The 57,671-nt window shown below is 55.8% G+C and carries 42 protein-coding genes (1 of these 42 cut by a window edge); 16 read left to right on the forward strand and 26 right to left on the reverse strand.

Annotation, left to right across the window (positions count from 1 at the left end; all coding sequences use genetic code 11):
- Positions 1 to 986, reverse strand: the 5' portion of a protein-coding gene (locus Mal52_RS15890; protein WP_145377171.1) for a transporter. It extends 247 nt beyond the left edge of the window; 986 of the gene's 1,233 nt are visible here — the first part of the coding sequence; the start codon lies at positions 984 to 986; the stop codon falls past the left edge of the window.
- Positions 987 to 1,327: 341 nt separating this feature from the next.
- On the opposite strand from Mal52_RS15890, the gene Mal52_RS15895 reads away from it, so the two are divergent.
- The 4 genes from Mal52_RS15895 to lpdA all read left to right on the forward strand — a co-directional run bounded on the left by Mal52_RS15895 (position 1,328) and on the right by lpdA (position 8,196).
- A complete protein-coding gene (locus Mal52_RS15895; protein WP_145377172.1) occupies positions 1,328 to 1,807 on the forward strand; it encodes a DUF1801 domain-containing protein in 480 nt (159 codons plus the stop codon).
- A 757-nt stretch (positions 1,808 to 2,564) separates the two neighbouring features.
- Positions 2,565 to 5,231: a pyruvate dehydrogenase (acetyl-transferring), homodimeric type gene (gene aceE, locus Mal52_RS15900; RefSeq protein WP_145380673.1), complete on the forward strand. Its 2,667-nt coding sequence runs from the start codon at positions 2,565 to 2,567 to the stop codon at positions 5,229 to 5,231.
- A 107-nt stretch (positions 5,232 to 5,338) separates the two neighbouring features.
- On the forward strand, positions 5,339 to 6,673 hold the full coding sequence (locus Mal52_RS15905) for a 2-oxo acid dehydrogenase subunit E2 (protein WP_145377173.1): 1,335 nt from the start codon (positions 5,339 to 5,341) through the stop codon (positions 6,671 to 6,673).
- Positions 6,674 to 6,786: 113 nt separating this feature from the next.
- A complete protein-coding gene (gene lpdA, locus Mal52_RS15910; RefSeq protein WP_145377174.1) occupies positions 6,787 to 8,196 on the forward strand; it encodes a dihydrolipoyl dehydrogenase in 1,410 nt (469 codons plus the stop codon).
- 20 nt (positions 8,197 to 8,216) lie between these two features.
- On the opposite strand, the gene Mal52_RS15915 is transcribed toward lpdA, so the two are convergent.
- From Mal52_RS15915 to Mal52_RS15925, 3 genes are read right to left on the reverse strand one after another with little or no spacing between them, the layout of a single operon-like run.
- Positions 8,217 to 9,404 (reverse strand): ROK family transcriptional regulator, encoded by a 1,188-nt coding sequence (locus Mal52_RS15915; protein WP_145377175.1) that lies wholly within the window; start codon positions 9,402 to 9,404, stop codon positions 8,217 to 8,219.
- A 44-nt stretch (positions 9,405 to 9,448) separates the two neighbouring features.
- Complete coding sequence (locus Mal52_RS15920; RefSeq protein WP_145377176.1) at positions 9,449 to 10,906, reverse strand: DUF1501 domain-containing protein; 1,458 nt, start codon at positions 10,904 to 10,906, stop codon at positions 9,449 to 9,451.
- Between the two features lie 8 nt (positions 10,907 to 10,914).
- On the reverse strand, positions 10,915 to 13,896 hold the full coding sequence (locus Mal52_RS15925; protein WP_145377177.1) for a DUF1553 domain-containing protein: 2,982 nt from the start codon (positions 13,894 to 13,896) through the stop codon (positions 10,915 to 10,917).
- Between the two features lie 375 nt (positions 13,897 to 14,271).
- Between Mal52_RS15925 and Mal52_RS15930 the strand changes: the two genes are divergently transcribed.
- Together Mal52_RS15930 and Mal52_RS15935 are read left to right on the forward strand one after the other, a co-directional pair.
- Positions 14,272 to 17,181, forward strand: coding sequence for a DUF1553 domain-containing protein (locus Mal52_RS15930; RefSeq protein ID WP_145377178.1), 2,910 nt, complete (start codon positions 14,272 to 14,274; stop codon positions 17,179 to 17,181).
- Positions 17,182 to 17,190: 9 nt separating this feature from the next.
- Positions 17,191 to 18,624: a DUF1501 domain-containing protein gene (locus Mal52_RS15935; RefSeq protein ID WP_145377179.1), complete on the forward strand. Its 1,434-nt coding sequence runs from the start codon at positions 17,191 to 17,193 to the stop codon at positions 18,622 to 18,624.
- A 68-nt stretch (positions 18,625 to 18,692) separates the two neighbouring features.
- Here Mal52_RS15935 and Mal52_RS15940 read toward each other — a convergent pair whose 3' ends face one another.
- Together Mal52_RS15940 and Mal52_RS15945 are read right to left on the reverse strand one after the other, a co-directional pair.
- Complete coding sequence (locus Mal52_RS15940; RefSeq protein ID WP_231962370.1) at positions 18,693 to 20,159, reverse strand: DEAD/DEAH box helicase; 1,467 nt, start codon at positions 20,157 to 20,159, stop codon at positions 18,693 to 18,695.
- 734 nt (positions 20,160 to 20,893) lie between these two features.
- The gene (locus tag Mal52_RS15945) at positions 20,894 to 22,336 is read right to left on the reverse strand and encodes a sulfatase family protein (RefSeq protein ID WP_145377180.1); all 1,443 of its coding nucleotides are present in this window, start codon (positions 22,334 to 22,336) and stop codon (positions 20,894 to 20,896) included.
- Positions 22,337 to 22,636: 300 nt separating this feature from the next.
- Between Mal52_RS15945 and Mal52_RS15950 the strand changes: the two genes are divergently transcribed.
- On the forward strand, positions 22,637 to 23,719 hold the full coding sequence (locus tag Mal52_RS15950) for a calcium-binding protein (protein WP_197534237.1): 1,083 nt from the start codon (positions 22,637 to 22,639) through the stop codon (positions 23,717 to 23,719).
- 61 nt (positions 23,720 to 23,780) lie between these two features.
- Here the strand turns inward: Mal52_RS15950 and Mal52_RS15955 are convergent, their stop codons facing one another.
- The 4 genes from Mal52_RS15955 to Mal52_RS15970 form a co-directional block, all read right to left on the reverse strand.
- Positions 23,781 to 24,689, reverse strand: coding sequence for an alpha/beta hydrolase (locus tag Mal52_RS15955; protein WP_145377182.1), 909 nt, complete (start codon positions 24,687 to 24,689; stop codon positions 23,781 to 23,783).
- 121 nt (positions 24,690 to 24,810) lie between these two features.
- Positions 24,811 to 26,148 carry an amidohydrolase gene (locus Mal52_RS15960; RefSeq protein ID WP_145377183.1) on the reverse strand — a complete coding sequence of 446 codons (1,338 nt, stop codon included), beginning with the start codon at positions 26,146 to 26,148 and terminating at the stop codon, positions 24,811 to 24,813.
- Between the two features lie 29 nt (positions 26,149 to 26,177).
- Positions 26,178 to 27,557 (reverse strand): DUF3748 domain-containing protein, encoded by a 1,380-nt coding sequence (locus tag Mal52_RS15965; RefSeq protein WP_145377184.1) that lies wholly within the window; start codon positions 27,555 to 27,557, stop codon positions 26,178 to 26,180.
- 105 nt (positions 27,558 to 27,662) lie between these two features.
- A complete protein-coding gene (locus tag Mal52_RS15970) occupies positions 27,663 to 28,298 on the reverse strand; it encodes a hypothetical protein (RefSeq protein WP_145377185.1) in 636 nt (211 codons plus the stop codon).
- Between the two features lie 575 nt (positions 28,299 to 28,873).
- Here Mal52_RS15970 and Mal52_RS15975 point away from each other — a divergent pair.
- From Mal52_RS15975 to Mal52_RS16005, 7 genes are all read left to right on the forward strand, one after another.
- A complete protein-coding gene (locus Mal52_RS15975; protein ID WP_145377186.1) occupies positions 28,874 to 29,611 on the forward strand; it encodes a Crp/Fnr family transcriptional regulator in 738 nt (245 codons plus the stop codon).
- A gap of 234 nt (positions 29,612 to 29,845) precedes the next feature.
- Positions 29,846 to 30,919, forward strand: coding sequence for a peptidylprolyl isomerase (locus tag Mal52_RS15980; RefSeq protein ID WP_197533219.1), 1,074 nt, complete (start codon positions 29,846 to 29,848; stop codon positions 30,917 to 30,919).
- Positions 30,920 to 31,152: 233 nt separating this feature from the next.
- Positions 31,153 to 32,385 carry an aminotransferase class I/II-fold pyridoxal phosphate-dependent enzyme gene (locus Mal52_RS15985; RefSeq protein ID WP_145377188.1) on the forward strand — a complete coding sequence of 411 codons (1,233 nt, stop codon included), beginning with the start codon at positions 31,153 to 31,155 and terminating at the stop codon, positions 32,383 to 32,385.
- 52 nt (positions 32,386 to 32,437) lie between these two features.
- Positions 32,438 to 33,937: a type II CAAX endopeptidase family protein gene (locus Mal52_RS15990; protein WP_145377189.1), complete on the forward strand. Its 1,500-nt coding sequence runs from the start codon at positions 32,438 to 32,440 to the stop codon at positions 33,935 to 33,937.
- 34 nt (positions 33,938 to 33,971) lie between these two features.
- Positions 33,972 to 35,183: a metallophosphoesterase gene (locus Mal52_RS15995; RefSeq protein WP_145377190.1), complete on the forward strand. Its 1,212-nt coding sequence runs from the start codon at positions 33,972 to 33,974 to the stop codon at positions 35,181 to 35,183.
- A 29-nt stretch (positions 35,184 to 35,212) separates the two neighbouring features.
- Positions 35,213 to 35,605 (forward strand): hypothetical protein, encoded by a 393-nt coding sequence (locus tag Mal52_RS16000; protein WP_145377191.1) that lies wholly within the window; start codon positions 35,213 to 35,215, stop codon positions 35,603 to 35,605.
- A gap of 165 nt (positions 35,606 to 35,770) precedes the next feature.
- Positions 35,771 to 38,734: an FAD-binding and (Fe-S)-binding domain-containing protein gene (locus tag Mal52_RS16005; RefSeq protein WP_145377192.1), complete on the forward strand. Its 2,964-nt coding sequence runs from the start codon at positions 35,771 to 35,773 to the stop codon at positions 38,732 to 38,734.
- A 3-nt stretch (positions 38,735 to 38,737) separates the two neighbouring features.
- Here the strand turns inward: Mal52_RS16005 and scpB are convergent, their stop codons facing one another.
- The 10 genes from scpB to Mal52_RS16055 form a co-directional block, all read right to left on the reverse strand.
- Positions 38,738 to 39,526 (reverse strand): SMC-Scp complex subunit ScpB, encoded by a 789-nt coding sequence (gene scpB, locus Mal52_RS16010; RefSeq protein ID WP_231962711.1) that lies wholly within the window; start codon positions 39,524 to 39,526, stop codon positions 38,738 to 38,740.
- Between the two features lie 161 nt (positions 39,527 to 39,687).
- Entirely contained in the window at positions 39,688 to 40,101 is a 414-nt protein-coding gene (locus Mal52_RS16015; protein WP_197534239.1) for an anti-sigma factor family protein, read from the reverse strand.
- A 258-nt stretch (positions 40,102 to 40,359) separates the two neighbouring features.
- The gene (gene dnaA / locus Mal52_RS16020) at positions 40,360 to 41,790 is read right to left on the reverse strand and encodes a chromosomal replication initiator protein DnaA (protein WP_145377195.1); all 1,431 of its coding nucleotides are present in this window, start codon (positions 41,788 to 41,790) and stop codon (positions 40,360 to 40,362) included.
- A gap of 367 nt (positions 41,791 to 42,157) precedes the next feature.
- Positions 42,158 to 43,057: a GNAT family N-acetyltransferase gene (locus Mal52_RS16025; RefSeq protein ID WP_145377196.1), complete on the reverse strand. Its 900-nt coding sequence runs from the start codon at positions 43,055 to 43,057 to the stop codon at positions 42,158 to 42,160.
- 285 nt (positions 43,058 to 43,342) lie between these two features.
- Complete coding sequence (locus Mal52_RS30555; protein WP_145377197.1) at positions 43,343 to 43,567, reverse strand: FmdB family zinc ribbon protein; 225 nt, start codon at positions 43,565 to 43,567, stop codon at positions 43,343 to 43,345.
- Positions 43,568 to 43,587: 20 nt separating this feature from the next.
- Positions 43,588 to 44,142 carry an anti-sigma factor family protein gene (locus Mal52_RS16035; protein ID WP_145377198.1) on the reverse strand — a complete coding sequence of 185 codons (555 nt, stop codon included), beginning with the start codon at positions 44,140 to 44,142 and terminating at the stop codon, positions 43,588 to 43,590.
- Positions 44,129 to 44,788 (reverse strand): RNA polymerase sigma factor, encoded by a 660-nt coding sequence (locus Mal52_RS16040; RefSeq protein WP_145377199.1) that lies wholly within the window; start codon positions 44,786 to 44,788, stop codon positions 44,129 to 44,131. The genes Mal52_RS16035 and Mal52_RS16040 overlap by 14 nt, the downstream gene beginning before the upstream one ends.
- Before the next feature lie 198 nt (positions 44,789 to 44,986).
- Positions 44,987 to 45,616, reverse strand: a complete 630-nt coding sequence (trmB, locus tag Mal52_RS16045; RefSeq protein ID WP_145377200.1) for a tRNA (guanosine(46)-N7)-methyltransferase TrmB — start codon at positions 45,614 to 45,616, stop codon at positions 44,987 to 44,989.
- 266 nt (positions 45,617 to 45,882) lie between these two features.
- The gene (locus Mal52_RS16050) at positions 45,883 to 46,383 is read right to left on the reverse strand and encodes a 3-hydroxyacyl-ACP dehydratase FabZ family protein (RefSeq protein WP_145377201.1); all 501 of its coding nucleotides are present in this window, start codon (positions 46,381 to 46,383) and stop codon (positions 45,883 to 45,885) included.
- Positions 46,384 to 46,531: 148 nt separating this feature from the next.
- Positions 46,532 to 47,491, reverse strand: coding sequence for an HAD family hydrolase (locus tag Mal52_RS16055; protein WP_145377202.1), 960 nt, complete (start codon positions 47,489 to 47,491; stop codon positions 46,532 to 46,534).
- Between the two features lie 217 nt (positions 47,492 to 47,708).
- Between Mal52_RS16055 and Mal52_RS16060 the strand changes: the two genes are divergently transcribed.
- Together Mal52_RS16060 and Mal52_RS16065 are read left to right on the forward strand one after the other, a co-directional pair.
- Positions 47,709 to 48,107 (forward strand): BlaI/MecI/CopY family transcriptional regulator, encoded by a 399-nt coding sequence (locus Mal52_RS16060; RefSeq protein ID WP_145377203.1) that lies wholly within the window; start codon positions 47,709 to 47,711, stop codon positions 48,105 to 48,107.
- A 412-nt stretch (positions 48,108 to 48,519) separates the two neighbouring features.
- Positions 48,520 to 48,765 (forward strand): hypothetical protein, encoded by a 246-nt coding sequence (locus tag Mal52_RS16065; protein ID WP_145377204.1) that lies wholly within the window; start codon positions 48,520 to 48,522, stop codon positions 48,763 to 48,765.
- 28 nt (positions 48,766 to 48,793) lie between these two features.
- Here the strand turns inward: Mal52_RS16065 and Mal52_RS16070 are convergent, their stop codons facing one another.
- The 6 genes from Mal52_RS16070 to Mal52_RS16095 form a co-directional block, all read right to left on the reverse strand.
- A complete protein-coding gene (locus Mal52_RS16070) occupies positions 48,794 to 50,779 on the reverse strand; it encodes a hypothetical protein (RefSeq protein ID WP_145377205.1) in 1,986 nt (661 codons plus the stop codon).
- Between the two features lie 148 nt (positions 50,780 to 50,927).
- Positions 50,928 to 52,142 (reverse strand): glycosyltransferase, encoded by a 1,215-nt coding sequence (locus Mal52_RS16075; protein ID WP_145377206.1) that lies wholly within the window; start codon positions 52,140 to 52,142, stop codon positions 50,928 to 50,930.
- A gap of 225 nt (positions 52,143 to 52,367) precedes the next feature.
- Entirely contained in the window at positions 52,368 to 53,810 is a 1,443-nt protein-coding gene (locus Mal52_RS16080) for a DUF1501 domain-containing protein (protein WP_145377207.1), read from the reverse strand.
- Positions 53,811 to 53,839: 29 nt separating this feature from the next.
- Positions 53,840 to 54,391 (reverse strand): Uma2 family endonuclease, encoded by a 552-nt coding sequence (locus tag Mal52_RS16085; RefSeq protein ID WP_145377208.1) that lies wholly within the window; start codon positions 54,389 to 54,391, stop codon positions 53,840 to 53,842.
- A 47-nt stretch (positions 54,392 to 54,438) separates the two neighbouring features.
- The gene (locus tag Mal52_RS16090) at positions 54,439 to 54,987 is read right to left on the reverse strand and encodes a Uma2 family endonuclease (protein WP_197534240.1); all 549 of its coding nucleotides are present in this window, start codon (positions 54,985 to 54,987) and stop codon (positions 54,439 to 54,441) included.
- A gap of 44 nt (positions 54,988 to 55,031) precedes the next feature.
- Complete coding sequence (locus tag Mal52_RS16095) at positions 55,032 to 57,638, reverse strand: PSD1 and planctomycete cytochrome C domain-containing protein (RefSeq protein ID WP_197534241.1); 2,607 nt, start codon at positions 57,636 to 57,638, stop codon at positions 55,032 to 55,034.
- Positions 57,639 to 57,671: the final 33 nt, after the last annotated feature.

The raw sequence follows: 57,671 nt of genomic DNA on the forward strand, positions 1-57,671 counted from the left end.
AACTCGGCCACCGGGGCGACGCTCAAACTGGAGTTGTCCACGACCGCGTATGCAGCACCAATGCCGTAGCTGAGCACGTTGCCGGCAAAGTCGCGGCCGTTTCGCGGATTGACTCCGCCTTGAATCGGAATCCAATCTTTGAGTTCCGCTTCAATCGTCCAACGATCGGCCGGTTGTGTCAAAAACAACAAGCCTGGTTCAATGCTGGCGTGGCCGGCGGTGAGCCATTTGTCGGGGTCGCCGACGGCGATGTAGTTTTTCAATTGGAACGTCAAAATCGTCGTGTCGGTTTCATACAACGCCCATTTGAAACCGGCGTTGAGGTCGCCGAAGCCGCTGGTGTTGGGGCCGGGACCGGGCACGCCTGAGGGGTTGTTCAAAATGATCGGCGCTTCGATGAACAACGACAGATCATCCATGACAAGTTGTTCGTAATACAGTTTGAAAAACTGAGCATCGATATTGTCGTTGGGTCCCATGTCGCGGGGAGGCGTTTTGCCGCCGAAGACGGTCCAGGTGCTATAAAAATATTCGGCGCGGTCGGCGCGGTTGAAGCCGTAAGCCGAGTCGTAACGGAAGCGAAGTTGCGTCTCCACGATCGCCGGATCGATGTATCCGCCGTTGGCAGCCACGGTCCGCGCGCTGGGAACCAATCCGCTCGGCGCGTTGCTGAAGTTGTATTGCGGCGCTGCCGGCGGAGCGGTGTTGCTCAGCGGTTGCGGCGGCGTTTCGGGAGCGGTGTAAGGAGCGCTCGGCGCACACGAAGCTTGAGGCGCACAGGGATAACCGCCGGCTTGATAGTTGGCCTGCACAGCAGCAAACGGGCTGTCGGGCCGCGTCTGAAAATGCGCCGCCAAGGTCCCCGGTCGCTGCCCGCGCGCCTGAGGATACCCCGCGGCCAACAACGCATCGCCGGTCGTCGCACAGACGCAAACCGCAACGGTCAATTGCCAAATTCGCAACGAAGTCAAACAGCGCGAACTCATTTCTGCACCCCCCATTTCAGCCGGCCGAGAAGACATGCCCTCGTCGCCACCCGCTGCAAAAACGGATCAGGGGCGAAACATAATGACGAGGCATCATTGATAAAGCTTCGGCAAGAACCCCCGCCCAGCGCAGCAGAAAACCCCGAGCCGCTATCTCATTAGAGGACTCACAACGGTCGCCAGGATCACATCGATCAACGAAACTGAGGCGAGTAGCGAAGCGGCGCAAGTTTTACGGGGGGGGGGAGGCGACGGAGCGCGCTCTGGACTAGCGAACAGAGGAAGATCACGAGAGAATCATCTCAGGCGGAATTCGCAAACGACTACCGGGAGAGCGAGCCATCAAAAGCACAGCCACAACTGTTGAACAATACCTGGCCGAATTGCCGGACGACCGTCGCAAAGCGATTGAGGCTGTCCGCGCGGTCATTCTCAAAAACTTGCCCAGCGGTTACGAGGAAGGTATGCAATACGGCATGATTGGTTACTTCGTGCCGCACAGCCTTTATCCCGCAGGCTATCATTGCAATCCTCAAGAACCATTGCCCTTCGCATCCCTAGCTTCGCAAAAGAACTACATGTCGCTCTACCTGATGTGTACATATAGCGATCCGGGACAAGAAACTTGGTTCCGCGAAGCGTGGGCCAAAACCGGGAAGAAACTGAACATGGGCAAATCGTGCGTGCGGTTCAAAAAACTGGAGGACCTGCCACTCAAGGTGATCGGCCAAGCGATCAAACGGGTCTCGGTGAAGAAATTCATCTCTTACTACGAGTCGGCAACCCAAGGCACCAACACTTCTCGACGTCGCAAGTGTTAGTCCGTGGCTGACAGCATGGCACGACCAACTGTGCTGTTCTTGCAACCAACTGGGTTCTTTTCACGTCGTCGGGTGCGGTGGCAGCGAACGCGCTAGCAGGATTGCCCGGCGGAACTGAATTTGTCTTCACAGCACCATTTTGACAAGACAATCCGCTGCAATTCGGCCGATTTGAGAATTTCACCCTTAATAAAATGCGGTATCGCAGGTCGTTGTTGGCGAGAGTAAGCCGTGATGTCCGCCGAAAGGCCGTTCGGACGTCTCAATCGCTGAACAGTCCATGCACTGTGGATTTTGCCGATCGGCTGATACGCAACAAGTCGAAATCAGGCTGGGGCACCTCCTCCGCTTCAAAAAACTGAATAACCGCATGAAAAAAACGGAGGCGCCACATTCCCAAAAACGATAATCTGCGATCTGATCTCCTGATTTTTCGCAAATTTTCGTTTAAAAAAGCGCTCGATTCTCGCAAATAATGCGGATTCAGCCCCATAAACCGTACAGTTGCGGCCTGTTCCCCTGCCAAATCGGCCAGAGAAGGCAATTCCGTTCGCGGATTCTCGAAATTTACCGTGTTTGGGAAAATATCGTTGCGGGCGAAATCGCCGTTATGGCCATAAAAATACGCGGAAATCCTTCGTTGAGACTACGAACATTAATTTCATCCCCTAAAATGGCGAAGAGATGATTGGACGAAGCGATGGATTTCCAAGTCGCGAAGCAAACCTACCCTACTTCCTACGAGACTCAACCAGTGATGGACGAAACACCTCAGGCGATCGATGCGGGCGAATTAGACGAGTGGTTTGAATCGCTCGACGATCTGTTACACCGCCACGGACCCGACGGCGTACGTCAGATGATGTCGGTTTTGCAAGAGCGAGCCTACCAAAACGGTGTGGCCATGCCCTTTACGGCCAACACCCCATATATCAATACAATTCGCCACGATCAGCAGCCTCGTTTCCCCGGCAACCGGGCCATCGAACGCCGGATTAAGAGTCTGATTCGCTGGAATGCGATGGCCATGGTCGTTCGCGCCAACGCTGCCAGTTCGGGCATCGGCGGGCATATTTCCACCTACGCCTCCGCTGCGACGCTGCTGGAAATCGGTTTCAATCACTTTTTCCAGGCCCGCAACGAAGATCAATTCGGCGATTTCGTCTACTTCCAAGGTCATGCCGCGCCCGGAATCTACGCCCGCGCATTTCTGGAAGGCCGGTTGACCGAAGAACAGTTGATCCAATTCCGGCAAGAAATCCCCCGTGGCTCGGGACTTTCCTCCTATCCGCATCCCTGGCTGATGCCTGATTTTTGGCAATTCCCCACGGTTTCGATGGGCCTGGGACCGATTTCCGCGATTTATCACGCGCGGTTTTTGCGGTATTTGGAACATCGTGGACTGGCCGACACGTCAAAATCACATGTGTGGTGTTACGTCGGTGACGGTGAAGTCGACGAGCCAGAAACGCTGGGAGCCATTACTTTGGCCTCCCGCGAGCATCTCGACAATCTGATCTTTGTGATCAACTGCAACTTGCAACGTCTGGATGGACCGGTCCGTGGGAATGGAAAAATCATCCAAGAACTAGAAGCCGCCTTTCGTGGTGCTGGCTGGAATTGCCTCAAAGTCATCTGGGGCAGCGACTGGGATCCGCTGTTGGAAGACGACGAAGACGGCTTGTTAGTCAAACGCATGGGTGAAGTCGTTGACGGCCAATACCAGAAATATGTGGTCGAAGGGGGCGCCTATATCCGCGATCACTTCTTTGGCGAAAACAAAGAGTTGCACGATCTGGTCGACCACCTGTCGGACGAACAGTTGCAAAAACTCAATCGCGGCGGACACGACCCCGAAAAGGTCTTTGCTGCCTACCACGCAGCGGTCAACCACGTCGGCGCACCGACGGTTATCCTGGCCAAAACCATCAAAGGTTATGGACTGGGCGAAGCGGGTGAAGGCCGCAACATTACACACCAACAGAAAAAATTGAACGAAGAGGAACTGCGCGAATTCCGCTCACGATTCGCCATTCCGATCGGCGACGAAGAGGTCGCCAAAGCTCCGTTGCATCGGCCCGCCGATGACAGTCCGGAGATGGAGTATCTCTTGAAACGACGGGAAGCGCTGGGTGGATTTCTCCCCGCCCGGACGCCCACCACCGACCGTTTGGAGATTCCGCCGCTCGATAAATTCGACAAGAAGGTGTTGCACGGTGGCGTCGAAATGGCGACCACCATGGCCTTCGGTCGGATCATCAGCGACTTACTCAAGGATAAGAACATCGGCAAACGGATCGTCCCGATCATTCCCGATGAAGCCCGCACCTTTGGTATGGAAGCGCTCTTCCGCCAATGCGGAATTTATTCTAGCAAGGGACAGCTGTACGAACCGGTCGATGCCGATCAGGTGCTCTACTACAAGGAAGCCAAAGACGGCCAAATTCTCGAAGAGGGAATTAACGAAGCGGGAGCAATCTCGTCCTTCATCGCTGCCGGGACCGCCTACAGCAACCTCGGCGTGAACATGGTTCCGTTTTACATCTACTACTCGATGTTCGGCTTCCAACGCGTTGGCGATTTGATCTGGGCCGCGGCGGATTCCCGCACCAAAGGTTTCCTCGTGGGGGGAACCTCCGGTCGGACGACGCTCAATGGTGAAGGGTTACAACACCAGGATGGCCAAAGCCAACTGTATGCCACGACCGTCCCCAATTTGCGAGCATATGATCCCGCCTACTCTTATGAAGTCGCCGTGATCGTTCAAGACGGGCTACGGAGAATGTACGGCGAAGGAGAGGAAATCTTCTACTACATGTCGGTCTACAACGAAGTGTACGACATGCCGGCGATGCCCGAAGGGGCGGAAGAGGGGATTCTGAAAGGACTGCATCCCCTTTCCCCAAAACCGGCCGACAAGTCGTCCTCGCAACGACCGCAACTCTTTGGCAGCGGGCCGATTCTACGCGAATCGCACCGCGCACAAGCCATTCTCAGCGAGAAGTACGACATTGAATGCGACGTCTGGAGTGTGACCAGTTACAGCGAACTCTCCCGCGATGCACAAGCGGTCGAACGTTGGAATCATCTGCATCCTGACGAAAAACCGCAACACAGTTTTCTGGAGACGTCACTCAGCAATCACTCCGGGCCATTTATCGCCGCCAGCGACAATGTCCGTTTGGTACCCGAACAAATCCGGCAATGGATTCCGGGTCGCTACGTGACCTTGGGCACCGACGGTTTCGGCCGCAGCGCCTCGCGGGAAGCATTGAGAAGGCATTTTGAAATGAATGCTGAAAATATCGCGTTCGCAACGCTTTCGGCATTGGCGGCCGACGGCCACTTTGACAAGTCCCGACTGTCCGAAGCGATCAAAGCGCTGGGAATTGATCCGGAACAGGTTAACCCGGCTTGCGCGTGAGAATTGTCCGCACGTCGCCGATGACTTATGGTGGAACCAGCGGACCAGCGGACATCTGCCTGTACACGTAGATTCAACATACGACTAAATTTTAACGAAATAACACTATGTCGATTGAATTTCGTCTCCCCGAATTGGGAGAAAATATTGCCGAAGCTGAGGTTGCCGAATTGCTGGTCAAGGAAGGGGACCGAATCGAAGCCGAACAGTCGGTCATGGAATTGGAAACCGAAAAAGCGGTCCTTGAGTTACCTTGTCCACACGCTGGCGTAGTGAAAAAAATTCACTTTAGCGAAGGGGACAGCGTCTCCGTGGGCTCGGTGATTCTAACGATCGACGAAGAGGCCGCAGCGCCCTCCGGTGATGAATCCGAGACGAAACAGGACGAAACTGCCGCCGCCGAGAAAGAACAAGCTGAGCCTGAACCGGCTGCCGCCAAAACCGAATCGGCACCGGCCCCAAAAGAAGCAGCCCCCGTCGCGGCCGCCTCTCACACACCAACGGTTCAGCCGGCGATGGAGGCAACCGCGCCCGATCACCGTCCACCGCCTCCAGCAGGCCCCGCCACCCGCCGTTTTGCTCGAAAACTGGGCGTCGATCTGCACGAAATCAACGGTACCGGACCGGGCGGACGTATCGTCCAGGAGGATGTTGAAGGCTACGTGAAATCGCGTCTGCAAAACTCCGCTGCGACCGGTGGTTTGCGAACCGCCCCTCCCCTGCCCGACTTTTCACAATTTGGTCCGATCGAACGCAAACGGTTGAGCAAACTCAATCGTACCGCAGCCGACCAACTCAGCACGTCGTGGCAGGTGATTCCGCATGTGACGCAACATGATTTGGCCAACATCACGGAATTGGAGAAAGTCCGCAAACAGTTTATGTCGACCAGCGGCAAGAATGGCCCGAAAATCACGATGACGGCCATCGCTCTCAAAGCTTGCGTGCAAATCCTCACCGAAATGCCGCACGTCAATAGCAGCCTGGATATGGAATCGGGGGAATTGATCCTCAAGCAGTACTATCACATCGGCGTTGCGGTCGACACCGATCACGGCTTGGTCGTCCCTGTGATTCAAAATGCGGACCGCAAGTCGATCATGGAAATTGCGGACGAACTCGCCCAACTCGCTGAAAAAGCGCGGGAGCGCAAGTTGGTCTTGGCCGAAATGCAAGGGGCCACCTTTACCATCACCAACTTGGGAAGCATCGGGGGCACGGCGTTTACTCCGATCGTGAATTACCCGGAGGTGGCGATTTTGGGATTATCGCGCGCTCAACCCCAACCGGCGCTCGTCGATGGCAAATTAGAAGAACGGATGATGATGCCAATGTCGTTGTCCTACGACCACCGCGTGATTAACGGAGCCGACGCGGCAAAGTTTGTCGTGCGTCTCTCGGCCTTACTCGCGCAGCCCTTCGGCCTGTTGGCAAACGTCTAAACGCCAATCGCTTGGAGCGGACTGTTATCAGCACCTTCCTTTGAACGAGCGCACCGGGCGGGTTTTGAGACTTTTCTTGAGCACAACTGTAACGACCACAAGAGAAATACGATATGTCTGATACGGAACTCGTCGTTTTGGGCGGCGGCCCCGGCGGTTACCCCGCTGCATTTGCGGCGGCCGATGCCGGAATGAAAGTCACCTTGGTTGACGAAGGCGTCAAACCGGGCGGAGTCTGCCTCAATCGTGGCTGCATCCCCTCCAAAGCCCTGTTGCACGTGGCACGGCTAATCAACGAATCAAAGGAGTCGGCCGACTGGGGTGTGACGTTTCAACCTCCGGAGATCGATATCGACAAAATCCGCGATTGGAAAAATCGCGTCGTTGGCCAACTCACCGGCGGCATCGAAGGACTTTGCAAAGCGCGGGGCGTCGAACTCGTTCGCGCGCGGGGAACGTTCCTCGACTCCAATACGTTGGAACTCAAAACCGAAGAAGGCGAGACGAGCAAGCTCACCTTCGACAAGGCGATTATCTCCACCGGGTCTTCCCCGGTCATTCCCGGTCCCTTGCGGATTGATGACCCCCGCATCATGGATTCCACCGGCGCCTTGGCGCTGGAAGACATTCCCCAGCGACTGTTGGTCGTCGGCGGAGGATACATCGGCCTGGAAATGGGCACGGTTTACGCCGCCCTCGGTTCCAAAGTCACCGTTGTAGAAATGACCGACGGACTGTTGCCGGGTGCCGACCGCGATCTCGTGCGGCCATTGGCCAAGCGAATCGATTCTCAATTCCATTCCGTACTGCTCAACACCAAGGTCGAAAAGCTGGTCCCCGGCAAAGATGGCATTACCGTCGAACTATCGGGCGAAGTCGAAGAGAAATCGCAGCTTTTCGATCGCGTCTTAATCTCCGTCGGCCGTTCGCCCAATAGCCGCAATTTGGGCTTGGAAAACACCAAAGTCGAAATCACTGAGCGGGGCTTTCTTAAAGTCGACGACAAACGTCGCACGACCGACCCCAGCCTCATGGCCATCGGTGACGTCGCCGGCGACCCGATGTTGGCCCACAAGGCGACCTATGAGGCCAAAGTCGTCGTGGAGGCATTGGCCGGTGAACCAGCCGCTTACCATCCCTATGCGATTCCCGCGGTGGTCTTCACAGATCCCGAATTGGCCTGGTGCGGACTCACCGAAGCTGAAGCCAAAGCCGAGGGCCGCGAGGTGAACACCTTCCGCTTCCCCTGGGCCGCCTCCGGCCGTGCGCAAACCTTAGCCCGCACTGAAGGGATCACCAAGTTGATCTCCGACCCGGAAACCGATCGCATACTGGGCGTCGGAATTGTCGGCGTCGGTGCCGGCGAAATGATTGCCGAAGGTGTACTGGCCATCGAAATGGCCGCCAAGGTCCGGGATGTCGCTGAAACGATCCACGCCCATCCCACCATGTCCGAAACCATCATGGAAGCCGCCGAAGGCCTGATGGGAAATGCAACGCACGTGTTCCGCAAGAAAAAATAGCGGCGACACGACAACGTTTCTTAAAGCACATTGACCGAATGTGCGTGCGATTCCGAAACGCGCGCGTCGGTCAGGTGCTCAATGATTCCGGCGACCGCCCCTTCGCGCTTGCTACCGCGCGCCCGTTCAATCCGGCAATCCGCAAACGACGGCGCCAGCGCCATCGACGCCGTCCGCTGAATCAACCGTTCAAAAAACGCGTCGTCGATATCCAGCATGCGACTGTGCACAAACAGCGTTTGCGGGTTGAACAAATTGATCGTCGTGACCAGCGCGAAGGCCAGCGACCGCTCAACAGCCTCCCATTCGGCCGTGACATCCAGACCTCCGGTGCGGACTTGTTCGACGATTTGCTCGATACTCATTTCCCGGCCGACCCGTTGCGAAACCAGCCGCGCTAATGCTCGGTCACTTGCAATGGTCTCCAAACAGCCCCGCCGCCCGCAACCGCATTCCAGACCATCCTCCACCATTGGCAAATGACCAATCTCACCCGCCAGACCGCTTTTGCCCTTCAGCAAACGTCCGCCAATTAACACACCCAAACCGATCCCCGTACTGGCATCGAGCATCGCAAAGTCGTCTACCCCGCGGGCAAGACCGTAATGCCGTTCCGCCAGACAGAGCGCATCGGACTCCTGCAGCACGACGCATTCCAAGCCTAGACGTTCGGTCAAATCCTGCCCCAGACAACTGTCGTTGGTGATCGGCACATTGGGCGAAAGAATCGAACGCCCCTCGCGCGAATCAAACAGCCCCGGCATACTAATCCCGATGCCTAGCGTCTTCACTCCGCCAAATAATTGCATCGCCGATATTTTTTCGACAATATCCTCGACCAACTGCCCGTAGGTTCGCGGCGTCTTAAACTCCGCGTGCGTTCCCGAACCAACGCGGCCATCCAGACCGGTCGTCACAATACGGCAGGTGGGAGAATCAATCACCACACCCACGACCTGTGCCGTATCTTCGGCCAACCGCAGTCGTTTGGCGGGCCGGCCACGCATCGTTTCGCTGCTGTCAAACTCCTCCAACATCCCCGAGCGCAACAACGACGAAACCGCTTTTGACACCGTCGGCGCCGTCACACCCGCCAACCGCGCCACCTCCGCCCGCGAGCGCGGCCCATTGGCCTGCAAGACCCGTAACACCATCCGCTCATTCATCTGGCTGAGCAATTGCGGTTGGGATGACACAAAGCTTTTCATACGGTTCCTTCGGTCCCGGCTACCTCAAAACGGTTGTTACGATTTCAGGCAAAAACGTCGTGGATCACTTGGCCGCCCACATCGGTCAAAGTCTCGTCACGCCCCTGATGGAAGTAGGACAACATTTCATGGTCCAGCCCCATCGCATGCAAAATTGTCGCGTGCAAATCGTGCAAATGCACTTTGTTTTTCACCGCTTCAAAACCAAACTCATCGGTCTCGCCATAGGTCGTGCCCCCTTTGACACCCCCACCGGCCAGCCACATGCTGAATCCATAAGGATTGTGATTGCGGCCCGGAGCATCTTTGCCTTCGCTAAACGGCATGCGCCCAAATTCACCGCCCCAGACGACCAACGTCTCATCCAACAACCCTCGTTGTTTTAGATCGGTCAATAATGCCGCAATCGGTTGGTCAACCTCCGCACCGTGTCTGCCGTGATTCTTTTCAATGCTTTCGTGCGCATCCCACGTCTCTTCAAGATGGCCGCCCCCCGAATAAAGCTGAATAAACCGCACGCCCCGTTCGACCAGACGCCGGGCAATCAAACAGTTGCGGCCATATTCGTCGGTCGGTTTTTTGCCCACGCCATACATCTCAAGCGTCTGTTCGTTTTCCTGTGACAAATCAACCGCTTCGGGAGTCGCCGACTGCATGCGATAGGCGAGTTCGTAACTGCTGATGCGGGCCGATAACTCGCGCCCACCGGGCCGCGCATCAAGATGACGTTGATTGATCTTGGCCAACAAATCAAGCTGTTCTCGCTGCACGGCCGACGTAATGTGCCCGGGACCTTTCAGATCCAAGATCGGATCGCCTACCGGTCGAAACAGCGTCCCCGCATAAGTCGCTGGCATGAATCCGCTCGACCAATTCGGCTGCCCACCAATCGGCCCGCCCCGTTTGTCGAGAATCACCACATACCCCGGCAAGCTTTCGTTCTCCGAGCCGAGACCATACACGCTCCAACTCCCCAGCGACGGCCGACCGATCAATGTCTTGCCGGTGTTCATCGCCACCAGCGCGGAGCCGTGCGCGTGGCTGTCGGTATGGCAGGAATTGATCACGCACAGTTTATCGGCGTGTTCGCGGACCTTGGGGAAATAGTCCGAGACCAACAACCCGCTTTCCCCACCGGGGCGAAATTTTCTCCACGCGGGTGTCAAATATCCCATGCGCCGCCCGCCGGAGTTGATGAACTTTTTGTCAGCGGGCAATTGCTTGCCGGCGAACTTCTCCAATTCCGGCTTGTAGTCAAACGTGTCGACCTGCGATGGCGCCCCATTCATCATCAAAAAAATGCACGCCTTTGCCCGCGCCGGAAACTGCGGCTCCTTAACGGCTGTCGGATTGGCAGTCGCTTCGGCAGCACGCGCGCGGTTTGGGGAGAATCCATCACTGGACAACAAATTCGCCAGCGCCAAACCGGCGAACCCGCCCCCCATCTCCCACACGAATTCGCGACGGCTCTTGCCGCAAGGGAACATTTTTTGATTCGACATTTACAGCCTCAATCGACATAGAGGAATTCGTTGGAGTTCAACAGCACATGTGCCAGCGATGCGAGCGCCAGCGTTTCCGGGGGGAGCAACTTTTTCGCAGCCGGTATGGCCGAGGGAATTTTATACTCCGCCAGCATCGCACGTTCGACAGACAACCGTTCCGCGTCGGACAACGCCCGCGCATAAACACGGATTTCCGCAATCCCGCCGTTCCAGTATTCACCGTTAATGTTCCCCTGCTGGCCAATCACCCACGCGGTCGAGAGATTTCGCGGCGGTAAAGCACTATCGTGCGAGACGATTTCGCCGCCATTAAAAAAGACCGCCGACCGGTCCTCTCCATTGAGCGCGGTGAGCACGAACGGATTACGCTGATCGCCGATTTTCCCAGCAATGGAATACACATCACAAAAGCGTACGGTGTCCTGCCCCGTCAGTCCCAAAAACACCGACGTCCCCGCGTTGCCTGCGGCGCCGTTCCAATTGGAGATAATTTCCCGATGCCCGGTTTCCCCCTGATCATTGACCACCGCAAGGATTGTGAATTCTTGCCAGTCTAAGATCGCTCCGCTGAGCTTGAAAAATCTCCCCTGACCGTCAAACGCCACGACGGGGCGACCGACAAACCCTTCACTCTCCAAGCGGGGTTGTTGGTCCTTCTCAGTCGCCACCGCATGATGTTCGTGTCCCGACTGGTCCTTCCATTGCGAAACGCGTCCCTCCGCGTCGATGGTCATGCCGCTGTCGGCCTTTAAGTGCAACACCAATGATTCTCGTAAATCACCGGCCTGTGTCAGCTTCTTCTGCTTGGCCTGTTCTACCTCTTCACGTCGCAACTCTGCGAAACGTCGCGACTGATCTGCGAGATGCTGTACTGCCATTTTCATTTCTGCTTTCGACGGATCGCGTTCTAAAACGCGCGACCACAGCTGCTGCGCCTGTTCGCTGGGATCATTCGTCTCGGTTGCAATCGACCGCGCTAACGTTTCACTGCGATCATGAACAAACCGATTATTCATCAGCGCCAACGCCTGCGTCGGCACGGTCGTGACGTCGCGTTGTCCGCAGGATTGGGTCACATCACAAAAATCAAACGTCGTCATCATCGGCGGCAGCAGGCCACGTTTCGAGAACATGTACAAGCTGCGCCGCAGTTGTTCCTGTTGCGACGAGGCTTGCCAGGCGCTCGATTTCATCGATAAGCCTTCCAAGGCCTCACTGCTGACCGATGGCCGAAAACCAGGGCCGCCCAAACGCAGGTCCAACTCCCCAGTCGTCGCCAACATCGAATCCCGTAGCGCCTCCGCATCCAACCGCTGCCGCTCCGCGCGCCACCACAGGCGATTGCCGCTATCTCGAACTTCGTAGTCGGCATACTCGGGATGCAGCGACGATTGCTGCCAAGTTTGGGACGTGAGGATCAAGCGGTGCATGCGTTTGATCGTCCAACCGCCGCTTTGAAACTCCGCCGCCAACCAATCCAACAGTTGCGGATGCGTCGGCGGATCAGCCAAAAAGCCAAAGTTGTTGGGCGAACGGACAATTCCTTCTCCGAAGTGATGCAACCACAACCGATTGACCAGCACCCGAGCCGTCAACGGATGGTCGGGGTGCGTGATCCAACGCGCCAATTGCAATCGGCGACCGGTTGTTTTGGCATCAGCTGCGGGCGGATCAAAATCATATTCCAGCTCTTCAACCATCGACAACGATGCCGGCGTCACTTCCTCCAGCGGCTGCTCCCGTTCCCCTTTCAGCAGACGATGCAGCGGACGCGGCTTCGTTCCCAAATCGGTCCACCCCAGTACGTCGTTCACTTCCAATTCCTCGGGACTCGGCCCCCCCACCAACTTACGATCCCGTGCGGCAATCGGCCCGGCCCAGAACGCTGCGCCCATGCGGTAGTAGTCTAGCTGCGTGATCGGATCGAACTTGTGGGAATGGCAACGAGCACATTTCACCGTCATCCCCAGAAATGCCGAGGAGGTCGTATGGACCATGTCCTCCAACCGGTCATACTGATAATCGAGCGGCTCGTTCGGTTCATCGTTCCAAGTCCCCAAGCGAAGAAACCCCGTCGCAATCACCGACTGTTCGTTGCGATCAGGCAGTTCGTCCCCCGCCAATTGTTCGACGACAAACTGGTGATACGGCATATCGTGATTGAGCGCATCGACAACCCAGTCGCGATACTTCCACGCAAACGGCTTTTCCTGATCGCGCTCATAGCCACTCGTGTCGGCATAGCGAGCCAAATCCAACCAATACCGTGCCCAGCGTTCCCCGTAATGCGGCGAAGCCAGAAGTTCATCGACGGCCGCTTCCCATGCTGTCGATGAATCATCCGCTTCAAATTTTTCAATCTGCGCTTGCGTGGGCGGCAGACCGATCAGGTCGTAGTACAGTCGCCGCAATAGCGTTCGTTTGTCCGCTGGGGGAGCGGGCACCATATCCGCCTGTTCCAGTCGTGCCCGAACAAACGCATCGATGGGATTTGCCGGTTGCGGTTCTGTTTTTAACTGTGGCACATCCGGACGGCGGATCGGCTGTAGCGACCACCAGTCACGCCCCGCACGGACCTCGTTGGTCCGTTCAAACCAATCCAACGTCCGTCCTTTCGGCCAAGGCGCCTTAGCGGCAACCCAACGCTCAAGCAGTTGCACTTCCTCGGCCGGGAGTTTCTGTGGGATTCCCTTGATGGCCGGCGGCATTTCTCCTTCATGAACGCGCAGAAGCAGAAAGCTCTCCTCAGGCGATTCCCCATCGATCACCGCACCGTTGTCTCCCCCTTTGCGCAAGCCCGCTTCGCCCGTCAAAACCAAATTCCCGGAGGGATTGCTGCCTTGGTGGCATTCCACGCAGCGTTTGATCAACAGCGGAGCGATTTCAGCTTCAAAATCGGGAGCCTGATCCGCTGCATGCGTTGCGTTCGCCAACAGGACCAATAACAACCACGCCCAGGACGAGCAGCGAGAGAAGGAGGAAGCCATTTTTGATTAGCACCTTCGCGTTTGGAGATCGCCGGAATTTGATCGACTTACCAATCTACAACCCGCCGCCTATTATTTCAACGGTATTTACAAAATGGCGTTATCTATTCTGGTTCCTCACCTGAAATCTGTGAGTGATGCGCAAATCCATTCCACCGAAACAGTACGATCTCTTGTCGCAAGATGATGGATCGGGGTATCCTAAGTAATCGCTGCTCAACACCTTCAGGCAGTAATTGCCGATGTGTCGCCCTTGAGTTTTTGCCTTATTCCTCTGTCTGGTTCTCCCAACAGAGCAGTACGCACAGGATCAGCTGGTCGACGCATTTAGATGCCCAACAAGAACGACTCGCCCATTGGGCTGGAGACGATTGCATGACTCGATTGTCATTTTGGATACATGCTGTATTGGCTGCACCACTTGTGTTGGTGGGCTTTTCGCCGTTATTGCTCGCGGCGGATGATCCCGGCGACGCCAACGCCCAGAAGGTATTTTTCCAGCAGAAGGTTGCACCGATTCTCGTCGGTCGCTGCCTGGAATGTCACGGTTCGGAACACAAGGGCGAACTGGACCTTCGCAGCAAAGCGACCGCGCTGAAAGGGGGCGAGAGCGGATCAGTCATCGAACCGGGAGACGTCGATTCGAGCCTGCTTTACGACTATGTCGTCAACGAAGAAATGCCGCCTAAGAAACCTCTCTCCGACGACGAAATGGCGGCGCTCAAACAGTGGATCGAAAGCGGCGCCTATTTTCCCTCTGAACCTCTGAATCAGTTCGCCACGTCGACCGACACGCGAGCGGGGTACGACTGGTGGTCGTTACGACCGCTGGCAGAGGTCTCGCCACCCACGCCGGATGGAATTCCCGCCGCCTGGAATGAAAACCCGATCGACCGTTTTGTCTTCGCCAAACTGGTCGAAAAGCAACTGCAACCCTCAGCCCCCGCGCAGCGACGCCAACTGCTGCGCCGCATCACCTACGACCTGATCGGCTTGCCCCCCACGCCGGAAGAGGTCGACGATTTTGTCAACGACGATTCCCCTGATGCTTACGAACGGGTCGTTGATCGCTTACTGGCATCGCCACATTACGGCGAACAATGGGGCCGGCATTGGTTGGACGTGATTCGCTTTGGGGAAAGCCGAGGTTTCGAGCGTAACGAGATCATCAACAACGCTTGGCCGTTTCGCGATTATGTCATACGCTCGTTCAACGAAGACAAACCGTTTGACCAAATGGTCCTGGAACATCTCGCCGGCGATGTGATCGGCGAGGGTGATCCCGATGTGGAGATCGCCACCACATTTCTGGTCAGCGGCCCGTACGACGATGTCGGCAATCAAGATGCGGCGCAGGCGGCCCAAATCCGTGCGAACACAATCGACGAAATCATCCGCGCTACCAGCGAAGCATTCCTAGGCCTGACCGTCGGCTGCTCACGCTGCCACAATCACAAATTCGATCCGGTCACGCAAGACGACTACTACAGCCTATACGCGACCTTCGCCGGTGTGCATCACGGCGTGCGGGTTATCGCCACAGCGGAGCAAAAACAACAACACGCCGCTGCCTTGCAACCGCTCCAAGAAACTCAAAAACAACTGGAAAAACAACGGGGCGAACTCGAAAACGAGATCAACAAACGGGGCGAAGAAAAAGCCGCCGACTTTGAATCCGCTTGGACACGGGAAGCAGTCCGGCGAACCGGCGCCGAGGAAACCTTCCCGCCGGTCCCCGCCAAATTCATCCGACTGACCGTCGAGGGTGTCGATAACAATCCTCAGGCCCGTACCGGTTACAGAATCGAAGAATTCGAAGCCTGGACCGCCGGACCGCAGAGCCAAAATGTCGCCGCCGCCAAAAACGGCGGCAAAGCGACCGGACGTAGCCGCACGGCAAAAGACTTCGATGCGTATAACGCCATGCAAACCATCGATGGTCGATTCGGTGCTCGGTGGATCGCCACCGGACCGGAATTGACAATCGAATTTGCCGAGCCGCAAACGATCGAGCGCGTTTTGTTTTCCAGCGATCGCGCCGGTCAAGCCGGCAGCCAGACGATAGCAACGTTCGTTTGCGAATATCGTCTCAGTGTCTCTCTTGATGGTGAAACATGGACCGAAGTCGCCTCGACGGCCGATCGCAAACCGGTGAGCGCAGCCCACCGCCGTAAGCGGTTGATGGATGCCGTCATCACGGCAGCGGAGAAGAAACAGCTCGCCGACTTGGGTCGCCAACTGGCTGAAGTCCGCCAACAACAATCAAAAATTGCGCCGCTGCCCGCTTGGTGGGCGGGTACATTCTCAGCGGCCAATGGGCCGTTTCACGTCTTTTTGGGAGGCAGTCCTCAGCGTCCCGGACGCACGGTCGTTCCGGCAAGTCTGTCGACCTTGAGCAAAGTCGCCCGGGAATATCAACTTTCCAACAAATCCCCGGAAGGCGAGCGGCGTCTGTCTCTGGCCAAATGGCTCATCGCCGATGACAATCCTCTACCCGCCCGTGTGTTGGCCAACCGTCTGTGGCATTACCATTTCGGGACCGGCATCGTCGCCACGCCCAGCGACTTTGGCTTCATGGGTGTCCCGCCCACTCATCCGCAGTTGTTGGATTGGTTAGCGAGACAATTGCAGGAAAACGGCTGGCAGCTCAAGCCGCTGCATAAACAGATTGTGATGTCGCAAGCGTACCGGCAGTCGTCGACCTATCGTGAGGATTTTGCCAAAGTCGATGCCGATAGCCGTTACCTGTGGCGATTTCCACCACGACGATTGACGGCTGAGGAAATCCGCGACGCGATGTTAATGGCCGGCGGAAAACTGGATCGTCGCGCGGGGGGACCGGGATTTCGCCTGTACCGTTATTTGCAGGACAATGTCGCCACCTATGTCCCGCTGGATGATTTTGGACCGGAGACATACCGCCGTAGCGTCTATCACCAAAATGCCCGTGCTTCACGGATCGACTTGATGACCGATTTCGATAGCCCCGACTGCGCGTTCGCGACGCCACGCCGCTCATCAACCACTTCACCGCTGCAAGCGCTGACGTTGATGAACCACAAATTCACACTCGACATGGCCGCCGCACTGGCGGACCGTATCGGGAGCGAACTACCCGATTCGCCCTCACCCGCTGCACAGGTCGGACGTGCGTTTGAACTCTGTTTCTGCCGTGCACCGACCGACGACGAGACAAACGCTTGCTCGGCACTTGTGAAACAACATGGTTTGCCGGCGCTGTGCCGTGTCCTGTTGAACTCAAACGAGTTCATTTATTTGAATTGAGGAACCCGTATGTTTTCTCCCTCGTTATTCGATCGCCGCGGCTTCCTCGGTAATGTCTATACGGCGCTGGCCGGGATCGGCCTGGGACATCTGTCCGGGCGCGATCTGTTCGCCAGCGATGCCGCTTGGGCGCCGGGCCAAGGCAAAACGCATTTTCCCCCCAAAGCCCGCCGCGTCCTGCAGATTTTCTGCCCGGGGGCTGCGTCTCACATGGATCTGTGGGAGCACAAACCAGCACTAGATAAAATGCATGGCCAACCGCTGCCCGGCGAAGAAAACCTGGTCAGTTTCCAGGGCAAAAACGGAGCACTGATGAAAAGCCCTTGGGCTTTCGCTCCCGCCGGCGAAAGCGGAAAGATGTTCACCAGCCTGCTGCCGCACATGAGCCAGCATGTCGACGACATCGCCTTCGTCCATTCGATGACGTCTAAAACCAACACGCACGGCCCCGGTTGTGTGTTCATGAACACCGGCCATACCACGGAAGGCTTCCCCAGCACCGGTGCTTGGATGAGTTATGCGCTGGGCAGCGCGAATGATAATCTCCCGACTTATGTCGCCATCCCTGACATTCGTGGCGAACCGCCCAATGGCAAGGCCAATTGGAGCAACGGCTTCCTTCCCGCCCGACACCAAGCGATCATGATGAGCTCGCAACAGCCGATTCGCAATCTGCAGCGTCCGAGTACTATTTCGGCTGATGAAGAGAGCGCATCGCGCAAACTGTTGGAACAACTGAATCAACGGCATGCCGAGGCCAACCCCGGCCAATCAGAACTGCTCGCGCGGATTTCGGCCTATGAACTGGCGGCACGCATGCAACTGTCTGCCCCGGAAGTTTCGGACTTAGCGTCCGAGTCAGCCGCCGTGCATAAAATGTACGGGACTGGCGATACCAACAAGCTGAAAGCGGGCTATGCTCGCAATTGCTTGTTAACCCGGCGATTACTGGAACGAGGAGTGCGGTACGTTAACCTCTACTGCGCATCCCGCGCCTCGGGCGTCGATGGGTTACTCAATTGGGATGCGCACAAAACACTCAAGCCCGACTACGAGCGGCATGGCCCGGTGTTCGATCAACCGACGGCGGCTCTGCTGAGCGACTTGAAAAAGTCCGGTCTACTGGAGGATACCTTGGTGCTGTGGACGACGGAATTCGGCCGCATGCCCACACATCAAGCCGGTACGACGGGACGCGACCACAATCCCGATGGATTCACCTGTTGGATGATGGGGGCCGGCGTGAAAGGGGGCATCAGCTACGGCGCAACTGACGAATTTGGCCGCCGCGCCGCTGAAAACATCACCACAGTTTGGGACTTTTACGCCACGGTGCTGCACTTGCTGGGCTACGACCACACCAAATTAACGTGGTACCACAACGGCCTCGACCGGCGCCTGACCGATGTTCACGGACACGTGATCGACCCGTTGTTGGCGTAACCGACAGACAATAAAAAAAGTGCCACTGGCGCTTGGTTCGCCAGTGGCACTTGATCATTCATTCATTCTTAGGCCGTATGCGCGGGGCGTTGACCCGCTTTTTTCGGCTTGCGACCGGGTCGCCGTTTCGGCTTCGATGCACTGGGACCGCCCGCGGCTTCAACCTTGCGGTATTTGCCCGCCCCTTTGCCACCAGAGCTTTTCGCACCGGAACTTTTGGCTCCAGAACCTTTTGCACCTGGCCCTTTGGGACCGGAGTTTTTCGCCCCCGAACGCTTGGAAGCAGACCGTTTGAACTTCGAACGTTTTGAACCGGCATCCCGGCGACGATGCGATGAACCGCCCGATTTGAATTCAGCAGGTTCGGGTAAAGATAGCTCGGGATCAATCGGTACTTTTTGCCCGATTAGACGCTCGATCGATCGCAATTCACGACGTTCGTCCCCACAGCAAAACGACAGGGCGATCCCTTCGGCACCGGCGCGTCCCGTGCGTCCAATCCGATGCACGTAGTTTTCCGGCTCGATCGGCAGATCGAAGTTGACGACATGCGTGATGTTATCAATGTCGATACCACGAGCAGCGACGTCGGTCGCCACAAGCACTTTCACTTGTTTGCGGCGAAACGCCTCTAACGCCCGTTGCCGTGCGTTTTGCGATTTGTCGCCATGAATGGCTGTCGCAGCTATGCCATCTTTGAGTAATTGCTTTTCCAGTAAGTTGGCGGTCCGCTTGGTCTTGGTGAACACCAAGGCGCGATCGACACCTTCACTGGTAAGAATTGACTTAAGCAGCGTCTTTTTCTCAGCCCGGTCGACATACAACAACCGTTGTTCAATGCGTTCCACGCTCGTCGTTTCGGGCGTTACGTTGACGCTGACCGGCTTGTGCAGCAGGCTTTGCGACAACTTAATGATGCTCGGCGGCAAGGTGGCGGAAAAGAACAGCGATTGCCGTTTCTCGGGCAAATGGCTGATGATCCGTTTTAGGTCCGGCAAAAAACCCATGTCGAGCATGCGATCCGCTTCGTCCAAAACGAACATTTCCAACTGATCCAGTTTGATGTGCCCTTGGTTCATCAAGTCGAGCAAACGTCCCGGTGTCGCCACCAAGATGTGGGCTCCCCGATTCATCGCCCGGACCTGCTTGCCTTGATTCACACCACCGTAGACCAATGCTTGCCGCAGTTTTAAATGCCGCCCATAGACCGCAAAACTGGCGCCAATCTGGATCGCCAACTCCCGCGTCGGGGCCAAGGCCAATACCAACGGGCGTTTGGGAGTCGACTTGCGATTTCCTTGTCCGAGTTGGTTGAGAATCGGCACGGCGAAAGCCGCTGTTTTTCCAGTCCCAGTTTGAGCGCACCCCAACACATCCCGTCCCTGCATTGTGGCGGGAATGGTTTGCGCCTGGATCGGCGTGGGGGTTTCGTATTTCTCGTCAGCCAATGCACGTTGCACGGGCGCAATCAAATCAATTTCCTGAAACGTCTTCAAAAGGTTTTCCTCAATCTGTGTTACTTTTTCGCCCGGCATCTACGAAGCGGATTCTTGCTATCGTCTCTACCTATTCCGGCGATGCAGTCTGGCTGGAACGGTTCCGCAGCCTGGACAGTGGTCGTCAGAGGGCTTCATGGGAGTTGCGCGCGATCAACCACGGCGTGGTTGTTGGTTCGCTCAACAACAAGGGCACACTCACAAACGTGGTGCGCGGGAACCGGGGAAAACAGTTCACCGGATCCTTAGATGTTTGCCCAAGTGCAGCAGGTCGGACCGACTTCACCTATCAACTCGCATTCGCGCTTACGGGAACTCTGGACAAACAAAATCAGTCCCGCCGCAGCCGATTCAGTGGCTGCAGTCTCAGGTTTGCACCTAGCCTAACGCATCATCTTGCGAGCGAATTGTGGATGGTCAAATGTTGATCGTACGAATTCGGTGCGTTCTCAACAGAACGCAGGCGGCCTTCCAAAACGGTCAACACAACCCCTGGTCAGCAGCGGAATCATGCGGCTTGCGTGCCGGCACGATAAGTTTCAACGGGTCTGCAGTAGCCTCCAGCTCTGCCAGAAATCCCCGTTCGACCGGAAAAACGCGTCTCATTCACACAAGACAGCGGTGCTCGCTTATTCCCGGTCGGATTGCTTCGGATTTCCGAAAACCCGAAGTGCTGAAACAGTATACCCTTAGGAACCCTGTTCGCCAACCCTCAAAGTTCGAAATCTCTCCGTTCGACGTCCAAAACACGTCGCACAGGCCCGACGAGTTACCTAAAAGTCACGAAACGGCCCCCGCGGTTCCGCAGCTGCCATCTCCTTCTTCCATTGGGCAAAACGCGTCTGCAATTGGGCCAACATTTCCGGATTCTCCGCCGACAAATCGTGTTTTTCGCCGATATCGCTCGACAGATCGTACAGCCCGGTGCCGCGCTGCGATTGGACCCATTTGTAGTTTCCCACACGCGCCGCCCGGTCGCCTCGTCGCTCCCAAAACATTTCTGTCCGCTCCGATTTTTTCTCACCAGTCAACACCGGCAGCATGTCAAACCCGTCATAGACAATATCCTCGGGCAGTTTCGCACCGGCCAATCGCGCGAACATCGGAAACAGCTCCAATGCTGTCAGAAATTCATTCGAGACACTGTCGGCGGGAATCCGTCCGGGATACCGTGCGATGAATGGAACGCGGATGCCCCCTTCGAACATCAGCCCTTTGCGACCACGCAGCGGAGAATTGTCAGCAATGCCGCTGCCACCGTTGTCGGAAAAAAAGATCACCAATGTGTTGTCGGCCAGTTCATATTCCTCCAACAGGCCCAGCACTTCGCCGATGGCATCATCCATACAGGTGATCGATGCCAGATATTCCAACCGCGCCTTCTGCTTGCTCGGCACAAGCGCTTCTTGACCGTATCGTTTTCCTTTGACCAAATTGTCTCTGTACTGCGGATACATCTTCTTGTACCGCTCCGGGGCTTGTGCGGCACCGCGGATTTTGGGATCAAGATTCGATGCTCCGTGCGGGGCATTGAACGGCAGGTAAAGGAAAAACGGCTGATCCTTGTGCTCTTTGACAAACCGAGCCGCTTCGGTTTGAAACAAATAGGTGCAATACGTCCCCTGCTCCGCCGTGGTCGGTTGATTGTCACGGAACATCGACGGCACGCCGTACCGCTCATGTGTAAAATAATCGATCCCTGTATTGGCAAATCCGTAATACCGGTCGAAGCCGTTTTGGAGTGGCAAAAACCGCCGCAACTGTCCGCCGTCCCATTTGCCAAACACCGCCGTCGCATAGCCGGACTGCTTGAGTACCTCGGATATCATCACCTCCTGCACATCCATCCCCAACACGCGTTCCGGGGTCACAGCGTATTCCTCAGCCGTGAAGGTTTTGCCGTAGTCGGCCACATCGTTGCGGATCATATCGTACAGGCCGTTCCGCTGTGGATAACGCCCAGTCAGAATACTTCCCCGCGATGGCGTACAGGCGGGCCATGTCACATAAAAATCCGTGCAACGCACCCCTTGTTTCGCCAACTGATCCAAGTGCGGCGTCTTGACTTCATCGCTGCCGAAGCAACCCAGATCGCGATAGCCCTGGTCGTCGCTGACAATCAGCACAATATTCGGCGGCGGCGCAGCAACTCCGGCATGACTGATTGAGATCACTGCGATCACGAAAACGGTGATCCGCGAGGATAGGCGAAACATATCGGTTACTCCCTGTGGTTCAGCATCAGGTGGGTGATTCCATTGGCTGCATTATGGCATTCACACGTTTTCGCTTCAAACGCCCTATCAGTAACGCGTAACGCTTTCAGAATTAAGGCGGCAGATCAAAGACTTCCCAAGTGTTACAAGTTTTTCGTGTGATTTTCCAACATTTTTAGAAATCGTTGGCGTGTCGCTGCCATGCTTGGGCATTTCAGTTTAGAGGACAACACAAACATCACACACGAATAAAAACCTGAAAGCCACGCGATAATGCTGAACAACAAACATCAACGAAAATTGAGAATCGAATCTCTCGAAGACCGCAAATTGATGACCGCCAACATGGAGATTGGCGAGTCGGTCGCGGTGGGGGGAGGATTCTTGCCTGCCCGAAATCAGCAACTGTTCATCACCGGATCAGACGGTGACGACCATATCGAAATTTCCTACCTTTCACGGCAGGCAGGAGTCACACGGGTCCAAGCTACCATCCGCGACGCTGACGGTAATGTCCTGATTCAAAATGTCTATAACTCTGAGGACTTCGAACAAATCGAAGTTTATGGAGGCGGCGGAAACGATACGATTATCAATAACACACTCTACCGCATGGCTGCCAATGGCGGCACCGGCGATGACACGATCTACGGCGGTGCCGCAAACGATATTCTCATCGGTTCCCATGGAAACGACTACCTAAACGGCCGCTACGGAAATGATGAAATCGCCGGCGGGAGCTTATTATATGCAGAATCGTCAAGTTACGTTGCCTATCATGAGACTGACGGATTTGATCACGGCAATGATACGTTAATTGGCGGCAGCGGCAGCGATGAACTCTACGGTGGATTCGGGAACGACAAAATCGACGGGGGGAGCGGCAACGACAACATTATCGGCGGCAGTGGCAACGACACCCTAAACGGTGGCTACGGCGCGGATACGATTTGGGGCGACTACCATGACGATCTCAGCACGCCATTGCGCTACGTTGAGAACGGCCATGACGTGCTCAATGGCGGGCGAGGAAATGACACGCTTTCCGGCGGCGATGGCAACGATACGATTTTCGGCTCTTATGGAGATGACGAACTATTCGGCAAGCAGGGCGATGATCTTTTGAAGGGCGGAGACGGTAACGATCGACTCCACGGCGAAGCAGGCAACGATGAACTCTTTGGGCAAGCAGGAGTTGACTTCCTCTTCGGCCAGGAAGGCAACGACACACTCACCGGTGGTTCCGGCTTCGACTACACAATCGGCGGAGCCGGTTCCGATCGCATCGCCCGGGAATGGGAAATCATCTGGTCCGAACGATTGTTTCCGATCACCGGCGTCCGTCCACACGATTTCAATGGGAGTGAGGACCGCTGGTTTTAAGGTCTGACAACCCACACACCAAGCCCCGCCAATTGGCGGGGCTATTTTTTTGTGCGTTCCTTTACGGCGCGAGCAATTTGTCCATTAGGAATTCCTGCGAATTCGCATATTTGTCGGATTTTGAAACGCCTTTGATCAACAAATAGCACTCGTGCTTTTGAGCGTCCGCTTTCTCCTTCATCTTCACTCCGTAGACCGGATGATGAATGCCGTGCCCGGCGCTCTCCGAGGGGAGTTTCATGTTGTTGCCATAGGTCATCAGCAGCGGCGGGTCATTGCCATCCAGATGATTGTACGGCGAGAATTCCTTGTAGAGGGCTTCGTGTTTGTCATAGTTTTTGAGCGCGCCTTCCATGGTTGGCTCCCCGACCGCCATGTTGATCATTCGGTGCTTAAGCACATTTGGTCCCAGCCATGGTTCGATGACTTTAGGATCGATCGAAACCTGTCCTCCCCCAACGGCAGCGGCACAGACCCGCGTCGATTCGCGCAACACCGGGTCTTTTGCATCCGGGTCGGCCAGATCATCGTGCAATAGCAACCACATCGATGTACAGGCTCCCGCGCTGCCGCCGGTTAGGGCAATGTGTTTGGTATCGATGTTCCAGTCATCCGCTTTGGTCCGCAAAAACTGAATCGCCCGCGCCGCATCATGCACGGGAGCCGGTAAGGGATACTTTCCCGTATGCCGATAATTGATCGCCGCGTAGGAAATCCCCTTGTCTAGAAACGGTTGGAATCGTGCCTGCTTTTGTTTCTTATCCCCACCCGTCCAACCGCCGCCGTGAATATAAACCAACAACGGTCGCGGCCCTTCCCCTTCCGCCTGCCAGAAGTCGAGCACGTTCTCCGCGAATGGACCATATGAGACATCAGCTGCCGTCGGCGCGTCTTGCTTCGGTTTCTCCGCCGCTTGCAAAATAGTCGTCGCGGTCATCAGGACCATAAAAAATGATGTAACAATTTTCATGTTGTCTTCCTATGAAGTGGATATATTCAAAGAATTCGTCACGCCAGAGTCATCTCAGACGCGCTGCGGACAGGCCCAATACGTGCCTCGCATCATACCATGCGTGGCCGCTGATCGCCTGTTATTGATTGCCATCGAAAGTCTCGGTTTGAAAAACCGCTCGTTGGCAATCCAGATATTCCTCTTTAGTCATCGCAACTTCGTGATTCGCCATCACTCGCTGAGCGTTCGCCGCGTCGCCATGGAGCAGATCGACCGCCATCGTTGCCAACGTCTTGGCAGGCGCTAAGTAGCCCGCATCCGCATCGGAAATATGCCAATCGATTTGATGATGCGAACCGCTGGCACCGGTCATCATTGGATGCAGCACAGGCATAATTTGACTCAGGTCACCGGCATCGGTCGAACCGCCTGCGTGTGGATAGTCGCGATAGCCATCGCTCCCCAAAATCGCTCCGGCATTGTTGCGGAATAGCTCCGCCAACTCAGGGTCATTTCGCAATGGCAAATTGCCCGGGACCGTTTCGATTTCCACCCGGCAGCCCATCGCCATGGCGGCGCCGCGCAACGCGCGATCGACCTTGGCCGACGCATCGAGAATCGCCGCGGGTGTTTTACCGCGAACGTATGTCTCCAGACAGACCTCGGCCGGCACAATGTTCACCAAATCGCCCCCCTTGGTGATAATCGGATGCACCCGTACACAGTCTTCGTCGCGAAATGTCTCCCGCTGCGCGTTGATGGCACTCAGCGCCAATTGGGCGGCATTCAGCGCGTTGACGCCCCGTTCGGGAAAACCTCCGGCATGGGATGCCTTCCCCAAAAACCGAATATTCTTGGCTAGAAAACCGTTCGACGACGGCGCCAATCCCATCCGGCCCTCATGGACGTCGGGACTAGTCGAGTGAATCATCACCGCCATGTCCACATCGTCAAACAGCCCCAATCGAATCAATTCCTGTTTACCGGTCAGAAACGAAGTGCGGCCTTCCTTGACCAATCCTAGCCGGTAACCAATCTCGACATACTCCTCAGCCGGGACAGCGAAAAACACGATCGTGCCGGCCAGTTGTTCCGCCACGCCCGATTGTGTTAGCCCCAGCGCTGCTCCCAACATGCCGGCGATTTGCGCATTGTGACCACACGCGTGTGCGGCCCCGGTTTCAGCGCAAGCGCGGGGATGATCCGGCACCTGCAGCGCATCCAGTTCCCCCATCAACGCCACCGTCGGCCCCGGCTTTCCGCCCCGCAAAACCGCCTTCACGCCAGTGATTGCCAATTGATCATCGAATGACAACCCGAAGTCCGTGAAAGACTCTTTAACTAAATCCGCTGTGCGAAACTCCTTAAAACCAAGCTCCGGCGCATCCATGATCGCTTCGCCGATACCCACAACCGTCTCGCGGCGCGCATCAATTTCATGGGTAAGGTGCTGCTTCAACTCAGCGCAACTATTCATCGAGAGACTCCCATCACAAACGGTCTGCGCTACGGAGCGCTCTGATTGAAATCAACTGCAAAGATCTGCGTAACATTCTTACCATCCGTCGCGACACTGCGGTTATAAGCCAATGTCTCACCGTCGTGACTCCACACCAACGCGTACGCTGCCGTGTCACCATCGCTCAGCACATGACTTTTGCCAAAGTCCGCGCCGGGCTTTACGTCGGCGACGAGAACCTTGTCCCCGGCAACAAACGCAATGAATTTGCCCGAGGGATGCCAACGCGCATCGGTATCGACGCCCCCTTTGACAAAGGTCGCCTGTTGCGGTTCTCCTCCGGTTGGCGATATCAGAAAAATCTGCCAGTCGCCTTGAGCATCGCGCATCCGAAACGAGATTTGCGAACCATCGTGGGAACTGCGGGCGATTCCTTCGCAACCGGGAAACTTGGCCTCAGCGGTGTGCGTCAACCGCCGTTGCACCGCACCGGCCGGCGGCATCGGAAAATGCGTGTCGGTCCCTTCCAGCGGTCCCAACGGTCCTGGTTTGGTGACCTCTTCGGGAATATCGACAATATACAACTCGTCCAGCGGTTCCCCATGCTTGTCGCGCGTCGTGCCGATAAACGCGCGGGCCAATTGCCTGCCACCATCGTCACGACGATATCCGTTTTGGCCCACCCAACTATCCGCAGCGGCGTGCGAGATTTCGTCGCTGCCCGGCTTGGGATCGGGAGTGACAACGACAACTAACACCGAATAGCCTTCGCCATGCGACAAAAATTGCGGCGACGCCGGGACTTGAACGGGATGCCCCAATTTCGTCACACCAATCGTCCGCAGATCGAGATGTTTCCCGGTCTTCAAACCGTGCGCGCGGACGACCGCATCGTTGTACGTAAAACCAACCCACTTCCCATCCCCAGAGAATTCATGCCGGTGCGTTCCGCCGCGCAGCGCTCCCGGAGTGTAAGGCGCTTGCGTATCGCGGGCGTCGGCAAACCGAATAGTCCCGTCGCCATCTCCACTCACGATGCCACCAATCCGGCGGTGTTTTTCGTATTGGTCTTCCGCACCGGTCGGCTGCAGTGGTCCGTGAATGAAGATCACCTCGTCACGATCCGGGGCATAGCTGGCCGCCAACACGCCCGGGCCAAAGGCGTTGGGATGCTGGGGAGTATACAGCTGCGTAATCTCCCCCGTAGCAATTTCGACTTTGGCAATCACCCGCGCTTGAGACAAGTCGGGACCAGACCGCGTATCGAACACCAAAAACCGGTCGTCCGGCGAGAAATTGTCGTTGTTATCCAACTCATGGTTCTGCGCACTGCCGTGTGTAATCTGTCGTTCTTGCGCACTCGATTGCATCGTCATCAAAAGTAACACTCCTCCCGCCACCAACCCAAAGATTCGGAGATTTGGCATTCTATTGTTCCAATTATTTTTTGCTTGTTGGTCCTATTCAAAAGCGAGTAGACCAAATCAAATGTCTCCTGGCCACCCGCAACTATTAATTCGTGCACGACGGGTTCAATTTGCATCCACTTCTGCATGCGGCTCCACCGAAAACTTAAAGCTTTCGCAAACACCACGAACGAAGTTCGCATCGATTGTGGAGGAGGCCCCGCGAAAATTAATGTAGCCCCCCTGCTTGCTCTGCTTGTCTTCCCAGGAAAAAGACGCGAATTTGCCATCAAAGTGAATCATGCCTTCAATGTCATCGCTGAACATAGTTTCGACTCGACCGAAATTTCTGAACCGAAATAGTTGGCCCGCTGTCATGCAGAATGCATGCCAGCGCACTTCGCCATGTGTCATCGACCAACGAAAATCACTGGAACCGGCTTGGCAACAGTACCACCTTAGCTTAGGTAGCGTCACCCCCTTCAGCTCCGGGCGAATTTTGGCTACGTCAAACATTTCGTAAAGTTCGCCATTATCCGCCGGTCTCGCCACCATCACCATAACGCCAACACCGTTTTGAAATATGACTAGGTCCGGACTGGGTTGGTCCTGCGTTTCAACAACGTCGGAAGGTAATCGGAACTCCATACCATCAACGCGGACGGATGCCCAATCATCCGGGATGGCCGTTTGCGGCATCTCTGATACTGGAATCGCGTGAACTTCGTCAGAATCCAGACGTGCCTCAGCATATTTCCACATCACATGTGGCCACCACCGAACGACACACAAGATGATTAGCACGATTGTGCAAACCAGAACCGGTCTGCCCCACAATCGAGACAATCCCCTGCTTCGGACACGATGTTCAGGGTTGTGCAGTGGCTCGCTATTGCTCATTGAAGTAAGACTTGCATTGCCACGTGGCAGTTTGAAACCTGAAATGCAATCACCACGGATCGATCAATTTGCTGGGACACGGATCGCGCTCTCCAGACCATCCGACCTATGGATCATACCACCGCACTCTGAGGGATTGCAGTCCATCAGTCTGGGAGCAACAATCATTGAGTCCTAAAGGTTTTCCTGATTGGATCGAGGACACATGATTCATCACAACCCGCTACACCGCCTAAGGTAACGCATATCGCCCAGACACAGACACACCCCAGTGTCTTGCCCGAATACCGCGCACGCGGTATCCTGACAGATAGCGTGGGGGGCGGAATGTGCCGCCGATTGGGGACTTGCAATTGCACAACGCAGGAGACTCGAACGCCACCGTTCGCTGTAAGTGACGGAGATTTGCGAACCAGTCCGGCTAGGGATTTGACTCCATGTCCGAAAAATTCTGGCACCTAAAAAGCTGTCAGTTGTTTGAACGGCTCACCGATGAACAAGTTTCTCAACTTGAGAGCCGCGCTCAGGTACGGACATTTGGTCGTGGCGAATTGGTCTACCTGCCCAGCGATCCCGGCACCACGGTGCTGTTGGTCGCCTCCGGCCGCATCAAGCTGTATCACATTACCAGTGACGGCAAACAGGCGCTACTGGGCTTTATGGAGCCTGGGGAACTGTTCGGCGAACTGTCGGTCTTCGACGGGGGCGAGCGAGAGGAATTCGCCGAAGCGATGGAGAAGTCCGCCGTCATCTCAATTCCCCGTGAGCAACTGCAAGCCGTTATGGATGCGCACACGCACGTTTCACTGGGCATCACCAAGCTAATGGGCCTGCGGCGGCGACGCCTGGAACGCCGGTTGAAATCACTTCTGTTCCGCTCGAACCGCGAACGCCTCGTGCATCTGTTGCTGGAACTGGTTGAAAAATACGGCCAACGCACGCCCGAGGGAATTCAACTGAGCATCAAGTTGTCGCACCAAGAACTGGCCAATGTGATTGGCAGCACACGGGAAACCGTGACCGTCCTGCTGGGAGAATTGCAGGACGAAGGCAGCCTGATGATTCGCCGCCGGCAAATTCTGATTACCAACATGCCGCGCTTGGCCGCAGCCGTCGATAGCCCGCCCCCGACGATTCCCGAACCGGCAGAACGCAAATCCGCACCAGCGTTCTGAAACGGCCAAGGGTTTTGAGAGGGCCGTGAAGCACTCAATCCAACCCCCATCCGCTCCTTTCTCAAATGCGGTTGACCGGTTTTGAGAACTGGCGTATATTCCCGCCGCAATTACCAACCCCACGTTTTCACGTTGTGCAATTGCATCCCGTAAAATCCCCGTGGGACGATGCCCGTTCGGGTCAATCTCCTCGCAGATCCCTCCCTACAGACTGGCTCAAAGGATTGGATGCCCATGTCGACCAAACCCAAAACGACGCAAAAATGGATGTTTATTGTCGGAGGAACCGCATTAACCGTGCTCGTCGCGGGACTGCTGTTCCAAGTCATGCAGCCCGAAACGGGCAAAGCCGCCGCACGCGGTGAGCGGAGTCCGCGCAGCAATCAAGCTGCAAGCTCCACAGGACAAAGCCGCAAACGAAGCGTCGCTCGCGTGAATGGTCAATTGATCTCCTACGACCAACTGGCCGAAGAATGCGTCGCGCGTTATGGGAACAAAGTGCTGGAAGGCATCATTAACCGCACAATGATTCAACAGGCCTTTGAAGGCAAAGCCGATGCCCCCACCGCACAGGACATCGAAAAAGAAATCCGCTCGATCGCCAAAAAATTCAATTTGGATACCGCGCAGTGGCTGGAGATGATGCACTCGCAACAAGAAATGACTCCCGACCAGTATCGCCGCGACGTCATCTGGCCCATGTTGGCGCTAAAAAAATTGGCCGGACACGATGTGAAGATCACGCAAAAGGAACTCGAAGAAGCCTACCAGCGCAATTATGGCGAACGGGTGCGGGCGCGGGTCATTATTCTGGATCGGATTCGCCAAGCCCAAGAAGTCTGGGAAAAAGCGAAGAATAATCCTGAAAACTTCGGCCGATTGGCAATGGAGTATTCCATCGATTCCTCCAGCCGCGCATTGGAAGGGAAAGTCCCGCCGATTCGTCGTTTCTCGGGAAGCAGCGAAATCGAAAAAGCCGCCTTCTCATTGGCCGACGGCGAAATTTCTGGAGTCATTCAAATCCCTGAGAATAAGCACTGGGTGATCATTAAATGCGAAGGCCGTACCGAACCAGTCAGCGGCGTCTCGATGGCCGATGTACGTTCCATTCTTGAGGAAGAACTCCGCGACGAAAAAGTGCAACTCTTGGTCAACAAGACGTTCAACACACTGGAATCGAAGGCGCGTGTCGACAACTATCTGACCGGCGTTACGACCGGCAGCAGCAAACGTTCAACCGCCCGCACCAAACAAGATTCAAATATCCAACAAGTCGGCGGCACACGGACGGCACCCCAGCGTCCTTAGCCCCCAACGCACAGAAGTGCGAAAACACGACGGAAAGAGACACCGGCACGCGAGACAATTTGGTATCTCGCGTGCCGTTTTATTTGCGCAGCGAACCAGGTGCCCCCCATAGGTCTCTTTGCTTCCAGATGCGACGTGCTACAATTGATGCCACTGCATAACTTCCGTTCAGACGGACACGTTTGAGACCAAAGAACCCCACAAGACGGCTCGGCAGCCAGAGAAACAATCAGATGCGAAGCGAATCAGAACAACCGGAGTCGGACAACCCCTTCACCATTCCGGTGGCCACACGCGTTTTGCGGTTGCCTCCCTATTTGTTTGGCAAGATCAACGCGCTGAAACACAAGAAGCGGGTCGCAGGGGTCGACGTCATTGACCTGGGGATGGGAAATCCCACGGATCCTCCCGACCCGATGATCATCGAAAAACTGACGGAAGCGGTCGCCGACCCTCGAAATCACCGCTATTCCGTCTCGACCGGCGTTGAGAACCTCCGCCGCGAAGTCGGAAAACGGTATTGGAAGCGCTACGGCGTGCGGATTGACCCCAACGACGAAGTTGTCGCCTGCATCGGCTCCAAGGAAGGATTCAGCCACCTCTGCTTGGCGTTAATGGGACCGGGAGACACGGCAATCGTCCCCGCCCCGTCATTTCCAGTCCACGTCTATGCTGTCGCGCTGGCCTCGGGGAATGTCATCGCGCTGGACGTTCGCGATCCGGAACAATTCCTCGCCAACATCGACTACACCTGCACCCATTTGTATCCCAAGCCGAAGCTGGTCATCGTCAATTTTCCGCACAATCCCTCAGCCACGGTGATCGAACAAGATTTCTATGTCGAGTTGGTGCGGCTGGCCAAAAAACATGGGTTTTTGGTCATCAGCGACTTCGCCTATGCGGACATCTGTTTCGAAGGTTATCAGGCGCCCAGCTTTCTAGCCACGCCCGGCGCATTCGAGGTCGGAGTCGAATTCACCACCATGAGCAAAGGCTACAGCATGGCGGGCTGGCGAATCGGCTTTTGTGCCGGCAACGCCGAAATGTGCCGCGCTCTGGCGACGATCAAAGGCTATTACGATTACGGCATCTTCCAGCCGGTCCAAATCGCTGCCATTGTCGCCATGCGCAATTGCGACGCCGCTGTGGAGAGCATTGCCGAAGAGTACCATCGCCGCCGGGATGTCCTGTGTGATGGTCTGGAACGTCTCGGGTGGGAGATCGAACGTCCTCGCGCGGGCATGTTCATCTGGGCAAAAATCCCCGAGCCTTGGGCACAGATGGGATCAATTGACTTTGCCATGAAATTGCTGGACGAAGTCGGCGTGGCGGTCAGCCCGGGTCGTGGCTTCGGCGAAGAGGGCGAAGGCTACCTGCGGATGGCGATCGTCGAAAACGAACAACGACTCCGGCAGGCGGTCCGACAAATTGGGCGGTGCATGAAACAGGAAGTCGAACAACCGTAACCCTGACGCAGCATTCGCCGCTTCCAACTCAAGACTCGGGCCATCTGATTCCATGCACAACGAAGAACCTGCTGCGTTGATATTCGAAGATGAGGACAACACCGACATCCCAGTTCGCCGGGGATTTCCTCGCATCGCTTGGCTGGTGATTCTTGCAATGGTCGGTTTCGTGACCTATATGCAAAACGGCGGGAGGGGTGAGCCGCACCCACTAGAAGACGAAGAGTCCGCCCCGCAAGATATCATCATGTTGCTGCAATCCCGATATTTGGTCGGCGCCGCTTCATTATGGCAAGATCAAGACAAGCTGACAGCCCACAAGCTGTACGAGCAGGCGGCCCCTTTAAACCAAGGGACCATCGAACAGCGGTTGAAATTCGCCATCGTCGCCGAAGAGTTGGCCGGCGCCGAGGAAGCACTCTCGGTGCTGTCGGACATCAACGATCGCGTTGAAACCAGCGGTTTTGAACTCAACAATCAGCAACTCGAATTGCGCGACGCATTGACGGCGCTCATGACCGACTATGCTGCTGAGGAATGGACCGCGCCGACAGTCACTCCGCATCAGCGACAACTCATCAAAGACCAACTCGGCTGGTTCGGCGACTTAGCGTTGGCGCCCAAACAGGGTGCCAACGAAGCAGCTCGTTCCGCGATCATCCGCTCAGCCCAACAAACCGCGATCGCCTTACTGGGTTCAGCAGGGTTGTTTTGTTTGTTTTTGATGGTTGGGATCATGGTATTAGTCCTGTTCACCGCCGCCTATGTCACCGGCAGTGTGCAATCGGCGATTCACTGCGGCCACAGCAACCACGCGGGGATCTACCCGGAAACCTTTGCCTTCTGGCTGCTCCTGTTTTTCGTGCTCACGCAGAGTGCGTCATATCTGGTCCAAGATGACCGCTATCGCACGCTGGCCATGGCAGCCGCGATGTTTGGCAGCCTATTCGCCTTGGCATGGCCCCGGTTGCGGGGGATTCCATGGCGGCAAATTCGCAGTGACATTGGTTGGACAGCCGGCAAGCGCCCACTAGCGGAACCAGCCATCGGCGTCGGCAGCTATATCATGACCATTCCATTTTTATTCGTGGGATTTCTGGCCTCTGTCATTTTGATGTTCGTCACCGGTCTTGTGGAACCGGTTGGCGGCGGAGGGGATGAATTCTCGCCGACAAGCTTACCCAGCCACCCAATCGTCTCGACTGTGGCCACCGCCGATTGGTTCATGGTGTTTCAGTTGTATCTTGTGGCCGCGATCGGCGCGCCGGTCGTCGAAGAAACCATGTTTCGCGGCGTGATGTATCGCCATCTGCGCGAATGCAGCCACCGTTGGGGCTTCCTGCTCAGTTTCCTATTTTCAGCGCTGATCAACTCGTTTATCTTTGCGGTGATCCACCCGCAAGGCCTTGTCGCGGTTCCCGCGCTGATGGCGATTGCCTTCGGGCTGACTTTAGCCCGCGAGTGGCGGGGGACTTTGATTCCGTCGATGATCGCACATGGCATTCATAACGGGTTATTGTTAACAGTGCTCCTCCTGGCGATCGGCAACTGAAACTGCAATCGCCCCGTTTCCGGCATCACGCACCATGAATTGGCTGAACCTACTATTGATGGCAGTCCTTTCACTCGGCAATCTCGCGATTGTCGTGGCCGTGCTCAACCGTATCAGCACCGCGCGCGTGCACTTGAGTACACTCTCCATCATTCGTCGCAGCCATGCATTGTTCATCATTGGCTTCACCTTAGCATTGATCTACCAAGGAGGCTTCGGCCGCCCGCGATTACTGTTCGACGGAAGTTGGTTGGACATCGCGCCGATTTATTTACTCTATTTCGCAGCATGCGGAATCTCAGCGATATTCGCCGCAGTGATCGTCGTCCGCCGTTGGTTCTACCGCCCCCCAACAGCTCTGCTCTCCAGTCACAGTGAAGTCATCGACGTAGCTGCAGTGCTCGGCAAACAACCGTTGGCCGCCGGACGGTATCACAGCTTGGCAAAATTACCGGGCAATGAAATCTTCAAAGTCGAAATCGGCACCAAGGAGATCCAACTCCCCGGCTTGCCCCCAGCCTGGGATGGTTTATCGATCCTGCATGTCTCCGATCTGCATTTCATCGGCACCATCACCCGCGATTATTTCGCAGAAGTCCTCCGCCGCGGCCAGGAGTTGGGATCCGAGATGGTGGTCTTTACCGGCGACTTGCTCGACGAACAACATCTGACCGATTGGCTTCCAGAAACGCTGGGACAACTCAGCGCCCCCTTGGGCTGTTATTTCATCCTCGGCAACCACGACTGGGACCTCGACCCCGATGCGACACGAAAATGTTTTCGCGAGTTGGGCTGGATCGACGTCGCCGACCGATTTACGACTGTTGAGCACGCTGAGAAAAAAATGTTGATCGCCGGTTCGGAATACCCCTGGATGGGAAACAATCCCGACATCACATCCGCCGAAGAGGTCGACTTCCGTTTGTTGTTGAGCCACACCCCCGACAACTACCCCTGGGCCCGCCGCGCAAATTTTGATTTGATGCTCTCGGGCCACAATCACGGCGGACAAATTTGTGTTCCCGGCATCGGACCGATCTATACCCCCAGTCTCTACGGAACACGGTATTCCGCAGGGACTTTTTACCGACAGCCAACCCTGCTGTACGTCACCCGGGGTATATCAGGCAAGGAACCGCTCCGGTACAATTGCTTACCGGAATTAACACAATTGGTGTTGCGTCCCACGACGGTCCCGTCGTCTCAGGCTGACAAAAAACGAAAACTGATCGGTGCAAAAACCTAGTCCGCCGAGCTCGTTCAAGGTGGCGAAGCGTGCGTATTGTTTTGACTTTATTAACGATCCTTTGGGCCTCCCCTTGGTCGTTGCTGGGGATCTTCGCTGGTCTGCTGGGATTATTGACCGGTGGCCGTGCCCGACGCGTGGGAATGGCTTTGGAATTCCACGGCGGAGCCGTCACCTGGTTTTTGCGGCACTGTCCCAATAGTCCGATGGCGATGACCATGGGACACACCATTCTGGGACTCACCGATGCAGCGCTCGACATCACCCGCGACCACGAATGGGTCCACGTCCGCCAATACGCCCGCTGGGGACCGCTGTTCATCCCGGCCTATTTGTATTTCTCAACCGTCTTATGGTTCCAAGGCAAAGATCCCTATCGCGACAACCCCTTCGAACGCGAAGCCTACGGCGATACCGATTAACGCCGCCATCGACCATGTCCTTCCCCAAACGGACCACTTGCGGTCGCAATCCGTTCAACGTCCAAACGTATACCTGACTGCCGAAGGGTGTGTCATACGGGCTGGTTGACTTATAATCACCACGTCACACAGCGACCGCACCTTCGCACGAATTGAAAATACAACATGCCCTTACCACTTGAAACCGAATTGCGACAACAAATTGCAGGCGACGTGCTCTTCGACGACGTCAGCCGCGGACTGTATAGCACCGATGCCAGCATCTATCAAATCCCGCCCATTGGCGTCGTGTTACCCAAATCAAAAGCGGACGTCCGCGCCGCTGTTCAGGTCGCAGCGGCGCATGGCGTGCCGATTCTGCCACGTGGGGGCGGCACCAGTCTGTCGGGGCAGACGGTGGCGGCGGCGATCGTGATTGATTTCTCCAAGTACATGAACCGCATTCTAGAAATCGATGCCGAGCGCGGTCTGGTACGTATCGAACCGGGGGTCGTGCTGGATCAACTCAACACCGCCCTCAAGCCGCACGGCCTGCAATTCGGCCCCGATGTCTCCACCAGCAACCGCGCCGCACTGGGCGGCATGATCGGCAACAATTCCGCCGGTTCCCGTTCGGTGCGACACGGCAAAACCATCGACCATGTCCGCGATTTGCACGTGCTCTTGGCCGACGGCACCGAATTGCAATGCGAACCACTCGACGCCGATGCAATTGCCCAACGCCAGTCGTTGGAGACAACCGAAGGTGAGATCTATCGCCGATTGCCGGCGATCGTTGACGCGGTTCGCGATGAAATCATCGCCCGCTACCCACGCATCCTCCGCCGCGTAAGTGGATACAACCTCGATGCCTTCGTGCCGGAACTGCAAACCGAGTTACCCATCGCCGCCACCTCAGCAGAGCTGAATGCCCAATGGCCCGATCGCGGCGAGTTCAATCTCGCTAAAATTATTGTCGGCGCAGAAGGGACGTTGGGAACCATCACCGAAGCGGTCCTCCATGCCGTGCCGCTCCCCCAACAACGCGGCGTCGCCTGTCTACAGTTTCGCACAATCGATGCGGCGCTCAAATCTGTGACAACAATCCTGAAGACAGAGCCGTCAGCCATCGAAATGCTCGACAAGTACATCATCGAACTGTCGCGCACCAACTTGGAATACCGCAGCTACTTAGATTTCGTCGAAGGGACGCCCGAGGCGCTGTTGATTGTCGAATACAGCGGCGACACCTTGGAGTTTGTTCAAGACAAACTTGACCAACTGGAGCAAATCCTCGCCGATTGGGAGGGCCTAGAAAAATACATCCCAGCAGTCGACCCCGCGCAACGGGACCGCATTTGGAATTGCCGCAAAGCGAGTGCGCCTTTACTCCTCAGCATCCCCGGTGCCCGCAAGCCAATTGCCTTTGTCGAGGATCCCGCCGTCGCTCCGGGACAGGCGGCGGAATTCGCCCGGCGCTTTCGTGAAATCCTCGACCGCCGTGGCGTCGCCGGATCGTTTTATGGGCATGCCTCCGTCGGTTGCCTGCACATCCGGCCGATGCTCGATACGAAAACCGCCGAGGATTTGACCGCACTCAAAGAAATTTCCGACGAAGTTGCCGCTCTAATCGGCGAATTCCACGGTTCCATGTCGGGCGAACATGGCGATGGACTGGCCCGCAGTTACCACAATCGCGACCTGTTCGGCGAGAAGTTGTACGCAGCCTTTGAAGAGGTCAAACGCCTATTCGATCCCCGTGGCTTGATGAATCCTGGCAAGGTGGTCAGCGATGTCTCACCCGTCGAAAATCTGCGCTATGGTACGGAGTATCGCGGACGTGATATCAAAACGTTTCTCGATTTCAGCGGCGAAGCAGCCAGCGCCGGTACAACGGGAAACGGATTTCTGGCAGCGACGGAGATGTGCAATGGCTCGGGGGTCTGTCGCAAAACCAACACCGGCACGATGTGCCCTTCGTTCATGGCGACGCGCGACGAAGAACATTCCACCCGCGGCCGCGCAAATGCACTGCGACTCGCTCTGTCGGGACAATTGGCGGATGATGCGTTAACGTCACAACGGATGTACGACGTGATGGACCTGTGCTTGATGTGCAAGGGATGCAAAGCGGAATGCCCGTCGAACGTCGATGTCGCCAAACTCAAAGTCGAATTCCTTGCTCAATATTACCAAACGCATCGCCCCTCTCTCGGCACAGTCGTAATGGCCCACACGGGACGTCTCAATCGCATCGGTTCGGCGCTGGCCCCGGTCTCAAATTGGTTAGCCCGTCTGCCCGGCGCTGCCTACCTGACGGAAAAACTGTTCGGCGTCGACCGTCGCCGCCAATTACCCACATTCCAGCACGACCATTTCGGCCGCTGGTTCAGTCGCCACACGCCGCACCCCGGAGCCGGACAGAACGGTAAAGTCATTCTGTTAGATGATTGTTTGACCAGCTTTTGCGAACCAAACATCAATCGCGCTGCTGTGCAATTGCTCGAACGCGCAGGATATACCGTCGAATTGGCGGGACTCCAATGTTGCGGCCGGCCGTATTTCTCCAAGGGGCTGATCGCGCAGGGCAAATCCTTGGTCGAAAAGAACATTGCGACCTTGGACAAACTCTCCGCCGAGGATGTGCCGATTTTAGGTTGCGAACCGAGTTGCCTGCTGTCGTTGGTCGACGAATATCCCGACCTCGTTCCCACCGATGCGGCCCAACACGTCCGTTCGCGAAGTTTTACACTCGATGCCTGGCTGGCCGAACAATCCGCCGCTGGAAGGTGCGACCTGAAATTTGATCCCTTAGACCAATCCGCCCTGTTACATGGCCACTGCCAACAAAAAGCACTCGTCGGCACGTCCGGCACGATTGATGCGTTGAAACTCATCCCGCAATTGAACGTGACCGAAGTCAATTCCGGCTGTTGCGGCATGGCCGGTTCGTTCGGCTATGAGCATTACGATGTGAGCATGGCCATCGGCGAACGCGTGTTGTTTCCCGCAGCCAAGACACACACCACTGGACCGGTGCTCGCGCCAGGCTTCTCCTGCCGGCACCAACTCGCCGACGGCACAGGGACGCAAGCGTTGCATCCCATCGAGTTGCTTGCGCAACAATTAACGCCGGATGATCAACCCTAAGCGTCACTTTTTATCCAGCACGTCCGCCATGGGCAATTCGTCAAGGCTACCAATGCCGAAGACCGACAAGAAGCGCGGCGTGGTGTGATAGGTGACCTCTTTGGGATTTTCCTCGTCGCGGTGAATTTCGATCAATTGACGGCGCACCAATTGACTCAGCAGTCCACCGGCGTTTTTACGACCGGTCGCCTCGGCATCCTCACGGGTGATTGGCTGTTGATAAGCAACCAACGCTAAAATCCCCAGCGCATCTTGTGAGAGCTTGACTTCCCGCGGACCAACCCCGAAGACGCGATTGCGGACACGCGAAAACGACTCACGCAGTGCGAGAGTGTATCCCCCCTCCCCCAACCGAATCTCGTAGGGACGGTTTTCTGCCGCATACGTTTGATTCATCTCATCGGCGAGGCTCTGCACCGCGCTACTGTTGAAGCTGTCCCCCAACAGCCCGGCGAGTTTTTTTGAGGTGAGCGGTTTGCCTCCGACAAACAGCGCCGCTTCCAAGATCTGCGGCGGCGTAAAACGGGGGGACTGATCCTCCTGTTCGTCATCGTCATCTGCCGACGACGATTCCGCCTCACTCGCACTCGCACCGGCGGCGATCGTCTCCTCACCGGGAGAGGTTTCCGCTTCCCCATCTCCCTCCACGGTGGCTTCTGGCACGGCCTCGGGAACTTCAATTCCCCAATCGGCATCATCCATCGCTTCAACGGCGCGGAGGTACTGGGCGTCAATTTCCTCTGCGGAAATATCCAGTTCGTCCGAGAACTCGTCGGCTGGCGGATTGTCCATTTCACTCACGGTTGGGGCCACTCCGTTGGCATCACACGGACCCATTTCCGCGTGCTGAGAGGGGGGATTTTACCGCAAGAGGGTGAATCGCCTCAATAGCGACTCTGCCGGATGCCCTGCCGCTTCAATCGCGAAATCGGCCCTAACCGCCGGTTTTCACATCAAAGCGCGGCAAAAGCCTGCGACTCATGCTGCTTCAGCAGACGTGTGCGACGTTGAGCAACATCACCGTTGGCCTTGAGTTTCTGCAATTCTGCGATTTTCTCACGACATCGGCGGCAATTTTCTAAGTGCAGCCGAACGTGCTCCGTCTCAGCAGGAGCGAGTTTCCCAGCGACATAATTGTCAGCCATCGACTCGACATCATGGCACTTCAGCGCCGCGATCTCGGGCGATTGCATCTTGTTGATGGCAAAATTCCCCACCAAGAGCAACACGATCACAGCCGAGGCGGTTCCGCCAATCACCATCGATCGCCGCGTACGGCGTTTTCCGCGCAGTCCCACCACGAGTTGTCCCACTTCACCTTGCGGGCAGGCTTGCCACTCATTCGCGTTGGACTGATTCTCACTCATGGAATTACTTTTGTACTGCATCTGCTGATTAAATGCAGCCGCTCAAGTGCGTCTGCTAAAACGATGATGATTTCTCCCTGGTCTCGGTGAGGCAGTCGCATCGCCCCGCCTGTCACGCAAACCCAGTTTACGTATCATCGGCCATCCCGAAACTTCGATCTGTATGATACCCCACATTGCCTCGATGTGATGTCCAAATTGGCAAAGTTTGCAGGAATTTTCGCATCGCGACAGGGCAAGATCAATACCCCGGCAAAGTCAACTCACTCGCAATTGTTGCTCTAAAGTGTCCAGAATATCCTGCACCCGCCAGTTCTGCGCAGCGACTTGGATGGTCGCTGACCCGGTGACCAACGCATCGACCCGTTTTTCCGCCGATATCACTGTGCTGTGGTTGCGACCTCCGAAGTAACCCCCAATTTCGCTATACGCTGCGTGAGTATGCTTTCGCGCCAGGTACATCGCCAACATACGAGGCTGGCTCACAGTGCGGCCTCGCTTCGACGATTTGAGACAAGCCGCTTCAATGCCAAACAAATTACAGACCGCCTCTTCCACATCTGCCATACGGATCACCCGAATGCAATCACGCTCCAAATCGGCCAGCACCTGTTGGGCAGCCCCCAATCGCACCCGTTTGCCCGTCATGCAATAATAGGTTTGCAGGCAATTCAAAGCCCCTTCGAGTTCGCGGACGTTGTTGCGAAATCGATCCGCCACGAAATTTAAGGCTTCATCAGAAAACTGCCCTGACAAACGCCGTGCTTTTTGAAACACAATTTCCTTGCGGGTCGCTGCATCGGGCGCCTCCATACGGCACACCATCCCGGACAGAAATCGTGTCTTCAATTCGTCACTGAGCTTGGTCGACAACCGCGGATGTTTGTTGCCGGTCAGCACGACTTGCCGGCCGTGGCTGACGAGTTGTTTGAATGTGTGTAAAAACTCCTCTTGGATGACCCGTTTGCCTTCAAAGAAATCCACGTCATCCACCAACAGAATATCCACCGAACGAAAACGTTGGCGAAAACTCGGCAGCGTGTGGTTGCGGAGCGCCTCGGTGAAATAATTCGCAAACGCCTCAGAGGTAAGGTAAACAACTTGCAATTCCCGATTCTCACGCCGCAAGCGGCGGTAGATCCCCTCCAACAAATGCGTCTTGCCCGTTCCCACCGGTCCGTGGAATAGCAGCGGATTGAAATTGGCATCGGCCGAATCACAAATCTGATGCGCGGCGGTCAGTGCCAATTCATTGCAGGGACCTTTGACGAAATCACTCAAATCGGAAAACCGTCGACCGCGTCGGCGTTCCGTCGGAGCCTTCGTTTTCGATTCGCGCTTCGGCTTGGGCGTCGCAGGCTGCTCGCCGTCGACGTCTTCGCCGCTGCCGCTATTTTGAATTTGAGCGCCGGCGACATCCGGATCGACTTCGAACCGAACCCGTACAGAGGGGCCCAACACCGATTGGGCGGCTTGCCGTACGGTGGAACGATATTTCTTTTGAAACCAGTCCGCTAAAAACGGACTAGCCACGCCGATCGTGATTTCATCGTCCTGGACCGTTAGCGACGTCTTGTCGGAGAACCATTGCTGATAGGCATGGTCGCCGACGGCTGTCGCCAACGCGCGCAGAATTTGCTCTTCGGCCGATGTGAACATCGGCGCGAACGCGATCGTATCGGGCTGCATCGTGCTACCCCCAAACGCGCACGTACTGCGATCCTCGCCTCCTTAGGAGGTTCTAAACGACGGCATCCGTTGCCAGACCCTCTATCGTGTTGCGATAGGAGCGCAGTGTTGCTGCTGGATGTGAAGACTGTCACGGCGAATCATGCACCATTCGATTCGCCGTCACGCTTATGGAAACTTACTCGGTGAAACGATCCTATCCGGACGGGCGCCGCTGTCAAACCAAAAAGCGAATCTTCTCAAGTCGATTTCAAATATGACTACGAAAAGCCGGAAACTCCCCTTCATTTTTCGGAACCGACGCGGACAAAAAAACATGGCCCGCCAACAGCCATGTGAACAACCTGTCGACTGTTTGCCGCGCAACTCACCGCGTCAAATACAAGTGCAGCGCTCGCGATGCCAATGCCGAAAAACCCAACCGTTCGTAAGTTGCGGACGCATACCGGTTTCGGCAATCGACCGCTAAAAAGACCGTGTCCGCTGCGGTTCGCGGCAGCTTGGGCAACGCATCCAACAGCATCCGCCAGCCGAGTCCTTGTCCTCGGCAGGACGGTCCCACCCCCATATAAACCAGTTCCCAGGCCCGTTGATCCGGATGCTCCGACAGCAACAAAACCCCCGCATCGACGCCATCAATGCAATACAATCGCCACGTCTCTGCCGCAAAGCGTCCCGCCGCTTGGTGCGACGCGAGTGCTTGCTCCGCGGTGCGAATCCCGTCCAGTTCGGGGCAATCCAACGTCGCCTGGTAGGTCTGCTCTAAGAGCGCTACAAATCGATCGTGCGTCTCCGTGCTGTAGACAACCGACTTGAGCGGCGGACGCGTGTCTTGCGGCCAATGGTGATCTAAATTCCGCTCCATAAACAACAGATCGGTCAAATACCCGATGCCGTTGCGCGTGAGAAGCTGCCGCCCCGAATGGTCATCTGGTTCTAAAATGGACTGAATGATCGTGACACCGGCTGCCTCCAAATGCCGGACAGACGCGGCGACGAGTGCATCGGCCATTTCGTCATCCGCATTCGCAACTTCGGGCGGCCAGATGGATGCCGTTTGCCCCGGTTGGATGACTGTAAGGATCGCGCCGACCGGTTCAGCGTCACGGTAGCCGATCAGCAGGTCGTCCAGGACCAACTCGCCATGCGCGGCAGAGGCTAAGGCGTTTGCGACGTGTTGCTGCCGATCCGCTTGTGGAACCTGCTGCATCAGCAATCGGACGGCGGATTCAACTTCTGGGCCGACGGCGGGACGGACGGTAATCATACTCCCCCCCTATGGCCGCAAGTGTCCACTGCGGCCATGGCTGGGCAATCCGCATGAAATATTGATCGGCGCATACTCAATGCACAACCGGCAAGATCTGGGGAGAGGGGAGAAGCGACGAGCCGCCAAAATGCAAAACGCAGCTTGGAAAACCGACAACGTCCCCGCAACCAAAGCAATCAGGAATCACCAGCCGCCTATCGCGTTGAGCAGCGGGTTGTCTGCAGAATACGCCGCTCAGGTCTGGATTTCAATCGCAGTCGTTGCACCGTCAGAAAGAGCGGCTTACATGCGGCAGCAACCTGGGCTGCAAGGAGGAGCATCGCTCGGGGGACAGGCGTTCGAGATCGGCAAACCACCCGCGGTGCGGGTGGCGTGTGCCGCTGGAGCGCTGAGCAACTTCTCTAACTCACCCGCCCCACAATCGGGGCACTTTACCTGTTCCCCGTTACGCACAAGAAGTTCAAACTCATGCTGACAAGCCGAGCAAGCGTACTCAAATATCGGCATGGCAAAAATGCGCCTTCGCTTTAAAGTTCGTGAATCGGTTCGAAATACGGGACCTGCTTCACCTGCTGTTGTCGCGGTGATTGATTACCAAGAGGATTTCCCACACCAAGCATATTGGACTCAAAACCAGCCCCACCGCGGTGCATGCGGCGAAAATCACCGTATTGCGACGCATTTTCCGCTGGGGCAGCTTGAGACCCAAAACTCGAATCGACAAACGAAACAGGTTCGCTTTGGCCATCGATCATGGGGGTTGACCCCACAAAAATCAAGAGCGCCACACAAGCTGCTGCCAACGTCGCTGTCGGCATCCAACTTGGATAGCCGCGCCGCGTCTGTAAAACGGTGGCCGGAGAAATTTGGGCACGTAACCGCGGCCACAGGGAGTCCCCACGAATCTCAGTGGGAGTTTCGCTTACGACACGCATGATCGTCCGGCTGTCGGTGAGACCCTGCAATGCCTCACGGCAAGCGGGACACTGAGCGATATGCCTACGGGCGGCGACCGCCTCGTTGACTTCCAATTCATCGCCGACCAACAGGGCCAACTTATGTTGAAAATCATGACAACTCATCGGTGAATTCCTCGCCCCCTAAAAATGTATCGACAACGTCTTGATCCAAATTCCGCTTTTCCCAGAGCTTTTGAAAGCGCGTCCGGGCTTCCGCCAATCGCCATCGAATCGTGGCTTCCTTGCGGTTTTCTATTGCGGCAATTTCCGAAGTAGAGAAGTTCTCCAAATCCCGTAAAACCAGCACTTTGCGGTACTTCTCGGGAATCTGCTCTAAAACGTGCTGCACTTCTTGCCGCAGGTCAATCTCTTGACGCGGGTCGTCGGTCGACGGATCGGGTGACTTTTCTGAGGCACTTTCAGAGAAAAGCGACGTCCAACCGCGACGTTTCCTGCGTCGCAAATAATCCAATGCCAAATTCACGCCAATGCGGAACAACCACGGGCCAAATCGACGTGAGGGATCAAACTGGTCCAACCGTTCAAATGCGCGGAGAAACGTTTCCTGTGCCAAGTCACGCGATAACTCCGTGTCATGCACGAATCGCAGAATCACCCCAATCAGCCGCCGTTCGTACCGCGTCACCAGCCCGCCATAAGCATCCTTATCGCCACGGCGCACATCTTCCACCAGACGGGCATCACTGAGCGTAACCCCGGATTCCTCAAGATCGGTTGTACCGGCCTCGTTTTTTGACATTAAGATCATAAGCAATTCCCTTCACGCCGTTCGTCGTTAACTACGTGCGTGAGGTCATTGCTGTTGGAAAGTAATGGCGAACTATTGCGTCGCCTAGACGGCCCCTTCAGCGAGGAGCCATAACCCTCTTCATATAAACGGGTTGTGAAACATACCCCAGTTCGGTTCGTTTGAAATTCAAGCGTCCCCAACTGCCGATCTGTTTCGCTACTCTTCTAGTTTACACCATTCCGCACGGAAAATCGGCAAACCCAGCTTCCGTTTCTTCCGCTCAAAACTTGTGTGGTAATCCATGTCGTTTTCCGGCGAACGCTCTGGGGGAGTCGTCCGCGGGCCAAATGCGGGGTGTTCGTCGACCATTTTCACCGCCACATCGAAGTATTCTTCGACATCTGTCCAAAAATGCAGTTTGCCTCCTGGAATCAAAATCCGCCGAATGTGCTCCACTAGAAAATCGTCAAAGACACGGCGCGGTTTGTGCCGTCGTTTCCACCACGGGTCCGGAAAATAAACGTGAACTCCCGCCACACTGGCTGAAGCAATTCGCTCGCCCAGCACAACTTTCGCATCACCGCCCAAAAATCGAACATTGGACATCTCGCGTTTAGCAACCCGCAAAGCCGCCCGCCGCCCCTCGCGATAGTTGATCTCAATTCCCAAGAAATTTGACTCAGGACGACGACGTCCCTCATTGAACAGAAACAAACCGCGACCCGCACCGACTTCGACTTCCACCGGATGGTCGTTGCCAAAGTATTCCTGCCAGTCAAACGGGCCTTCGATATCGGCGAGAATCTGAAAGTACGGACGAAGGTCAATCTGGGGTGCTAAAGCCATAAGTGTCGATTCGGTCGTCACTAAAAGTCGATGTTGAAAACTTGTTGAATACCCGTTGAAAACTTTGCAGCGGCAGCATCCGCTTACGGTTCTGCCGCTTCTGGTCTGTCATGATTCATGATTCAGGCTGGGTGGCTGGAGACGAGTGCCAACTCGCCCCCAGGTCGTTTGAGATCCCCGTGCTACACACACGATGGACAAACGGCATCCGTCCCCAACCGCCATGATCTCTAACATCTACGGAATTCGCAGACGTTGTGTGACAACTAGCTCGATTTGGTTTCTCGTTTAATCGGCACACCGATAATCGTGCCGCTAAAGACCATTTTCCCGTCGACAACCCCCTGCACCGTATTCACAGCACGGATATTGGGACGTAATTTCGTGCAACGAGCCATGAGAATCAGACGACTGCCGGGATACACCGGAGCACGGAAGCGAATCTCATCCATGCCGCCAAATCCCAGAAAATCCCCGCCCAACAGGTCATACTTGCGCGCATAAAAACCGGCCAATTGGGCGGCCGCTTCGCAAATGATGACTCCCGGCATCAACGGAAATCCGGGCATATGGCCCGCCACCCAAAACTCTTCTTCGGTGACATCCAAATAGCCGACGACGCCGTGATTATCGCGATCAACGTGCACAATCGCCGTCAAATGCTCCATTTGATTGCGTTGTGGGTTGATCCGACGAATGGCATCGATATCAAAAATCGGCTTGCTGAAGTCGATCTGGTTCAAATCATATAACAGTGGTGGGGGCATGGGCTCTGCTCATTTTTCAATAAGGTGGGCAATTGACCTGGGGAAACTGTTCCCCACGCCAACTGAATTCAAAACCAACCGACACGTCTTCACAGTGCCCGTTCCGGGGCCTTGAAAAAAGACATCGCGTTGGGCTTTGTGGTGGGTTTTAAGAAATCGACAAGATTTTCTCAATCTGCGAGAGTTCGACAATCAGCCGATCCGGTTTGATTGCACTGTCTTTGAGATCCTCCGCTGAGGCGTCCAGACTCGATTTGTCGCCGGCAAACAGCGCGGTCTTCATTCCCAGCTTTTTTGCGACACCCAAATCATCGCGGATGCGTGAACTGATGTACAAAACGTTCTTGGCGGGAATCCCCAGCTTCTCAAATTGTTGCACGCTCGTGTCAAACAAGACCTGAGACGGTTTCCGAAATCCCACGCGATAAGACAACGCAAGACAATTTGGCGCAAACAAATTCTCAGGCGCGCGTAGTTTACCTTGCAACCGCAGTGCTCGCAACATTTGTGTGTAGCTAAAGGACTGCGCGTCGGAAAGCAGCCCTTGCGTCCGCCCCGATTCCGAAACAGCCTCCAGCGCCTGTGAGGCACCCGGAGCGGCGGCGGTCCCCTGTAGACAGGAATGGAAAAAATAGGCGACCTTTTCGCAAAAATCGTCCAAACTGCCGTAAAACGAGGCGTCGAATTGATAGTCTTTCTGCTGCAACCGACCGATCATCGTCCGCCAAATCTCGGTGCTATTCACTTCCGGGGCCTGCCCCCGCTTCTTCGTGCCCCCCATCGCGAACCGGTCCACCGTTTCGTCGTATTTGTGCAGAAAGTATTCCCACGGCGCGCCCGGTTTGCGGCTCATGGAATTCCACATGTTGAACTCTTTGATGGTCTTGTCCAAGGCAATCTGCATGGGGAGTTGCTGGGGATGACGGTGCAACAACTGCCCTTCAGAAATCGTCAACAACGTCCCGTAGAGATTCCAGACCACGCCCCGAATATTGGGCAACGGTTTCAGGTACGGTGTTGCCTTGGCCGCAACCGGCGCCGGGGGCATCGGCCATAACAGATCGCGATTCGCGAGCCACTCGGCGTACTCGTCTAAAGATTTAGGCATAGCATCCATCAAATTAGGTCGGGCAGGCTGAACGTTTCGTGCAGTCAACGAGTATACAGCCACGGGCCGACCGACTCCAATGAATGACGGTTCGCCTGCTCTTCAGAGAGAGAAATATCACCGACGGTCGCCCAAAAAGGCCAGTGACGGGGTTGACGGCTTACAAAAGTACGCTACAATGACTTTCATTCGTAAGTTAACGGGAAGGAGGCACAGCATGGGAAAACGACAACCGGCATCCAAAGCAGAATTGGAGATCGCCCGCATCGTCTGGGATTTGGGCAACGCCACCGTGCGACAGGTCTTTGAACAGGTCGATCCGTCGCGGGAACTCGATTTCAAAACCGTGCAAACCTATCTCCGCCGACTAGAAGCCAAAGGATATCTGAACACCCAGCAAGACGGCCGCAGCAAGGTGTACTCCCCCAAAGTCCGGCCCAGGCAAGTCATTCGCGAAACGGTCGATGATTTTCTGCAGCGGCTCTTCGATGGGGCCACACTGCCGTTGGTGCAACATTTGATTTCAGAACGAGACATCTCGGCCAACGAAATCCAAGAACTCCGCGAGATGCTCGATCGCTGGGAACAGGATCATGGCCCTCCTCAGGAGAAGTGAACATTTCAGGCTCAGCAGTGTCAAACCCGGCAACTGAGCCGATTGAGACTCGGTGTGGCTGCCGCCGCCGCGCTCGCCCGGCGGCGGCCTCATCTTGTGTATCTCGCTGTGGATGTATCATCTCGCTAGGTGCTATTGGCATCGCGATGATTCTTACGCACGGAAAGACGCCCCTTCTATCGCAGCAAGCGTTGCGATGAGCCTGTGGCCCAGGTATCCCGCGTAGCTGCATTTCTCCAAGTGTTGCCTGCCTCACAAAGTCCGCTCCCGCAAACGTCGATACCCTTTTTATCGAGGCATCTCCGGATATCGCCATTGGATGTGAAACTGATATTCCGTCACCGCTCTGCGGGGTTTTGAGACCGCCGGTTGTCAATCGCTGGGAACGGATTCTGTGAAAAGGAACAACACAATGAAACGGATTTCAATCGGGTTGTACGGAGCGGTCATGTGCGGATGCCTGTTGCTCACCGGCTGCGCAACGGCCGGCCATCAGATGCCCGCCCACGAATTTGCCGAGTCCGGTGCCGCTTGTGCCAACGGCAGTTGCTCCGCTTCACCAGCCAACTGTACCAACGGAAGCTGCCAAGCTAGCCAAGGCAGTTGCAGCAGCGGAAGTTGTTCCGCGTCTGCGAAACACGCGGGGGCGTTGTATTAAGACGTCCGGAGCTTGCTAGTCAGCCAAATCAAGGACCATCCACGAGCGTCCGTCGCATCTCCTGGAGACGGCGGGCGATTTTTTTGTGGACCGCCTCGGTCTGACGCACAACGAGCACATCCTGGAACGCATCGATTGAACCGGGACCACCGGTGCCGTCCCACGTCTCGATGGCGAGGTCGGACCTGAGAGTGTCCGCTATCTGCTGAGTCGCATCGGCAATCCGATATCGCTCCTGAACCGCCGGATCAATAGGCGGATCAACAACCGGCACGGGGCGGACGTACCGGCCTCCCTGAAAATCATCGGGGCCGACTTGAAACTGTCCCTGCCCCCGAAATCCATCGCCTTGAAATCCGCCACCTTGACGTTGGTGATTGTGTCGTTGGCGATGAGCAGCGGGGTCAGGCTCGATCTTCTCAGCGAGATCCACAACATCATAGACCCGAATCGTGCATTCCTCTTCAGCGATTCGCCGCGTGGTGATGCGAAGTTGCTCGTTGTCGTAAATTGCCACCAAATCCAAAGGCTTTAGGATTGTTTGCAAGCATGATTCTAGTGTGACACCCGAGGCTGTGATGCTAACCGGTGAATCAGGACTGATGCCTTCGTCAAATAGCGTCACCTTGTCCAACCAGAGTAGAATATCGTGCATCTTCGCCAGCGTTTTCAGCACGCCGAACAACGGCTCGTCATTGAGGACGAGGTTGACGTTTTCCGATAACGACTGCTGAATCCGGGCCTCCGCTCGCCGCTGACGATTGCTCGGCATCGGCGCCGGGCGCTGAATGCGCGGCGTGGTGCGGATGCGCTGGATGTCGAACAGCAGTTGGGCGATTTCGGCGTGAACGCTTTGCGTCTGAGAGACCACGAGCATTCCGGGGAGGACTCCAATTTGTACAGGTCCCGTGCTTGCTGGCCACGAATCGGGGGCCACTGTTGTCCCGATCAAATTGCAAATTGAATCGTAATCTTCTCCAACAATGATTCGGCGGACATCATAAATTCGTGCAATTTCTTTTTCCTCGGCGATCCGTGGCGTCGTCACAACTAATACCCCATGTTCAACGACAAACGTCAATTGCCACGGCAAAAACATTGTGTGCAGCGCGGCCTTCAACGAAATCTCTTCGATGTCATCATTGATCGGAGAATCCGGGCTAATGCCTTCGTCTGAGAGACTCTGTTCGTCCAGCCAGATATTGATGCGACAACGGTTCGCCAGCTCATGCAGCGCATCCACCAATGGCTTATCTACAAAATCCACCTGAATCGGCTGTTCGAGGCGCAGGCTGATCGCAAGATCTTGAGCGGAGGCGGGGGCTCCCGGTTGCGCAGGATAATCACAGCCACCCGGATGGCCGTAAAAACGGTCGAGTTGCCTGTAGAGGTTCTGGAGTTCACGGTGCACCGCTTGAGTTTGGCGTACCCAGAGGCCATTCTCGACATCGGTGATTGTGCCCTGACCGAACGGTTGCCCCCAACTATCGCGAGCTACATTCCTTAGGATCAAATAAGTCATGGATTCTGCATCAACTGGTCCATCACCGTCCACCAAATCCGGCAACCGATAGAAATGCGTTTCCAGCATGTGAGCGGCGGAACTTTCGGAGGTCACCAACAGCGTGCCGCGATTCTCCACGTACGCGCCGCCGCGTGGCACGAGCAATAACGACAACACGTCACGCAGGGCAATTTGTTTCAAATGCATGGTGACCGGTTCGGTGAAAATGTCGTCGTTGAATGCGGTTTCGTCAAAACGGACCAGAATCCCCTGCTCTGTGGCGGTCAATTCAATCGCGCGCTTCAACGGCAACCCGTCGATGTCGACGTCAACCTGCCGATCAAGTGCCTGGCGAAGCTGACTGGCGGTCAGTGACATCGGAGCCTGTTCGGTCTCAACGTCGGTATCGCGTGTCTCCTGCACACCGTCCAAAGCACCCACCACAATAGCGGCCACAATGCACACCACGACGATCAACACCGTAGGTTTGAAAGGTGCAGAACGCGCCATGCAGGTCACCTCCTCGGTCTGTTGGTCCACGTTTCAATAGTATCACGAGTCGTACTCGCGGATCGCTCCTAAAGGGAGCAGGTGGTGCGACTGGTTATCGCGTCATGACAATTGTCTATACGAACAGCCGACAGCAGAATTCACACGATTACGACCGGGACGCCTCATTCACCGTCCGCTCAAATAGATCAAGCAGTTGCGGCGTCTTCTTCTCCAGGCTGTAGTGTTCCTGGATCATCTCCATGCCTGCTTGGCCGAGGTGGCGGAAGGCTGCGGGGTCGTCGAGGACTTTCATCGCCTCGGCGGTCAGCGCATCGACATCGGCGAATCCGGCGAGGAGGCCGTTTTGTTCGTGCTCAATCATCTCTTGAACCGGAGCCGTATCGGAGGCCAAGACCGTGCAGCCCACCGACAGCGCATTCATCAACGACCAACTCAACACAAATGGAACAGTCAAGTAAATGTGCAAATCACTGAGGCTCAGGACATTCACGAGATCCGGCGTGGGAATACGGCCAGTGAAAATGAAGCGGCTGAGGTCGTAATTGTCCTGTTTGAGAACATGTTCGCGGAACGATTGCTCCTCGATATGGTTTAAGTCCCCGCCATAAGCGACGCGGTCACTACCCACCACAACAAACACGACGTCGCTCCGTGTATCGCAAATGCGTTTGGCGACCTTCATAAAAATGTCAAAGCCCCGCATCGATTCGAAGCCACGGGAGACATAGGTCACGATTTTGGTATCGGCGGGAATTTCGCGGTTGGCGATTTTGCGAGGGACGTCGCGGCGATGCCACAGGTCGGTGTCGATGCCGTCGAAGATCGTTTCCAGTTTGGGCTGATACTCGTCCGGGAAGAGTTCGCGTTGCCAGTTCGTGGGCGAATAACCCCGCGTGCAGGTTTGCAGGTCGAGTAGGATCATGGCATTGCGAGCCCGCGACCGCAAAATGCTCATTTCGTTGGCCGGGTACTCCGGTCGATAGTCGAGATCGGAGCCGTGACCGCGGTAATAGTATTCGAAGTAGTTGATAATCGGACGATCGTACAAATCGGCCAGCCACAACGTCGAACCGAATCCGCTGTGCCCGACGATCAGATCGGGTTTGATTTCAGGGTGCGCTTTCATCGCTTCGTAGACACCCCAAGCATGCCAAGTCGCATTTTCAAATGTGCGACTGCAATAGTGCGTCGCCTTGGTCGCCCCCCCTTTGGCCTGATACTGAATCCGCCGCACCCCATCGACATCGGCAGAAGGATGTTCGCAAACGAACGAACATTCAAACCCTTTATTCTGCACCAGATGCCGGGCGATATGCCCGAACTGAGCGGGAAAATTGTTATGAACAAACAACACATGCATACTGAAGACTCCTACGTGAACGCCAAATTCACAGGCTTGCCTGCACGGTACACGACGGCGGAGTCCGACGCAAATGGGCGGAGGCTCGAGGCTACAGGCTTGAGGCTACAGGGCTGGTTGATCCCGCTGTAATATCAACTCGACGCCCTCTTCGGTAATCGACCTGCGACTGACTAGCGCTAGCCTGCCCTCAAGCCTGTCACCTCAAGCCTCACGCCTTCTAAGCTACGCCAGTAGTTGCTCCACCACGCGGCCTGGTTGGCCGTCGAGGAGGGTTTGTTCGCGGGCGTTGCGTTTGTAGGAGAGTTTTTCGGGATCGAGACCGAATAGGTGCAGCAGCGTGGCGTGGTAGTCGTAATGATTGACGACATCGGTGACAGCATGGTGGCCGAAGTCGTCGGTTTCGCCATGCACGCAGCCCCCTTTGAAGCCGCCGCCGGCCAACCACATGCTAAAGCCATAGGTGTTGTGGTCGCGGCCAATGTTCTTTTCGTTTTGAATCACCGGCAACCGCCCCATTTCGCCCCCCCAATGCACCACGGTGCTATCGAGCAATCCGCGCTGTTTGAGGTCGGCGACCAGTGCCGCAGAGGGTTGGTCGGTCTTTTTGCAGGCTTTGGGGAGTGAGTTTTTAATATTTCCGTGATGATCCCAGTATTGGTTTTGTGTAAAAACCTGCACAAACCTTACGCCTCGCTCGACCAACCGGCGGGCGATCAGGCAACGGCTGCCATAATCCTTTGTCGCCGGGTCGTCCATGCCGTACATCGTTTGCGTGGCTTTGGTTTCTTGTGAGAGATCGAGTGCTTCGGTAGCGGCAGTTTGCATGCGGGCCGCAAGTTGGTAACTGGCAATCCGCGCCTGCAGATCTAATTCGCCCGGGCGGTCTTCAATATGTTTTTGATTGAGCGCATCGACGTAATCCAGATAACGTCGTTGCGCGGTCCCGCGAAGATGCGTCGGCGCATTGAGGTTGAGGATCCGCGGTTCTTGCGGACGAACAACGGTTCCTTGATACAACGACGGCAGCCAACCGTTCGACCAGTTTTGGACCCCTGCCACCGGCAAACCGGCCGGATCGGTCATCGCCACATAAGCGGGCAGTTCCTGCGACGGGTTACCCAATCCGTACGTCAACCAACTTCCCAGCGCCGGGCGGCCTCTTTGAATGCGGCCGTTGTTTAATGCATAAATCGATTGGACATGATTGTTCACACCGGTACGTGTCGAACGAACGAGCGTGATGTCGTCAACAACATTCGACAGATGCGGCAACAACTCAGAGAGCTCCATGCCACATTCGCCGTGTGCCTGAAATTTCCAAGGGGAGTGCAACACCTTGGAACTGGCCTGGGCGGCATTGTCGTATTTCACGGTGCCAGGAAACTTCTTGCCGTCCCATTTGGCCATTTCAGGCTTGGGATCGAACATATCGATGTGGCTGGGGCCCCCCTGCATGAACAACGAGATCATCGCCGTGGCGCGGGGGGGATGATGCGGCTGCTTGGGGGTGAGATCAAAACTCCGTGGTCCCACGTCCGGTTTGATCGCCTCGGCGCGAACGTCTTCTTCGTGGAGCAGATGCGCCAGCGCCAAGGAGCCAATGCCCATGGCATTAGCAGCCAGGAAGTGGCGACGGGTGGATTGTGGTCTGGTTGGATCAATCATGATATGCGGCGATACTATCCGTAGGTAGATTATTCAAAAAACTTGCCGACGAGGACTTGGAAATCGCCCAACACGTCAGGAATCGCCAGCTGATCATCGGCGTTTAACGTATCGAACGGTTTGTCGGCATAATAGAGGTCAGCGCGTTGCGGTTCGTCGTCTAAAACACAGACCACTTGAACGCCCGCTTCCAGATATTCGGCGACTTTGGCAAGCACCGCCGTCCGTCGTTCGCTGGGCGAAAGCACTTCGAAGACCAAATCAGGCGGAACCGGCAAATATCCCGGCGGTAACGGCCCACGAGGAACTTTTTCATAGCTATAAAATGCAACATCGGCACCGCGAACCGTATCGGGATTACGCTCGGTGATGACTCCGGAGTCGTTACTGAGCACGTGCCCCAAGTCATTGTGTTCTAAAAACTGTCGCAAAACATAAACAACTTGTGAGCAAATCTGTCCGTGTCTGGATGCGGGGGGATTCATTGTGAGCACGTCTCCTCGCACGAGTTCGGTCGGCTGTCCGCTATCGGGCAGGTGCAGATACTCGTCCGCGGTCATGAATGTCGTCGTGGTGGCCATGGCCGTTGCCTTGTCGTCAACAATTTGAAAGAAGGTGCGCTCGTAATTTAGGCGAATATTTTCGCGACCGGCACTACAAAACCGGGCATTTCATTGGGGAAGGTCAATTCATCCGTTTCGTCAAGAACATCCGTCTGATCCCTGGCACGATACGTCGTAATGCTTCGCTGACGATCATCCACAACACAAACAACGGCGACGCCCACCCGCAGATACTCGCTGGTCTTTTGCTTGATGTTTGCGACTTGATCATTGGGTGAGAGCACTTCAAAAACAATATCGGGTGGCCCAGGCGGGTACCCTTCAGGGGCTTGTCCGCGCGGAACGGTCTGATAGCTGTAATAAGCCACGTCGGCTCCGCGCACTGTATCGGGGTTGCGCTGCGTGATGACACCGGAATCGTTGCATACAACTGTTCCGGTTGGATTCTCCTCCAAAAAGCCTTGCAACAAAAATGCAATTCGTGAACAAATCTGTCCGTGTCGAAATCCGGGTGGGTTCATTGTGTAAATGACTCCCTTGACAAGTTCCGTCGGGCGGTCGCTCTCTGCTTGCAGCAGATACTCCTCGGCTGTGATCAGAATTGTGGTAGCCATGATGGTCATTGCTCCTCTACAAGAAACGGAGCCGCAAATGAATTTCAATCGACGTACAGAAAACGATTCGTACTAAACAGCGCTTGACAGAAAACGGCCAATGCATGGTCTTCCGGCGAAGTCTTATCGTCCTTAATCTTATGACTTTTGAAGTGTTCGGCTTGGTCATTCAAAAAGTCAACCGCCGCTTGTTGTTCCGACTCCGAAGGCTCAACGCCAAATGCAAGTCGCCAAGCGAGCGCCGCCCGTTTGGTTGGCTCGGCGCCGGCATCTGCTGCAATCCGCTGTGCAAAGTGCTCGGCAAGCGAAATCGTGAAATTGCTGTTCATCAGCATCAAAGCTTGCGGTGCAACCGTCGATGGTGTGCGGGCTTCGCAGTTGGGTTCCATGATCGGCGCGTCAAACGCATCTAAGACAGCCAAGGGTTGGCTGCGGCGGACTTGAATATAAACGCTGCGGCGAAATTCCTTCCCTTTTAGATCGACAGCCTTCCCTGTGGGGCGTCCGGCCGAATCGGTCGTATCAATGCCGACCACAATTTGGCCGACTTCATCTTCACGAACCGGGACCGGCGGACCGAATTGCTCGGTATTGAGTTTTCCGCTGACCGCCAACATCGAATCGCGCAAGACTTCTGCTTCAAGCCTGCGAATCGACATCCGTCCGTACAACAGATTATCGGGATCAGCCATCTCGATTTCGCTACGGCGTTTTGAGGATTGGCGATAAGCGGTCGAGAGCATCATCATTTTGTGCATCCGTTTTAATTTCCAGCCCCCCTGCATGAAATCGCTGGCCAACCAATCCAGTAGATCGGGATGCGTGGGGCGATCACCCAAAACTCCAAAATCCCCGAGGCTGCCGACGATGCCGCGACCAAAATGATGTGCCCACACGCGATTGATCAATACGCGGGCCGTGAGGGGATGATTTCCATCGGTCAATTGCTCGGCAAACGCCAGCCGCCGTCCGGTAGTTGGCCGAGTTGTGTCATTGACGGGAATCTTCGTGGGTGTCATCCAACTAATGACCGTCAGTCCCGCCGGAGCTAATGCTTCTTTCGGTTGCGCATATTCGCCGCGATAAAACAAATGCGTCGACGGAACCTGCCCCGGTCGTTCAGAGAGGATTCTTACAAATTCTTCCTTGGGCTTCGTGGCTCGGATCTTGGCCGCTTCGGCTGCCATTTTCTTCAACTCATCAGCAGCCTTGCGATCGTAGAGATACAGCGAACCGGCCGAGACGTTGACACTGGGATGCTCTTTGAGCAACTTTTGTTGTTCGGGAGTTCGTTTGGCTGCCGGTGTTTCGCGAGCTGCACGCACCGTTTCTCGCAACTCCTCGGGCAGCTTGGCCAACTCCGACTCTAATGTGGCTTGAATAAATTCATTCTGTTTCTTGGTTCGCTGAGCGTCGATGACTTTGGCTTTCGCTTCAATGTCGGCAGCCTGTTTGCGATCGTCATCGGTATACAAGCTCAACAGGCGACCTCGGGGTGACCGCCATTTTTTCCAGTCATAAGCCGGTTCGAAGATCGATCGCATACGGTAGTAGTCAGTTTGCGGGATGGGATCGTACCGGTGGTCGTGGCATTCCGCACAACCGACCGACATGCCCATCAGCGATGTCGAGACGATCTTAATCGTATCGGCAATCACCTGATTGCGGGCAACCGGCTGATCGACGCCGCCTGAACCTGTGCCGTCGGGTGCCATCCGCAGAAAACCCGTAGCGGTCAAGATGTCGATCTGCTCCGGCGTCAAGTTCCTGTGCGGCATGGGGACCAGTTCATCTCCGGCGAGTTGTTCCACAATCAACCTGTCAAACGGTTTGTCGGCGTTGAATGCGCGAATGACGTAATCGCGGTATTTGTAGGCATGATCACGCACTTGGTCGACTTCGGCAAAACCTTCGGAGTCGGCGTAACCAGCCACGTCCAGCCAATGTCGTCCCCAACGTTCGCCGTAGTGCGGGGAGGCCAATAGCTCGTCTAAAACTTTTTCGTACGCATCGGGAGAGGCATCATTGATGAAGTTTTGCACCTGCTGCGGAGCTGGGGGCAGACCAATCAGATCGAAATAAGCCCGCCGAATCAGCGTCTGTTTGTCTGCGGCAGGAGCAAATGCGAGGTTTTTCTCCTCCAAACGTCGCAACAAAAACGCGTCGATCGGGGTTTGCACGTCGTCGGCATGTTGCACGACAGGCACTTGGGGATCACGTATCGGTTGGAAGGCCCAGAAATTGCGTTCCTCTTCGGTGATCAATGAGGCCGGGTCGAGGTTCTCAGGTTCCGGACGTGCCGTTTTCGCTCCCGCGGAAATCCAACGGCGGAGGACATCGATCTCTTTGTCCGACAACTTGGTGTCACCCGGCGGCATTTCCTGCTCGATGACTTTGTCCAGCAGCACACTGTCTTCGAGATCACCCGGCGTAATTGCTGGACCGCTGTCCCCTCCCGCAACCATGAGCCTGCGCAGTCGAAGGTCGAGCCCGCCTTCCATTTCACCCGCTTCGCCATGACAGGCAAAGCAATGTGTCTTGAGAATCGGACGCACGTCCTTTTCGAAGGTTGGTTGTTCGGCAGCGAATGCGAACGTTGTGAGATTGGCTCCACAAACGGCCATCAGGAGAATCGGCAGATATCGTGGCATAGTCGATGTTTGTAAATTGTAGGTGGGTGGCGG

Origin of the sequence: Symmachiella dynata (assembly GCF_007747995.1) — a bacterium.
GTDB lineage: Bacteria > Planctomycetota > Planctomycetia > Planctomycetales > Planctomycetaceae > Symmachiella > Symmachiella dynata.

Excerpts from the sequence above, each read along its gene's own strand:
- aceE (WP_145380673.1), top strand. The coding sequence starts at position 2,565 with ATGGACGAAACACCTCAGGCGATCGATGCGGGCGAATTAGACGAGTGG.
- Mal52_RS15905 (WP_145377173.1), top strand. The coding sequence starts at position 5,339 with ATGTCGATTGAATTTCGTCTCCCCGAATTGGGAGAAAATATTGCCGAA.
- lpdA (WP_145377174.1), top strand. The coding sequence starts at position 6,787 with ATGTCTGATACGGAACTCGTCGTTTTGGGCGGCGGCCCCGGCGGTTAC.
- Mal52_RS15915 (WP_145377175.1), bottom strand. The coding sequence starts at position 9,404 with ATGAAAAGCTTTGTGTCATCCCAACCGCAATTGCTCAGCCAGATGAAT.
- Mal52_RS15920 (WP_145377176.1), bottom strand. The coding sequence starts at position 10,906 with ATGTCGAATCAAAAAATGTTCCCTTGCGGCAAGAGCCGTCGCGAATTC.
- Mal52_RS15925 (WP_145377177.1), bottom strand. The coding sequence starts at position 13,896 with ATGGCTTCCTCCTTCTCTCGCTGCTCGTCCTGGGCGTGGTTGTTATTG.
- Mal52_RS15930 (WP_145377178.1), top strand. The coding sequence starts at position 14,272 with ATGACTCGATTGTCATTTTGGATACATGCTGTATTGGCTGCACCACTT.
- Mal52_RS15935 (WP_145377179.1), top strand. The coding sequence starts at position 17,191 with ATGTTTTCTCCCTCGTTATTCGATCGCCGCGGCTTCCTCGGTAATGTC.
- Mal52_RS15940 (WP_231962370.1), bottom strand. The coding sequence starts at position 20,159 with ATGCCGGGCGAAAAAGTAACACAGATTGAGGAAAACCTTTTGAAGACG.
- Mal52_RS15945 (WP_145377180.1), bottom strand. The coding sequence starts at position 22,336 with ATGTTTCGCCTATCCTCGCGGATCACCGTTTTCGTGATCGCAGTGATC.
- Mal52_RS15955 (WP_145377182.1), bottom strand. The coding sequence starts at position 24,689 with ATGAAAATTGTTACATCATTTTTTATGGTCCTGATGACCGCGACGACT.
- Mal52_RS15960 (WP_145377183.1), bottom strand. The coding sequence starts at position 26,148 with ATGAATAGTTGCGCTGAGTTGAAGCAGCACCTTACCCATGAAATTGAT.
- Mal52_RS15965 (WP_145377184.1), bottom strand. The coding sequence starts at position 27,557 with ATGCCAAATCTCCGAATCTTTGGGTTGGTGGCGGGAGGAGTGTTACTT.
- Mal52_RS15970 (WP_145377185.1), bottom strand. The coding sequence starts at position 28,298 with ATGTGGAAATATGCTGAGGCACGTCTGGATTCTGACGAAGTTCACGCG.
- Mal52_RS15975 (WP_145377186.1), top strand. The coding sequence starts at position 28,874 with ATGTCCGAAAAATTCTGGCACCTAAAAAGCTGTCAGTTGTTTGAACGG.
- Mal52_RS15980 (WP_197533219.1), top strand. The coding sequence starts at position 29,846 with ATGTCGACCAAACCCAAAACGACGCAAAAATGGATGTTTATTGTCGGA.
- Mal52_RS15985 (WP_145377188.1), top strand. The coding sequence starts at position 31,153 with ATGCGAAGCGAATCAGAACAACCGGAGTCGGACAACCCCTTCACCATT.
- Mal52_RS15990 (WP_145377189.1), top strand. The coding sequence starts at position 32,438 with ATGCACAACGAAGAACCTGCTGCGTTGATATTCGAAGATGAGGACAAC.
- Mal52_RS15995 (WP_145377190.1), top strand. The coding sequence starts at position 33,972 with ATGAATTGGCTGAACCTACTATTGATGGCAGTCCTTTCACTCGGCAAT.
- Mal52_RS16005 (WP_145377192.1), top strand. The coding sequence starts at position 35,771 with ATGCCCTTACCACTTGAAACCGAATTGCGACAACAAATTGCAGGCGAC.
- scpB (WP_231962711.1), bottom strand. The coding sequence starts at position 39,526 with ATGGACAATCCGCCAGCCGACGAGTTCTCGGACGAACTGGATATTTCC.
- Mal52_RS16015 (WP_197534239.1), bottom strand. The coding sequence starts at position 40,101 with ATGAGTGAGAATCAGTCCAACGCGAATGAGTGGCAAGCCTGCCCGCAA.
- dnaA (WP_145377195.1), bottom strand. The coding sequence starts at position 41,790 with ATGCAGCCCGATACGATCGCGTTCGCGCCGATGTTCACATCGGCCGAA.
- Mal52_RS16025 (WP_145377196.1), bottom strand. The coding sequence starts at position 43,057 with ATGATTACCGTCCGTCCCGCCGTCGGCCCAGAAGTTGAATCCGCCGTC.
- Mal52_RS30555 (WP_145377197.1), bottom strand. The coding sequence starts at position 43,567 with ATGCCGATATTTGAGTACGCTTGCTCGGCTTGTCAGCATGAGTTTGAA.
- Mal52_RS16035 (WP_145377198.1), bottom strand. The coding sequence starts at position 44,142 with ATGAGTTGTCATGATTTTCAACATAAGTTGGCCCTGTTGGTCGGCGAT.
- Mal52_RS16040 (WP_145377199.1), bottom strand. The coding sequence starts at position 44,788 with ATGATCTTAATGTCAAAAAACGAGGCCGGTACAACCGATCTTGAGGAA.
- trmB (WP_145377200.1), bottom strand. The coding sequence starts at position 45,616 with ATGGCTTTAGCACCCCAGATTGACCTTCGTCCGTACTTTCAGATTCTC.
- Mal52_RS16050 (WP_145377201.1), bottom strand. The coding sequence starts at position 46,383 with ATGCCCCCACCACTGTTATATGATTTGAACCAGATCGACTTCAGCAAG.
- Mal52_RS16055 (WP_145377202.1), bottom strand. The coding sequence starts at position 47,491 with ATGCCTAAATCTTTAGACGAGTACGCCGAGTGGCTCGCGAATCGCGAT.
- Mal52_RS16060 (WP_145377203.1), top strand. The coding sequence starts at position 47,709 with ATGGGAAAACGACAACCGGCATCCAAAGCAGAATTGGAGATCGCCCGC.
- Mal52_RS16065 (WP_145377204.1), top strand. The coding sequence starts at position 48,520 with ATGAAACGGATTTCAATCGGGTTGTACGGAGCGGTCATGTGCGGATGC.
- Mal52_RS16070 (WP_145377205.1), bottom strand. The coding sequence starts at position 50,779 with ATGGCGCGTTCTGCACCTTTCAAACCTACGGTGTTGATCGTCGTGGTG.
- Mal52_RS16075 (WP_145377206.1), bottom strand. The coding sequence starts at position 52,142 with ATGCATGTGTTGTTTGTTCATAACAATTTTCCCGCTCAGTTCGGGCAT.
- Mal52_RS16080 (WP_145377207.1), bottom strand. The coding sequence starts at position 53,810 with ATGATTGATCCAACCAGACCACAATCCACCCGTCGCCACTTCCTGGCT.
- Mal52_RS16085 (WP_145377208.1), bottom strand. The coding sequence starts at position 54,391 with ATGGCCACCACGACGACATTCATGACCGCGGACGAGTATCTGCACCTG.
- Mal52_RS16090 (WP_197534240.1), bottom strand. The coding sequence starts at position 54,987 with ATGGCTACCACAATTCTGATCACAGCCGAGGAGTATCTGCTGCAAGCA.
- Mal52_RS16095 (WP_197534241.1), bottom strand. The coding sequence starts at position 57,638 with ATGCCACGATATCTGCCGATTCTCCTGATGGCCGTTTGTGGAGCCAAT.